The organism is Marinobacter sp., from assembly GCF_014859525.1.
GTDB lineage: Bacteria > Pseudomonadota > Gammaproteobacteria > Pseudomonadales > Oleiphilaceae > Marinobacter.
In genome coordinates this window covers 1-45,979 of sequence record NZ_JACUUB010000016.1, presented here as the reverse complement: position 1 = coordinate 45,979, position 45,979 = coordinate 1, and the positions used below count along the sequence as shown (strand labels likewise).

General features: G+C 54.7%; 38 protein-coding genes. 20 read left to right on the top strand and 18 right to left on the bottom strand.

Features of this window, described 5'->3' with window-relative positions:
• Nucleotides 1–380: 380 nt before the first annotated feature.
• From IBX51_RS05975 to IBX51_RS05965, 3 genes are read left to right on the top strand one after another with little or no spacing between them, the layout of a single operon-like run.
• Nucleotides 381–1,526 (top strand): efflux RND transporter periplasmic adaptor subunit, encoded by a 1,146-nt coding sequence (locus IBX51_RS05975; protein WP_291829698.1) that lies wholly within the window; start codon nucleotides 381–383, stop codon nucleotides 1,524–1,526.
• On the top strand, nucleotides 1,523–3,463 hold the full coding sequence (locus IBX51_RS05970; protein ID WP_291829697.1) for a MacB family efflux pump subunit: 1,941 nt from the start codon (nucleotides 1,523–1,525) through the stop codon (nucleotides 3,461–3,463). The genes IBX51_RS05975 and IBX51_RS05970 overlap by 4 nt, the downstream gene beginning before the upstream one ends.
• 4 nt (nucleotides 3,464–3,467) lie before the next feature.
• On the top strand, nucleotides 3,468–4,874 hold the full coding sequence (locus IBX51_RS05965; protein ID WP_291829694.1) for an efflux transporter outer membrane subunit: 1,407 nt from the start codon (nucleotides 3,468–3,470) through the stop codon (nucleotides 4,872–4,874).
• A 172-nt stretch (nucleotides 4,875–5,046) separates the two neighbouring features.
• Here the strand turns inward: IBX51_RS05965 and IBX51_RS05960 are convergent, their stop codons facing one another.
• On the bottom strand, nucleotides 5,047–5,709 hold the full coding sequence (locus tag IBX51_RS05960; protein WP_291829691.1) for a type II secretion system protein N: 663 nt from the start codon (nucleotides 5,707–5,709) through the stop codon (nucleotides 5,047–5,049).
• 185 nt (nucleotides 5,710–5,894) lie between these two features.
• Here IBX51_RS05960 and gspE point away from each other — a divergent pair, with 185 nt between their 5' ends.
• Genes gspE through gorA form a run of 11 tightly spaced genes read left to right on the top strand, consistent with a single transcriptional unit; the run spans nucleotide 5,895 to nucleotide 15,777 of the window.
• Nucleotides 5,895–7,436: a type II secretion system ATPase GspE gene (gene gspE, locus IBX51_RS05955; RefSeq protein WP_291829690.1), complete on the top strand. Its 1,542-nt coding sequence runs from the start codon at nucleotides 5,895–5,897 to the stop codon at nucleotides 7,434–7,436.
• A gap of 3 nt (nucleotides 7,437–7,439) precedes the next feature.
• Nucleotides 7,440–8,651: a type II secretion system inner membrane protein GspF gene (gspF, locus tag IBX51_RS05950; protein WP_291829687.1), complete on the top strand. Its 1,212-nt coding sequence runs from the start codon at nucleotides 7,440–7,442 to the stop codon at nucleotides 8,649–8,651.
• A 60-nt stretch (nucleotides 8,652–8,711) separates the two neighbouring features.
• Nucleotides 8,712–9,158, top strand: coding sequence for a type II secretion system major pseudopilin GspG (gene gspG / locus IBX51_RS05945; protein ID WP_291829686.1), 447 nt, complete (start codon nucleotides 8,712–8,714; stop codon nucleotides 9,156–9,158).
• Nucleotides 9,159–9,164: 6 nt separating this feature from the next.
• A complete protein-coding gene (gene gspH, locus IBX51_RS05940; RefSeq protein ID WP_291829684.1) occupies nucleotides 9,165–9,695 on the top strand; it encodes a type II secretion system minor pseudopilin GspH in 531 nt (176 codons plus the stop codon).
• Nucleotides 9,689–10,066 carry a type II secretion system minor pseudopilin GspI gene (gene gspI / locus IBX51_RS05935; RefSeq protein ID WP_291829683.1) on the top strand — a complete coding sequence of 126 codons (378 nt, stop codon included), beginning with the start codon at nucleotides 9,689–9,691 and terminating at the stop codon, nucleotides 10,064–10,066. The genes gspH and gspI overlap by 7 nt, the downstream gene beginning before the upstream one ends.
• Nucleotides 10,063–10,815: a type II secretion system minor pseudopilin GspJ gene (gspJ, locus tag IBX51_RS05930; protein ID WP_291829682.1), complete on the top strand. Its 753-nt coding sequence runs from the start codon at nucleotides 10,063–10,065 to the stop codon at nucleotides 10,813–10,815. The genes gspI and gspJ overlap by 4 nt, the downstream gene beginning before the upstream one ends.
• Nucleotides 10,812–11,825: a type II secretion system minor pseudopilin GspK gene (gene gspK, locus IBX51_RS05925; RefSeq protein ID WP_291829680.1), complete on the top strand. Its 1,014-nt coding sequence runs from the start codon at nucleotides 10,812–10,814 to the stop codon at nucleotides 11,823–11,825. The genes gspJ and gspK overlap by 4 nt, the downstream gene beginning before the upstream one ends.
• Nucleotides 11,826–11,827: 2 nt before the next feature.
• A complete protein-coding gene (gene gspL, locus IBX51_RS05920; protein WP_291829679.1) occupies nucleotides 11,828–13,135 on the top strand; it encodes a type II secretion system protein GspL in 1,308 nt (435 codons plus the stop codon).
• A gap of 4 nt (nucleotides 13,136–13,139) precedes the next feature.
• The gene (gene gspM, locus IBX51_RS05915) at nucleotides 13,140–13,673 is read left to right on the top strand and encodes a type II secretion system protein M (protein WP_291829676.1); all 534 of its coding nucleotides are present in this window, start codon (nucleotides 13,140–13,142) and stop codon (nucleotides 13,671–13,673) included.
• Between the two features lie 49 nt (nucleotides 13,674–13,722).
• Nucleotides 13,723–14,403, top strand: coding sequence for a GNAT family N-acetyltransferase (locus IBX51_RS05910; protein ID WP_291829674.1), 681 nt, complete (start codon nucleotides 13,723–13,725; stop codon nucleotides 14,401–14,403).
• Nucleotides 14,404–14,415: 12 nt separating this feature from the next.
• Nucleotides 14,416–15,777 (top strand): glutathione-disulfide reductase, encoded by a 1,362-nt coding sequence (gene gorA / locus IBX51_RS05905; RefSeq protein ID WP_291829672.1) that lies wholly within the window; start codon nucleotides 14,416–14,418, stop codon nucleotides 15,775–15,777.
• 70 nt (nucleotides 15,778–15,847) lie between these two features.
• Here gorA and IBX51_RS05900 read toward each other — a convergent pair whose 3' ends face one another.
• From IBX51_RS05900 to IBX51_RS05890, 3 genes are all read right to left on the bottom strand, one after another.
• Nucleotides 15,848–17,791: an ATP-binding protein gene (locus IBX51_RS05900; RefSeq protein WP_291829671.1), complete on the bottom strand. Its 1,944-nt coding sequence runs from the start codon at nucleotides 17,789–17,791 to the stop codon at nucleotides 15,848–15,850.
• The gene (locus IBX51_RS05895) at nucleotides 17,788–18,693 is read right to left on the bottom strand and encodes an ABC transporter substrate-binding protein (RefSeq protein WP_291829669.1); all 906 of its coding nucleotides are present in this window, start codon (nucleotides 18,691–18,693) and stop codon (nucleotides 17,788–17,790) included. Before IBX51_RS05895 ends, IBX51_RS05900 begins: the two co-directional genes overlap by 4 nt.
• A gap of 125 nt (nucleotides 18,694–18,818) precedes the next feature.
• Nucleotides 18,819–21,038, bottom strand: a complete 2,220-nt coding sequence (locus IBX51_RS05890) for a TonB-dependent siderophore receptor (protein ID WP_291829667.1) — start codon at nucleotides 21,036–21,038, stop codon at nucleotides 18,819–18,821.
• A gap of 123 nt (nucleotides 21,039–21,161) precedes the next feature.
• On the opposite strand from IBX51_RS05890, the gene IBX51_RS05885 reads away from it, so the two are divergent.
• Nucleotides 21,162–21,857, top strand: coding sequence for a J domain-containing protein (locus tag IBX51_RS05885; RefSeq protein WP_291829666.1), 696 nt, complete (start codon nucleotides 21,162–21,164; stop codon nucleotides 21,855–21,857).
• Between the two features lie 137 nt (nucleotides 21,858–21,994).
• On the opposite strand, the gene IBX51_RS05880 is transcribed toward IBX51_RS05885, so the two are convergent.
• Together IBX51_RS05880 and IBX51_RS05875 are read right to left on the bottom strand one after the other, a co-directional pair.
• Nucleotides 21,995–23,485 carry an NAD(P)/FAD-dependent oxidoreductase gene (locus tag IBX51_RS05880; RefSeq protein ID WP_291829664.1) on the bottom strand — a complete coding sequence of 497 codons (1,491 nt, stop codon included), beginning with the start codon at nucleotides 23,483–23,485 and terminating at the stop codon, nucleotides 21,995–21,997.
• A gap of 78 nt (nucleotides 23,486–23,563) precedes the next feature.
• Complete coding sequence (locus IBX51_RS05875) at nucleotides 23,564–24,463, bottom strand: LysR family transcriptional regulator (protein ID WP_291829660.1); 900 nt, start codon at nucleotides 24,461–24,463, stop codon at nucleotides 23,564–23,566.
• Nucleotides 24,464–24,578: 115 nt separating this feature from the next.
• Between IBX51_RS05875 and IBX51_RS05870 the strand changes: the two genes are divergently transcribed.
• The gene (locus IBX51_RS05870; protein ID WP_291829657.1) at nucleotides 24,579–26,186 is read left to right on the top strand and encodes an NADH-quinone oxidoreductase subunit L; all 1,608 of its coding nucleotides are present in this window, start codon (nucleotides 24,579–24,581) and stop codon (nucleotides 26,184–26,186) included.
• On the top strand, nucleotides 26,183–28,582 hold the full coding sequence (locus IBX51_RS05865; protein WP_291829655.1) for a YbcC family protein: 2,400 nt from the start codon (nucleotides 26,183–26,185) through the stop codon (nucleotides 28,580–28,582). Before IBX51_RS05870 ends, IBX51_RS05865 begins: the two co-directional genes overlap by 4 nt.
• 3 nt (nucleotides 28,583–28,585) lie before the next feature.
• On the opposite strand, the gene IBX51_RS05860 is transcribed toward IBX51_RS05865, so the two are convergent.
• The 8 genes from IBX51_RS05860 to IBX51_RS15060 form a co-directional block, all read right to left on the bottom strand.
• Nucleotides 28,586–29,707: a sulfate ABC transporter ATP-binding protein gene (locus tag IBX51_RS05860; RefSeq protein ID WP_291829653.1), complete on the bottom strand. Its 1,122-nt coding sequence runs from the start codon at nucleotides 29,705–29,707 to the stop codon at nucleotides 28,586–28,588.
• On the bottom strand, nucleotides 29,708–30,565 hold the full coding sequence (cysW, locus tag IBX51_RS05855; protein ID WP_291829650.1) for a sulfate ABC transporter permease subunit CysW: 858 nt from the start codon (nucleotides 30,563–30,565) through the stop codon (nucleotides 29,708–29,710).
• Nucleotides 30,566–31,438: a sulfate/thiosulfate ABC transporter permease CysT gene (gene cysT / locus IBX51_RS05850; protein ID WP_291829648.1), complete on the bottom strand. Its 873-nt coding sequence runs from the start codon at nucleotides 31,436–31,438 to the stop codon at nucleotides 30,566–30,568.
• Nucleotides 31,439–31,447: 9 nt separating this feature from the next.
• On the bottom strand, nucleotides 31,448–32,452 hold the full coding sequence (gene cysP / locus IBX51_RS05845) for a thiosulfate ABC transporter substrate-binding protein CysP (RefSeq protein WP_291829646.1): 1,005 nt from the start codon (nucleotides 32,450–32,452) through the stop codon (nucleotides 31,448–31,450).
• A 123-nt stretch (nucleotides 32,453–32,575) separates the two neighbouring features.
• Complete coding sequence (locus tag IBX51_RS05840; RefSeq protein WP_291829644.1) at nucleotides 32,576–33,544, bottom strand: beta-ketoacyl-ACP synthase III; 969 nt, start codon at nucleotides 33,542–33,544, stop codon at nucleotides 32,576–32,578.
• A gap of 132 nt (nucleotides 33,545–33,676) precedes the next feature.
• The gene (locus IBX51_RS05835) at nucleotides 33,677–34,732 is read right to left on the bottom strand and encodes an NAD(P)-dependent alcohol dehydrogenase (protein WP_291829642.1); all 1,056 of its coding nucleotides are present in this window, start codon (nucleotides 34,730–34,732) and stop codon (nucleotides 33,677–33,679) included.
• Nucleotides 34,733–34,914: 182 nt separating this feature from the next.
• Nucleotides 34,915–35,199: a YebG family protein gene (locus tag IBX51_RS05830; protein ID WP_291829640.1), complete on the bottom strand. Its 285-nt coding sequence runs from the start codon at nucleotides 35,197–35,199 to the stop codon at nucleotides 34,915–34,917.
• Nucleotides 35,200–35,362: 163 nt separating this feature from the next.
• Complete coding sequence (locus IBX51_RS15060) at nucleotides 35,363–35,983, bottom strand: pirin family protein (RefSeq protein WP_367166341.1); 621 nt, start codon at nucleotides 35,981–35,983, stop codon at nucleotides 35,363–35,365.
• A gap of 225 nt (nucleotides 35,984–36,208) precedes the next feature.
• Here IBX51_RS15060 and IBX51_RS05815 point away from each other — a divergent pair, with 225 nt between their 5' ends.
• Nucleotides 36,209–36,640, top strand: a complete 432-nt coding sequence (locus tag IBX51_RS05815; protein WP_291829638.1) for a PAS domain-containing protein — start codon at nucleotides 36,209–36,211, stop codon at nucleotides 36,638–36,640.
• Between the two features lie 51 nt (nucleotides 36,641–36,691).
• Nucleotides 36,692–38,407 carry a protein adenylyltransferase SelO family protein gene (locus IBX51_RS05810; protein WP_291829636.1) on the top strand — a complete coding sequence of 572 codons (1,716 nt, stop codon included), beginning with the start codon at nucleotides 36,692–36,694 and terminating at the stop codon, nucleotides 38,405–38,407.
• A gap of 216 nt (nucleotides 38,408–38,623) precedes the next feature.
• On the opposite strand, the gene IBX51_RS05805 is transcribed toward IBX51_RS05810, so the two are convergent.
• The 3 genes from IBX51_RS05805 to IBX51_RS05795 form a co-directional block, all read right to left on the bottom strand.
• The gene (locus tag IBX51_RS05805) at nucleotides 38,624–40,960 is read right to left on the bottom strand and encodes a molybdopterin cofactor-binding domain-containing protein (RefSeq protein WP_291829633.1); all 2,337 of its coding nucleotides are present in this window, start codon (nucleotides 40,958–40,960) and stop codon (nucleotides 38,624–38,626) included.
• Nucleotides 40,957–41,424, bottom strand: a complete 468-nt coding sequence (locus tag IBX51_RS05800) for a (2Fe-2S)-binding protein (RefSeq protein WP_291829631.1) — start codon at nucleotides 41,422–41,424, stop codon at nucleotides 40,957–40,959. Before IBX51_RS05800 ends, IBX51_RS05805 begins: the two co-directional genes overlap by 4 nt.
• Before the next feature lie 249 nt (nucleotides 41,425–41,673).
• Nucleotides 41,674–42,213 (bottom strand): porin family protein, encoded by a 540-nt coding sequence (locus tag IBX51_RS05795; RefSeq protein WP_291829629.1) that lies wholly within the window; start codon nucleotides 42,211–42,213, stop codon nucleotides 41,674–41,676.
• Nucleotides 42,214–42,471: 258 nt separating this feature from the next.
• On the opposite strand from IBX51_RS05795, the gene IBX51_RS05790 reads away from it, so the two are divergent.
• Nucleotides 42,472–43,890: a TrkH family potassium uptake protein gene (locus IBX51_RS05790; RefSeq protein WP_291829627.1), complete on the top strand. Its 1,419-nt coding sequence runs from the start codon at nucleotides 42,472–42,474 to the stop codon at nucleotides 43,888–43,890.
• A gap of 2 nt (nucleotides 43,891–43,892) precedes the next feature.
• Here the strand turns inward: IBX51_RS05790 and glgP are convergent.
• On the bottom strand, nucleotides 43,893–45,979 hold a 2,087-nt coding region (glgP, locus tag IBX51_RS05785; protein WP_291829625.1), incomplete at its 5' end, for an alpha-glucan family phosphorylase.

Genomic DNA, 45,979 nt, shown 5'->3' with positions numbered 1-45,979 from the left:
GTCTTGGTCAGGGCTTTTACTATGCCCGGCCCATGCCCTTTAGCGATGCCATGGCCTGGGCAAAAACGTTTGTCTGGCCTGACTCAGATGCTGACCAGAGTGGCTGAATAAACAGAGCGTTGGCCGTTGACTAAATATTGATGGGGAGCACGGCCAGTAGTTTGGCCTGGCCTCTGTCGATGTTGAAGGCAAAGTGCCCTCCAAGTTCGCTGGCTCCTACCAATATATTGTTCAGGCCCCGACTCCTGGTAATCCCCCATTACGAAAACGGGCTAGCCCCCTTGCGTGTAAAGGTTTAGCAAAACCCTGAAACTTCGCTTTTTTTTCACTAATCGCTTCTCTATTGTTGCCATGTTGATCACTCCAAGGGGAATCTATCAATGGCATTTGGCCACAACCGACATGCAGTAAAATGGTTTGTTGCCTTGGCGTTGCTTGCAGGGCTCTCTGCAGCCGGTTGGTGGTTTGCTAACCATAACAACGGCCAGGAGCAGTCCATCAACACCATCGAAGTCACCCGCGGCGACATCCAGCAGCTGGTCAGCGCAACCGGTGTGTTGGAGCCGAGCAATTACGTGGACGTGGGTGCGCAGGTGTCTGGCCAGCTCGAAACCATCCATGTGCGAGTGGGGCAAACGGTATCCCAGGGTGACTTGCTGGCGGAGATTGATCCAACCGTTTACGTCGCCAAAGTAGACGGCACCCGGGCCCAGCTCAAGAATCAGCGGGCGCAACTGGATGATCGCAAGGCCCAGTTACGGCTGGCAGACATTCAGTTCCAGCGCCAGACCAACTTGTTTAAAGAAGACGCCACAACCCGTGAATCACTGCAGATGGCCGAGGCTACCCTTGCGTCTGCCAAAGCCCAGCTGGCCATGCTGGAGGCCCAGATCGAACAAACCGCCTCTACACTGCGCGCCGAAGAAGCCAACCTGGGGTACGCTCGAATTTACGCGCCCATGGATGGCACCGTGGTCTCCATTGAAGCCCGCCAGGGCCAGACCCTGAATGCCACTCAGCAAGCGCCGGTTTTAATGCGTATTGCCGACCTGGCCACCATGCGGGTACGGGCCCAGGTGTCTGAGGCGGATGTCGGCAAGCTTGAGCCGGGCATGCGAGTGTACTTCACCACACTGGGGGACGCGGAACAGAAGCTCTATGGCCAATTGCTGTACATAGAGCCAACTCCGGAAGTCACTAACAATGTTGTGCTGTACAACGCCCTGTTCGACGCCAATAACGATGACGGCAAACTGCTACCGAACATGACCGCTCAGGTGTTTTTTATTCAGCGTGAAGCCCTGGGCGTGCTGCGGGTACCCGTGTCATCTGTTCAGCGTGGCCGGGTGCAGGTAATGAGCCAAGCGGGGCAGGTTGAATGGCGGGATATTGTGGCCGGGGTTAGCAACCGGGTACACACCGAAGTGATGTCGGGCGTCAAGGAAGGTGAGAAGGTTGTGCTGGTGTCTCGAGATCCGCGCTCCGGTACCGGTAACCCGAACACTATGCGGGGTGTGTTGCGATGAGTGCAGCCCGGCCATTGATCGAGTTGCGTGGCATTACCCGTTCCTTTGGGGAGGGGGAGTTGGCGGTACCGGTACTCAAGGGTATTGATCTGAAAATCTACCCGGGTGAATTCGTTGCCATTATGGGGCCTTCCGGTTCCGGAAAGTCTACTTTGATGAACATCCTTGGCTGCCTTGATCAGCCGAGTTCCGGGGAATACTGGTATGACGGCAGGGATGTAGCCGCGCTGAGCCGGGATGACCTGGCGTTGTTGCGCCGGGAAGCCTTTGGATTTGTCTTTCAGAGCTATAACCTGCTGCCGGGCATGACCGCCCGGGAGAACGTGGAAATACCGGCCATCTATGCAGGTATAGCCCCCGCACAACGCCGGGAGAGGGCAGAGCAGTTGTTGACCGAACTGGGCTTGGGTGAGCGGCTTACTCATCGCCCTGGTCAGTTGTCCGGTGGCCAGCAACAGCGTGTCTCTATTGCCCGGGCGTTGATGAATGGCGGCCAGGTGATCTTCGCCGATGAGCCCACCGGTGCGCTCGACAGTAAAAGCAGCAAAGAGGTTATCCGGCTGCTCACGGAGCTGTCTGGTAAAGGGCACACCGTGATTCTGATCACCCACGATCAAGACGTGGCGAATGTTGCCCGCCGGCAGATCCACATTGCCGATGGCGAGGTTGCGCGCGATACCGGCCAGGACGTGAGCCCCGCGAACGCTTCGCCGGCGTTAAACCCCGGCCGCAGAGGCGTGGTGTTGAGTGACTGGCAGGAGGCCTTGAAGAGCGCGGTGCGCTCGTTGCATAGCAATCTGTTCAGAACGGCACTTACGCTATTGGGCATTGTCATTGGTGTGGCGTCTGTGATTACCATGCTGGCCATTGGTGAAGGGGCCAAAAAAGATGTGGTTGATCGCATCAGTACCATGGGCAGTGACCTGTTGTTGATCCGCCCAGGTGGCCCGGACCAGCGTGGAGGCCGCTGGTCGGTGACCACGTTAACCCCAGAAGATTACCGTGCAATCAATGAAGTAGACGGTGTTCTTGCGGCAATACCGGAACTTACCGGCTCGCAAACGCTGCGTTATTTTAATCTGGATCACCGGGCCGAGATTAACGCGACTTCTCACCAGTTTCCGGTGGCCAGGCAGTGGCCGGTGATACAAGGCACCTTCTTTTCCGAAGAGGATGAGCTCAACTATGCCTCCGTGGCGGTGCTGGGCAAAACAACGGCAGATACCCTGTTCCCCGGCGAAAGCTCCTTGGGTAAACATCTGATGGTAAACAACGTGCTGTTCCAGGTAATAGGCGTAATGGGGGAGAAAGGCGCATCACCCATGGGTCAGGATCAGGACGATGTTGTATTTGTGCCTTACACCACGGGCAGTCTGCGGATTTTTGGGCAGACACATCTGCGCAATATCACCGTGGCAGTGGCCGACCTTGCGAGGATGAGCGACATCGAAGCGATCATTCATGAAACCCTGTTGGCGCGCCATGGTGGAATTGAGGATTTCACCATCCGAAATATGGCCTCGCTGATCGAAACCATCTCTGAAACTCAGAACACACTGACCTGGCTGTTGGGTTCGATTGCGGCCATTTCCCTGCTTGTCGGGGGGATCGGCGTGATGAATATCATGCTGGTCAGCGTTACAGAAAGAACTCGTGAGATCGGTATCCGAATGGCGACGGGTGCACGAGCCTGGAACATCCTGCAGCAGTTCTTGACGGAGGCCTGGCTGGTGTCAGCTATCGGAGGCTTGATCGGCGTGGCGCTGGGCATTGCCGCTACCCAGTTGATCGGGTCTTTGGGCACGCCCGTGCATATGACAGTGCTGCCCATGGTATTGGCGTTCAGTTGTGCCTTTGCGACCGGCTTGGTGTTTGGCTTTCTGCCGGCTCGTAAAGCGGCCCACCTTGATCCGGTTCACGCCCTGGCCTCGGAGTAACTCTATGACGATTCGACTTACTGCTCTGGTGCCCGCGCTACTCTTAGCAGGGTGCGCGACCTTTACGCCAGAACCGGTCGGCTTGCCAGTAACACCGCCAGATCACTGGGAACAAACCAAGCATGCCGGGACCGCCGTCGAGGCGGACTGGTGGCGGGCATTTAATGAGACCGAGTTAGATCGGTTAATCGAAAAAGCCCTGAAAGCCAACCCGAACCTGGCGGCGATGGCGGAATCGGTTATTCAGGCAGATTTGCAGTTACGCAACGCAGGTGCTGCACTGTTGCCATCACTCTCCGCGACGGCCAGCAGTGGACGGCAGGCTTCAAGAGCAACGGGTGATAACACCGTCACCGGAGGCTCGACCAGCGCCGGCCTTACTATGGATTATGAGCTGGATCTCTGGGGCCGGTTATCGGCCAGTGAAGGCTCAGCTCTGGCGACTTTCGAGGCGACCCGATTTGATTACGCTGCCGCCCGCATTACGCTGGTTGCAGCCGTCGCCAGTACCTGGTTTGAATGGCTGGAGTTGCAGCAGCGAATCGACATTGCCAATATCAACCTTGAGTTGGGTGAAAGAACGCTGGCACTGGTTGAAGTTCGCTTTCGTAACGGCGTGGCCAGTCGGGCCGAGCTTTCCCGTCAGCAAACTTCGGTGCTGAGTTTGCGTAACGCGGTGCCACCACTGGAATATCAGGCCCGCCAGCGCCTGGCAGCGTTGAGGGTATTGATCGGTGACATGCCATTTGCGGCGGAGCAGCCGGCGGCCGATATTGCCTCCGTGACGATTCCGCTCATTAGTCCGCAAACGCCAGCCAATATGGTTACCCGCCGGCCCGACCTGGCGGCCCAGGAGGCGCGACTGGTAGCGGCCAGTGCAGACATTGAGCAAACCAGGGCGGCGTTACTGCCTTCGGTATCCTTGAGTGCCGCAGCACGGTTATCGGCCGACGGATTTCTAAGCTTGTCCGATCCAGTGCGCAGTGTGAACGGGCTGCTGAGCTTGAGTCAGGCATTGTTTGACGGTGGCCAGCGGCGTAATACGGTTGCCATCTCGGAATCCCGGCGTGTTGCATTGCTGGAGAGCTACCGGGGCAGTCTGCTGACGGCGCTCCAGGAGGTAGGTGATGCACTGGATCGCGATGCACTGTATCGTCTGCAGGAGCAGCGTTTGCAAGAGATTCTTGTCAAAGCTGAGGAAACTCTCCGGCTCACCGAAGTGCGCTATCGTGAGGGTGCTGACGAACTACTGACGTTACTGGACAGTCAGCGCAGTGTTTTTGAGGTGCGTCAGCAACTGAGTCAGGCCCGCCTGAACCGACTGATTGCCGCCGTGGATTTGTACAAAGCTCTTGGCGGTGGCTGGAATCGGGATGAAGAAGCCCAGGTTACAGTGCGGGTTCAGGAATAGCCCTGTCACCTATAACCTCGGATCTCACCATTGGTGGTAAAGAGTTCTATCGGTGTGGCCCAGTAGTCTTCGACACCCATTTCGGTAGCACCGGCCAACGAAAATGCAAACACAAGGGGTATGAGAATGGAACGGTGACGCGAGGTGTCAGTTGCCGTTCCCATGGCCGGCCTCAGTTAGTGTTCTGGAGTCGTTGGCGCAGTTGTTCCAGCCGTTGCCTAATCTCTTCTCGTCTTTGTTGTTCTGCCTCTGGCGATGCTGATGCTGCGCCGCTGGCGACTGGCGCGCGCTGAACGGGTTGCTCGGTAGCCTGCGAGGCTGCCCGCTGACGATCACTCATCAGGGAGACGCCGGAACGATCATCCAGCTCGGGGAAATAAAGGTTCTCCAGTTTGCCGGCCCGCTCAATAATCACCCGGTTAGGAAAAACCGTGTGCAGCCGGGCATTGCCAGGCAAGTCGTTGCCAACAATATAGGCTTCGGTATTTCCTTTATCGTCTTCAATCAACGCACTGCCGGGGAATTCGCCGTCTGCCGCCATCACCCCACGTAAGGCTAACCGCAGGTTTGTCTCGGGTAGGTTATCGGTATCCAGTTCCGGGGCATCATCGCTTTCAGCGGCAGAGCCAAACAGGGTCAGGCTGGCGAGTTGTAAGTTTGGCACGTTTTGACGTGGGTTTTCAGTCTCCGCGCCCGCAATCTGCGCCTGCTGGGGCAGGGAGCGCTGTGATTCTGCCTGCCAAAACTGATAGCCTTGCCAAGCGGTGAGCCCTAGCATTCCGGTGATGGCGGCCAGCGCAAGCAGCAAGGGTATCCTTTGATCTAGAGCGAACATTGAAGATCCTGAGTGAATGATCGTAAGCCTAAAAAGGTCACAGGTTATCAGACTGAAATGAATAAGTGGCAGTATAGTGTATAGAGATGTTCAGTGGTTCCCATTCCTGTGGTAGCCTTTTTTGACGCTTTATATGGCCGACTGTTTAAATGCTTTTCGGGAATCATCCAGGCCCAAGAAAAATAATGAGCGATCTGACGGAAACAACGAGGAAGACTTTGACCATTGATACTGAAATTCAGCCGCAGGATTCGCCGCTGTGCCGTCTTCCCTTTACCTTTGCCAAGCGCAATGGTGTGATCCTTACCCGTAGTGAAGAAGGTGATGCAGTCATTCTGGTGCGCCCCGGTGCTTCCCACTCTGCGCTGGCAGAGGCAAACCGCATCAGTGGCGGGCGCGCCCGCTTTGTGACCATTGAGGCAAATCGCTTTGACCAGGCCCTTAACGCGGCTTATCAAAACGACTCAGCCGAAGCAATGCAGATGGTGGAAGGGATCGGTGATGACATGGATCTCGCCTCACTGGCAGATTCCGTGCCGGAAACAGAAGATCTGCTCGAACAGGAAGACGACGCACCGATTATTCGGCTGATCAACGCCATCTTGACCGAGGCGGTCAAGACCAACGCCTCTGACGTCCATATTGAAACCTACGAGAAGCAGTTGGTGGTGCGGTTCCGCATTGACGGCGTGTTGCGAGAAGTGGTGCAGCCCAAGCGGGCATTGGCGCCCTTATTGGTTTCTCGTATCAAGGTGATGGCGAAGCTGGACATTGCCGAAAAGCGGGTGCCACAGGATGGCCGCATTGCACTGCGAGTTGCGGGCCGTGAAGTGGATATCCGGGTGTCGACGATGCCATCCTCCAGCGGTGAGCGGGTGGTGTTGCGTTTGCTTGATAAGCAGGCCGGTACCATTCGGCTGGAATCTCTTGGCATGGCCGGCAATGACTTGAAGGTGCTGCGCAAACTGATACACCGGCCCTACGGTATTTTGCTGGTTACAGGCCCGACCGGTTCCGGTAAGTCGACCACGCTTTATGCTTCACTGCAGGAAATCAATGACCGTACCCGCAACATCCTGACGGTCGAAGACCCGATTGAATACAACTTGCCCGGCATTGGGCAAACACAGGTCAATACCAAGGTGGACATGACTTTCGCCCGGGGCCTGCGAGCGATTTTGCGTCAGGACCCGGACGTGGTAATGATTGGTGAGATCCGGGATCTTGAAACCGCAGAAATTGCCGTGCAGGCGAGTTTGACCGGCCACCTGGTGCTTTCAACTCTGCACACCAACACCGCCGTAGGTGCTATTACCCGACTGATGGACATGGGCATCGAACCCTTCCTGATTTCTTCCAGTCTGGTGGGCATTGTGGCCCAGCGTCTGGTGCGAGTGTTGTGCACCCACTGTCGTGAACCCTACACACCGACCGAAGAGCAATGTGAATTTCTGCAGCAAAGCGCGGATAATCCGCCCACCATTTATCGGGCCAAAGGTTGTGAACGGTGCAATCATCTTGGTTATCGGGGCCGGATTGGCATCTACGAAACCGTCGAGATAACCGAAGAAATTTCGACATTGATCCATAAGCGCGCCGGTGAACTGGATCTTGAAAAAGCCGCGCGTTTTCGCAGTCCAAGTATCCATGCTGACGGGGTAAAGAAAATCCTGGAAGGCACCACCACCGTAGAAGAAGTTCTGCGCGTTACCCACCGGAGCCAGTAGCCCATGCCAGCCTATGTTTATAAAGCGCTGGACCCAAGGGGAAAGCAGAAGCAGGGCGTTCTGGAAGCCGATGCGCCACGCGCGGTACGCCAGCAGTTGCGGGAAAAAGGCCTGACCCCTTTAACGGTTGAGGCCGCGGTTGAAAAGCAGGCCCAAACCAGTCCGTTCAGCAACCGGGGCTCACTCAGCGCTGCAGACCTGGCATTGGTGACCCGTCAACTGGCAACACTGATCCAATCTGGCATCCCTATTGAACAAGCGCTCAGCGCAGCCGCTCAGCAGTCCAGTAAGCCGCGCATTCGCAGTATGCTGATTGCTATACGCGCCAAGGTGATGGAGGGGTATACCCTCGCCGACAGTTTTGGAGAGTTCCCCAGAGCGTTTCCCAGGTTGTATTGTTCCACCGTGGCCGCTGGTGAACACGCCGGTCATCTGGATCTGGTCCTTAACCGTTTGGCGGACTACACCGAAAACCGTCAGGAGGCACGACAGAAGATCCAGCTTGCCGCTATCTACCCTTTGATCCTCAGCGTTGTTGCGATTGCCATTGTGGTATTTTTGCTGACGTATGTGGTGCCAGACATCATCGAAGTCTTTGTGCGTCAGGGTCAGGATCTTCCCGGTCTTACCGTTGCCATGCTGTCGGTTTCGGAATTTCTGGCCGCTTACGGTGTCTATTTGCTTGTTGCTTTGGTATTGGCGTTATTGGGTTTTCGGGTTGCCCTGACCAAACCAGCGTTCCGAATGACATTTCACAAACAGTTGTTACATCTTCCCCTGTTCGCCAGCATGGTGCGGGGCGTGAACACCGCCAGGTACGCCAGCACCTTGAGCATACTGACCACCAGCGGTGTTCCGCTGGTAGACGCCATGAGAATTGCAGGTGAGGTGTTATCAAACGATTTCTTGCGAAAAGAGCTAAAGGATGCGGCCAGGAAGGTGAGTGAGGGAGGGTCGTTGCACCGGTCTCTGGATCAGTCCGGCTATTTCCCTCCGATGATGTTGCACATGATTGCCAGTGGTGAGGCCAGTGGCGAGCTGGACAGCATGCTGGAGAGAACCTCGCGCATGCAGGAGAGCAGTCTGCAGGCCAAAATCGCAGCCATTGTCGGCCTGTTTGAGCCGCTGATGTTGCTGGTCATGGGCATGGTCGTGCTGATCATCGTGCTGGCGATCATGTTGCCGATCCTGAATATGAGCAACCTGGTGGGCTAACGTGCCGACCGGGAACCGTTTAACCCAAGATCTGAATCAATGACGAGTGGAACTATGAACATGCAGAAGAACGTTAACCCGGCCCACAGCAAGGGCTTTACCTTGATTGAAATTATGGTTGTCATGGTTATTCTGGGTTTGCTGGTGGCCATTGTGGGCCCCAACATCATGGGGCGTGGTGATCAGGCGAGAGTGACCGTGGCGGAAACTCAGCTCAATAATATTGCCAATGCACTGGATCTCTATCGGCTCGACAACAGTCATTACCCTTCAACTCAGCAGGGTCTTGAGGCGTTGGTTCGCCGGCCCAGTGGCAGCCCTGAGCCACGCAACTGGAATGCTGACGGCTATCTTAAAAGCGTTCCAAAAGATCCCTGGGGTAACGAGTATCAATACATTAGCCCCGGTACTGAAGGCCCTTACGATCTCTATTCTTTTGGGTCTGATGGTCAGGAAGGTGGTGAGGGAGATGCTGCCGATATCAGTATCTGGAAAGTCGGGAACTAAGAGATTGTGAGGCACCGGGTAATCCAAGGCGGCTTCACGCTGATCGAAATTCTGGTTGTCCTGATTATTGTCGGGATGCTGGCGGCATTGGCGGTGTTCAACATGGCCGGTAGTTCCCAGCAACGTGAGCTCGAAAATACCGTTCAGGACCTGTACCTGCTGATGCAGACAGCTTCAGAACAGGCGGTGCTCAATAACGCCGAGCTGGGATTATTACTGGACGAAGGCAGCTATCGTTTTGTGGCTTTTCAGGACGATACCGGAGAATGGAAGATGTCTGGCGAAAGGCTGTTTCGTTACCGGGCCCTGCCAGATTGGTTGGTCCTTACCGATTATATTGAAAACGAGGCGCCCCGCCTGACCTCGTCTGAAGACCGGCTACGCCCGGATGTTGTGTTTTTCTCCAGTGGCGAAACCACCCCATTTATCATTGAGTTCACCATCGGCAACAATACCGACAACATGCACGTTCTTGCGTCTGATGGTGTAACAGCCCTGGAGTGGCGCAAACCCGGTAGTGAGAGCGAGTCATGGTAAAGGCCGTTCGGGGGTTTACCCTACTTGAGGTTTTGATTGCTCTATTGGTGTTTGGTCTGATTGCCACCGCCGCCGCCGAAGTCGGCAGCCAGTACATTGCAAGTTATGAGCGAGTAAGGGATAAAACGCTCGCGGGCTGGTTGGCGGATAACCGAATCAATGAACTGCGCTTGCAGGAAGATCTGCCCGGCATTTCCGAAAACACCAATGACCGGGATTACGGCACGTACCGCTGGCAAGTGACAACGGTGGTGCAGGGTACCGCCGAACCCTCTATGCGCCGGGTGGAAGTCACCGTGGCCCGCTATATCAATGGGCAGACCGAACCCATGCCGGTGCACACCTTGTCTGCCTTTATGGGTGAACGATGACCATCCCTGGAGGGCGCTATTCTTCGCTAGGCCGTAGCGCCGGGTTTACCCTGATGGAAGTGCTGATTGCGGTCACCATCACCGCGGTGATCGGATTAGGGGTGTGGCAGGTTATCAACAGTGTGGTGACATCTCGTGACCGGGTGAATGCAGTCTCCGAAGATTTTGAGAATCTGCAAAAAACCATGCTGTTTATGGAGCGGGATCTGACGCAACTGATCAACCGGCCCATCAGAGATATGTACGGCGATTTTCAGCCAGCCCTGAGCACCCGTGAAGATTCTTTTGTGCTGGCATTAACCCGGCAGGGCTGGCGCAACCCTCTTGGGCTGCGCCGCAGTAATCTGCAACGAGTGGCCTGGGAGTATACCGGCACCGAACTGAGGCGGCGATACTGGCTTGCTATTGATCAGGGGCAAGACGATAACAGCCGTGACTTGCTGATGCTGGACAACGTGTTGTCGTTTGATATCCGGTTTTTGAACAGCCAGTTGACTTGGCAGGACGAATGGCCAGCCGATCAGGAATTGGCAAACCTGTCACCCGGGGCCCGGCCGATACTGCCAATGCCGCGGGGCATTGAGATAACTCTGAAGCACGAACGTTTTGGCGAATTGGTCCGAACGTTTGCGTTGGCGGATTTTGACGTTAGTGAGGCCCAGGCTGCTGTGAATCAGCAGGTGGAAGCGACCGGCGAATCAGACACCGACCTTGAGGAAACTCAGGAACAGCAGAGTATCGAGCCATGATACGACTCACAGGGCTAACAGCACATCGTCTCCGGCAGAAAGGCGTGGCGCTGATCATGGTGCTGCTGGCCATGGCTTTGGTGGTCATGCTGGCAACCGGAATGGCTCACCAGCAAAGCATTCGCGTGTTTAAAGCCGGACATTATCTGGCTCAGCAGCAGGGACACAGTATCGCACTTGGCGCTGAAGCTTTTGCTCACCGGATTCTGGTGCGTGATTTTGAGCAGGATCGGGAAGATGGATTGATGGTCGATAGCCCTGATGAGTTCTGGGCGATGTACGCCGCCGTTCTGCCTCTGGATACCAGCGGCGTTGCAGAAGTGCAGATTGATGACTTGAGTGGGCGGATCAATCTGAACGACCTTGTTGGCCTCAATGGGCAGGTCGATACAATGACCAGGGACCGGCTGATTCGATTGTTAAGGGTGCTTGGCATTACCGCTGTTTCGGTGGATGCTCTGATCGACTGGATTGATGCGGATGATCAAACCATCAGTGCTTACGGCGCCGAAGATGGTCAGTATCTGATGGCAGACCCACCATACCGAGCCGCTAACCAGCCGTTTGTATCCATCACCGAATTGCGCTTGATTGAGGGCATGACGGAAGAAATCTACGTTGCCCTCAGGCCCCATGTCATCGCACTGCCTGTCAGCGGCATTGGCATAAATGTGAATACCGCAACGGCACCGGTACTTATGTCACTGCACGACGACATGACGGAAGCTCAGGCTGAGTCTATTCTTGCCAAAAGAGAAGACCAACGGTTTGAAAACCTGCAGGACTTTCTGGCGTTGCCAGAGTTTGCAGGCATGGGCCTGCGAACAACAGGGCTATCCTTGCAAACCCGGTTTTTTGAAGTTGTATCACGAATTACTTACGATAATCGGGTTGTGACCATGGTCAGTACCGTTTTTCGTAACACAGAGGGCGAGGTTCGGACGGTTCAAAGGGATACCGGGCAGAAGAATCGCATCACAAAAGAACCCTATTCAATCTCAGAAGGATAACCATGTCTTATCGCCTTTTTGTTCGGCCTGTCCCGCCTTATGCAGACCCGGTGCAGAACCCGGAGTCGCAGCTATTTAGCTGGCTACTGCAAGACGCCAGTGGCGATGCACAGGCACATGGCGGTGCTGACACCCGTGAAATCATAGAGCAAACCCTGGCTCAGAACGCGCTGGAAAAGGTTCTACTGGTTGGTCTTATCCCTGGCGATGAGGCCTTGTTCTGCCTGGCCGATATCCCCGCCAAACAGAGCCGGTTTGTGCTCCAGGCTCTGCCTTATGCAGTGGAAGAACAAATTGCGCAAGACATTGACTCTGTTCACCTGGCACTCGGGCGTCACACCCCCGACGGCTATCAGGTCGCGGCCATCGACCAACAACAGATGGAGCGTTGGCTAACCTTATTCACCGACTGGGAGCATGTACGCCTTGATGCGCTGTATCCTGACGCCGCGTTGCTACCCGCTTCAGCAGACGGCTGGACTGCATGCCTGGATGGCGACGGAGTTATGTTGCTGAGTCAACGAGGCGAGTGGTTACGTATGCAGACCGCCAACCTGGGATTATTGGGGGTAACCCTTGCGGCACCTCCTTCAGAGGAAGTGATCGCTGAAATTCCAGTGACAGTCTACGGTACCGAGTCAGATCTTGAGGCCTATCAATCAGCCATTGCTGAGCTGAGCGGTGGCGACGGGCGCGTTCGGCTTGATCAAAAGCCCCTTGAGTTCTCGACACTAGAACTGCTGGCCTGGGCCTTTCACCAGCACCTTTGCAGCCCTGTGAACCTTTGCCAGGGTGCTTATGCTGTCAATGCGCACGGGGCGGGTCCACTGAAGCCCTGGAAGCCGTTAATAGCTGTTGCCTCTGTCTGGTTTGTGGTGCAATTGGCCCTGGAAATCGGCATGGGTGTTTATCACAATCAAGAAGCCGAAAAGCTGCAGGTTCAGGCCATGGCCGTCTACCAGTCAGCGTTCCCCGGCGATCGCCGTACCCATGCGGGCAATGTGCGGCGAGTGGTTGAAGGTCAGTTGAGAGTGGCGGGGTCCGGGCAGGACGACATTGATTTCGTGACGTTACTGAAATATACCGGAGACCAGTACAGTCGGCTTTCGGGTGCTGGGTCTGTTACCTTTAATTCGATCAATTACAATCGAAATCGCGGTGAATTAGTGGTTGATATCCGGGCCGATAGCTATGACCGGATGAGCAGTCTGCGCAATGGCCTCGCCAACCAGGGCCTGCAGGCTCAGATTGGGTCTGTGGTGAATGAAAGTTCCGGCTCCCGTGGCCGCCTGACGGTTTCTGGAGGCTGATAACATGATGACACGCATCAAAGACCAACCCGCTGTCGGTAAACTGATTGCCCGCTTCGACCAGTTGCCCGTCAGAGACCGTCAGGCTCTGGCGGCGCTCACCGTCGCTTTGTTGGTCGCCCTCCTGTACTTTGGTGTCTGGCGCCCAGTCGCCGATTTCAGTGCCCAAGCTGAAACCAGCCGAGCGAATGCCGAGCAATTGCTGGCCTGGATGCAGGCGAACGAGGAAGGGATTCGCAGGCTAGGGGGAGCCAGCGCCGCAGCCTCAACCGGGGCCGTCGTTGATAAGCCGGCGGATAGTCGCGAGCTTATGGCACTGGTCACCCGATCTGCTGGCGAGGCAGGCTTGTCGCTTCAGCGCTTTGAACCAAGTGGTGAAAATGCGATCCGGGTGTGGCTTGAGGCAACGCCATTTGCAGATGTCGCGGCCTGGCTTGAGCAGCTTGACGCCCGTCACGGTGTTATTATTGATCAAGCCGCGATGGATCGAGGCAATGAGCCGGGCAGGGTGTCTGTCCGGCTCACTTTGATGATTTGAACAGGGTTTGTCCAAAAGCTGACCGGAGTTCCCGGAGGAGCGCAAGAACATGCGTGATACGCACGAAAACAATAATAAAACCGATGCTGTCGTGGTTCGCCTTGACGAAACGGCGCGCAATGAAGCCCAGTCGATTCTCTACCATGCCTACCGGGAAGATCCGACGTTTCAGTATTTGTTCGATCACCGCCGGGCAGGGTATGACCAGCGCGTAAGGGCAACGGTCAGAGAGCTGATCGATCTCTACCTGGAGCTCAATCAGGATGCCATCGGAGTGATAAAGGGGGATACCCTGATTGCCGTGGCGTTTATCGGCGATCCGGAACTGCGCATGAATCTGGCTGACCAGTTCAGCTGGAGAATCCGTATGGTTCTGACGGCGGGGTTTGCTTCAACCCGGCGTTACCTTGATTATCACCAGAAAATCCGAGACCTTTTGCCGCACCCACAGGCGCATCAGTTACCTTTAATGGGGGTTGATCCAAAATACCAGAATCAGGGGTATGGCAGGATCTTGTTAAAGGCAGTGGAGAAACTTTGCGAGGAAAATCCTCGCGGCACCGGCCTTGTTCTGGATACCGGGAACAGCCGTTATTTGCCCTTTTATGAATCTGAAGGTTTCCAGAGCTTGGGCAAGCTGCGCCTGGGCGACTTTGAAGATCACCTGCTGTATCGCGAAGTGAAGGCGGAGGCCGATGAACACTCAAGCGAGTCAACCCAGCATCAGTAAACAGGAGAGAGTGTGTCTGACAACCAAGGTTTTGACCTTATTGTAATTGGTGCCGGCTCCGGCGGCGTTCGCCTTGCCCGAATGTCTGCGCAAAAAGGCGCTCGCGTTGCCGTGGTCGAGTCCCGTTATTTGGGTGGTACCTGCGTTAATGTCGGTTGTGTACCGAAAAAGCTGTTTGTTTATGGGGCACATGTGCAGGAGGATCTGGACGATGCGGCCGGTTATGGGTGGCGCATTCCCAAAGATGGTGTCAGCTTTGACTGGCCAACACTGGTAGCTAACAAAAATACCGAAATCGAGCGCTTGAACGGTATTTACGGCCAGCTTTTGGAGAGTGCCGGAGTTGAGGTCATTCGGGGCACCGCCAGTATCCGTGATGCCAACACCGTTGTAGTCGGTGACCAACACTATTCTGCCAAACACATCACGGTCGCTACCGGCAGTTGGCCCGTAGTGCCTGATATTCCTGGCAAAGAATGCATTCTCACGTCCAACGAAATGTTCTATCTACCTCAGTTGCCTCGTCATGCCGTGGTATGGGGCGGCGGTTACATCGCGGTCGAGTTTGCAGGCATTCTGTCGGGGCTTGGGGTTAAAACCACTCTGCTATACCGCGGTGACCTGTTCCTCAGAGGCTTTGATGAAGATGTTCGTCGCTTTACCGAACAGGAGATGCGCAAGAAAGGTATCGACCTTCAATTCAATGTGACCATTGAGTCGATTGAGGCACACAATGCGCACTATCAGGTCAATTTGTCCGATGGGGAGGTCCTTGAAACCGGATTGGTGATGGCTGCAACCGGCCGAAGAGCATTGGTTGATGGTCTCGGCCTGGCCGAACTGGGCATTGAGTTAAACGCGTCCGGTCATATTGTGGTCGACGATCACTTCCAAACCTCTGTACCTTCAGTGACCGCACTGGGTGACGTTATTGGTACGCCGCAGTTAACGCCAGTGGCGATTGCCCAGGGGATGGTGCTGTCACGCAGACTGTTTGGTGATGGCCAGGGAGAGATGGATTACAGCGCGATCCCGACCGCGGTTTTTTGTCAGCCTAACATTGGTACCGTGGGCCTCACTGAAGAAGAAGCAAGAAAGGCAGGCCATTCACTTCGGATCTACAAATCCGATTTCCGACCAATGAAATACACTCTCAGCGGGCGTGATGAGCGTTGTTTGATGAAACTGGTCGTAGATGATCAAACAGACAAAGTTCTCGGCGCTCACATGGTGGGCCCCGATGCGGGCGAAATTATTCAGGGACTGGCGGTTGCCATCAAAGCTGGCGCGACCAAAGCCCAATTCGATTCAACCATGGGTATTCATCCAACGTCTGCGGAAGAATTCGTCACGATGCGAGATCCCGTGGCGTGAATGAGTGAGCTGACCTCGCAAACTGTCCCGCGACCGATGCGGTAGCGGGCACACCTCTTTCCATTTACCGCTACAAACGAATCCAGCGACTCAGTACGTCATGGAGCCCCTCTCTGCGGACAGGCTTAGTTATGTAGTCATTCATACCACTGGCCAGACAACGTTCTTTGGTTTCCTGTGATACATCCGCCGTTAACGCGATAATGGGTGTGCCCGACTGGCCGTTGCTTTGTTCCCACTCACGGATCACGCGAGTTGCGCCATAACCGTCCAACACTGGCATTTGACAATCCATCAGGATCAGTTCATAGCCCTCGTGCTTGCGTTTCACTTTCTCGATTGCTTCCTGACCATTCTGGGCACATTCAACCTGAAAGCCCATTTTGCTGAGCAGGGTGGTGGTCACTTTCTGATTAACGGCGTTGTCTTCTACCACCAGGGCCCAAGCAGTGCCCCCAAGTTGTTCGCGCGGCGCATCGGGCAGTGCAGGGTGTTCGTCACCTTGCTGTTCTGCCCGCTCAAACGGCAACTCAAACCGGAACGAAGAACCTTCGCCGATATCTGATTCGACCTGTATGTGCCCCCCCATGAGTTCAACCAAACGTTGCACCAGCGACAGTCCCAATCCCGTACCGCTGTGGGCTCGGGTATTGCTACTGTCGATCTGCTCAAAGGTATGAAAGATATTGGTCAGTCTGTCTCCGGGAATACCTGTTCCGGTGTCAGTGACGGTGCAAGTCAATCGAAGGCAATTGGCGTCCAACGGCAGCCAGGTAACGCGCACACTCACGAAACCGCTGTTTGTAAACTTGAGCGAGTTATCGAGCAAGCCCGCCAAAATCTGTCGAAGTCTTGGTGCATCACCAATGACTATCGGATTGGCAGGCCAGTCGCCCAGGAAATTGACGTCCAGAGACAGGCCCTGTTGTTCGGCAGCGTATCGATAGGATGCCGCGCAATTGGCAATGAGTGCGCGCACGTCGAACTCCTGGTTTTCAAGCTCCAGGTTTCCACTGTCCATTCGGGCGTAATCCAGGATATCTGAAATTACCGTGAGCAGATCTTCGGTCGCCTGCCGGGCAGTACCAAGATAGTCCCTTTGCCGATTGGTGAGAGGCTCTTCCTGGATCAAATCTACCATGCCGAGCACCCCGTTCAGCGGGGTGCGCAACTCGTGGCTCATGGTTGCCAAAAACTCAGATTTGACATGGCTTGCCAGCTCGGCTTTTTCCCGCGCTGTTTCTGACATGGCCAGTGTTTGATCTCTGGCTGACCGCAACTTCTCAAGGTGTTGAGCAAGTTCATTTAACTGTGACTGGATGGCTACAATTTCTTTGGAGCTGCCCCGGGTGATAATAGCTTGGCCGGTATAATCGCCGTCGATAAGCATGCTGACGCGACTGGCAAGCTTACGGATTGGCTGAAGAATATTGTTGAGGAAGTGGTTGGCTATCAAAAGGGTAAAGAGCAGCATGGACACGCCAACGGCCAAAGACGACCAAAGAATGTCTCGTTGGCGCTCAGCTAACACACGAGGATCAACGCCCACTTCCACGGTGCCTACCCGCAGAGATCCAACATTCAAGCCATAACCGGGATTGAACCAATCCGTGCTGCTAGTGAGTTCCAGAGGTTCTTGGAGAATTTCAGCATGGTATAAATCGAACTCCTGGCTTCGGAGTAAAGAGTCTTCCAGGCTGTTGCTGACGAATCCAAGCTCCTGACCAACAACGTCGGTTACCCGAATCCATTCGGCTTTGCTCCGGCGCAGGGACTGGCTTAACACCTGGTCCAGTGCGAGGACGTTACCGGACACCACAGCGTACTCCAGGGCTGGCGCCAAGCTGTCGGCCAGCATCTGGGTGCTCTGTGCAAGATCGGTTCGTGCATCGTCCAGGCGAGCAGAGGTGAAGAACGCCATAAGTGCCAGGAACATGACAACGGCTGGCAGGACGCCCAACAGCAGTAGCTTCTTTGACAGTGATGAACCCCGGCGGGCGGCAGAATGTGTCATTCTGAACCCTCCTCGACAGACCGAATCAGCTCATCTACCTGTTTTGCGATCCATTCGCGCTTCGGTAATGGAATGTTTAATGAACGAGCAACCTGCTCATTGACCTCAACACGATATTCGCCCGGATAATCCGGGTCTGGAAACTGGCCTTCCGCAAGGTATACCTTCAGATGATTTGCCGCCATTTCTGTCATGGCAGGAAAGGGGGCGTAACTGGATGCAAGCACGCCGGCTTTGACGTAGGCCTGGCTGGGACCGATCACAATTTTGTTTCGCCTGTAGGCCGTCAGCAAGATGTGTTTGATATTGCGAGGGTTGTAAATGGCGTCATCGGACCCTGCCAGTACAAAGTCACCGTAGGTTAAGGCTCTGACCAGAGTCGGGATTAGCTGGTCGTCGCTGTCTGCAATGAAAAGCCGGGCCTGAAGATTATACGCGGGGAGCAGATCTATAAGGTCTTCATAGCGTTCAACCGACTCGGTAGACGCCAGCAGGGCAACTCGTGTTGCCTGGGGCAACATGAACTTACCGGTCAGCGCCTGCCTTAACAGGGGAACGTCATAGTAAATTGCAGAAACCTGGCCCGGGGAGCGGGTCGCATAACCTTTAATAAAGGGTTTCTCTACCATCAAGGCAAGAATCGGAGCATCACGGTTCATCTGCCTGATTTTTGTAAATGCTACGGGACCGATAGCGACGACGGGACTGTCCAGACCGACCAGTCTCTGATTATCTCTTATGGGCACCAATGTTGCTGCATCGCCGAGTTGTTCGGCAAGCAGGCGGGTGACGTGTTGGTCGAGGGGTGTATTGCCGGAGCCGACAACATAAACGGCGGAGGCATTGGTTTTATTGTTCTGAGCAACGCCTGTCGCCGGCCAGGACAATAGCAGCAAACACATCAGGGCCACCACAACCGATGGCCGTCTCTGATGATCATTGGGCTGAACTAAATCAGCAAGTATGGATGAGGTCATACCGTCCCGGTTGGCTTACTGTCCTGTTGGTCTGTCGTTCTAGCATAGAGTCAGAATCGAACTCCTGCCTCAATGAAGAATTGATTATGATTTTTAATGTTGTTGTCCGTACTCAGCTCCGGGTCTCGATTCAGATAGTGTTGCATGGTGAACGCCAACTCCGCCGTATAGCGTGGTTGATAAAGACGCTTGGCGATTCTTGCGTCGAACCGCTCAAACTGGCTGCGGCGAAATTCATCTGCCCAGTAAAAAGCGGACGACGCTTTCAGGCCCCAGGGCAGATCCTGGATGACAGCAAGGCTCCCCGAGTGCCGGACGGACATTCGGGTTAGCAAGGAAACGGCCTGATCTTGTTTTCTCGTGTCGAGATCGCCATCGTCGTTAAAAATGGGCTCTCCGGTATACCATGTGTGCTGGTCCAGATAGCCGTAGCTTGCCCGAACAGCGGTGCCCGGGTACTCGAGCATGGCTTCTACTTCAAAACCTTTCTGGTCGATGGCGGTATTGTTGTCAATGCTCCAGTCCTTGAGCTGAATAACCCCGCTGATCATGTCTCGCAGTTCGTCTTTGAATCCCCTGACTTCAACGGACAGTATGGCGCGCTGGAGCGGGAACTGCCCGAAGTAACTGATTTCATGAGAGGTGATGCGCTCTTCTTTAAGGTCTTTGCCGAGCGTAATCCACCCTTGAACTTGAACCGCTTCGTCGGTGGTGATTCTGATGCCTTCCAGATCAGAATAAAGGTCAGGACTGACATTCGTCAGGGTGTAGCCCCAATCAGGGTTCTGTTCAAAACCATCTGGGGTACGCACAGCCTCTGAGTAGACAAACCGCAACGCATGACGATTGTTCAGGGTAAAGTTGGCAGCTATCCGGGGCGAGAAATAGTCATCGCCTGTTGTGCTCGTTCTTTCCCAGTTGCCGCCGGCATTCAGCGTTAACCAAGTTAAAGGTGTGTACTCAAGGTTACCGAAAAATCGGGACTGGTAGTTGTTTCCTCGGCCATTGAAATAGGTTTCCGAGCGGAAGGTGTCTTTACGGAAACCCGCGCCAGATACCACCTTGAGATCATTGTTGATGATTAACGTGTCCTGGATTTCCAGTTCCAAACGGGTGTCTTCGGAATCCGCATTCACATCAGCGATTGCTGCCGGCCCGCCGCTGTCTGCAAAACAAAGTCGTTCGCGGCTTCCGTCAGGGAAGTAAGTGTATTTAAACAAGGGCGTGCCATCTCTGAGGCACTGAACCGTATTATCAGTGCTAACAATGGTATACGGCTGTCGCCGGTCGAAGTTCTCCACGCTCGCCATCACGTGATAAAAGTGGCGATCCGAGGTGCTGATATTGAGTTTGGATTGCAAATAGTAGTCGCGCACGTCGATATCCGGGTCGGTTAACGGATTCAATTCGCCGGTTTTGTTCCTGTCGTTGTACTTGGTGCCGTCGACAATGCCCGTTCGTAGTTCCAGGTTGACCTTATCAGTGAATTTCAGGCGGGAATCGTAAGTGAACGAATTAATGTCGAGGCCAGAACGAAACGGCGGCCGTTCACCACCGGAGGCGCGAAAATCAAAACCGTCGAATTTACGTTTTTCATAAGTCAGTCGCCAGTCAAGATCGGCGCCTGAGTCGCCGACAGAGCCAAAGGTACGTAAGTATCCTCGAGAGCCTCTGACAGCTCTTGTCTCTACGCCAGCGCTGTCAGCCGGGTCTCGGGTGATGATGTTGATCGTACCGAGGAAGGCATTAATGCCATAGGCCGCAGAATTGGGCCCTCTGGCCACCTCGATTCGCTCAATCATTTCCAGTGGAACCGGCATGGTTTCCCAGTCCATATCGGATAAAGTGGCTTTGTGTGCGGTGCGCCCATCCACCAGAACTTGCATTCGACGCTGCTCGTAATGCACGGTGCCGTGATAAGTGGTAACCGGTTGGTGGCTGCCAACAAAGTTGACCACCATGCCAGGTACAAGCCGGAAAACCTCGTAAAGATTCATGATGCCGAGATCGCGAATCATGTCGCCGGTGATAACCGTGGTGGTGCCTGGCACCCTGGTTTTTGGTTGGCGGAGTCGTGTGGTGGTTAAAACTTCTGGAATATCATCACCCAAGGCCAAAAAGCCGGGATTAAAGTCATCTGCAAGCGGGGCCGCATTGGCGTGTCCTGCCGCCAGGCCGACGATGGCAGAAGCCAGCAATCCGATGCCAAACCTGGGGTGCGTGCGGGGCTTGATCACTCGGTTTGCAGACAGGTAATTCGTAATAGCCATAGGTGTCGTTCTATAATTCAACGTGCGGACAAATTTAGTGTACTTCTAACGTAATCCTATGGGACAAACCCTGCTTTGTCTCTATAAAGATTACAGGTTTTACATTTCCGGAGTTACTCTTTTATGAATTGCTGGGACATTCTGGGCATTGAGCCGACCGGGGATCTGGAGCGCATTCGCCAAGCCTATGAGCGGCAGATGAAATTCGCATCTGAGGATGACGCTCGCGCTCTGGAGCAGGCACTGCGAGAAGCGATGGGCGATGAGCCATCAGAACGGGCGTTCTCGCAAAACCGTGCTGACGCTCAACATGAGACCGCTCAGTCCACTGCCGAAACAGATCAGGAACACGACGTTGAAGAACGAGTCCTGAGTGCCGGCGAAGCGCAAATCGCCCGTGAGGTGGTGATTCAGATCAAGGCACTGATGAATGACGACCGGCGCCAGCAGGATTCCGGTATCTGGAAAGCGATTCTGTGCGAGTCGCCAGCTGATCAGCCGGTGCTGAGACGTGAAATCGCACGGCAGCTGGAGCCCAGGATTCGGCCGATGGCCGAGAACGGCGGGTTGCCTGTAAGTGTCGCGCAATTTTTGGGCGACTGGTTTGACTGGTCCAGCGCTCGTGAAGCAAGTCAGGCGGCGGCCCCTCGGCATCAGGATTCGCGACATTCTGATCCGCGGAATTACCCGGAACCTGACATGGCATCGGAGCAGGACTCTCCGGATCAGCCACCAATGACTAACTTCTGGCCGGCGGTAATTGGATGGATTGTTGGTCTGGTCATTCTAGCAACCATTTTCGGCGGCATGGGGCAGTAACGCCGGGCTTCTTTTGAAACCGCAGAACTCCGCCGCGGCTTGGTCTTCCAGATTGAAGCCCAACTTCCTCTCCATGAAATGGGCGTTCAGCATGAACAAACCCGGTAACCTGGCTTTCTTTACGTTTAGCGCTGCGCTTAGTGCTCAGGCTCTGGGGACAGAAACCGGTAATCCGTCGTGTCTGCGGAACGCGTTGCAAACCGATAACTGAACGTAAATCCCGGCCAGTTCACGGTGTTTCGCCCATGCTCATCCAGGTACCAGGAGGTACAGCCGGAATCCCAAACGCTTCCGGAAAGCCCTTGTTGAACCACCTGGCAGTATCGGGTCTGGGACTCTTCGCGAACCTCCATGGCCTCACCTGGATAGTGTGACAAGGCATCCAGCGCACTGATTACATAGCGGAACTGAGACTCCAGCATATAGAGAATCGAGTTGTGGGCGAGATTGGTGTTTGGTCCATACAAAACAAACAGATTAGGAAATCCATTCACGCTAATACCTTTGAAGGCTTTGCTGCCACTTGCCCAGGCCTCGTTTAACGATTGCCCGTTGCGACCGGTAATGCGCATCGGAGACAAAAATTCGGTGGCTTTGAAGCCGGTACCAAAAATAATGACGTCTACCTTCCTGTGTTCGCCGGAAGCGCTAACCACGCCGGTTTCGTCAATGTGAGAAATGCCTTCGGTGATCAGATTCAGGTGGGGCTGGTTGATGGCCGGATACCAGTCATTGGAGATCAGAATGCGCTTACAACCAATCCGATAGTCAGGGATGATGTTTTTTCGTTTTTCAGGATCAGACACCCATCTATCAGCTTGTTTTTTAGCCTGCCAGGCAAATGCGTCGAGAATCCATGAAAAACGAGTGAAGGCGAGGGCTCTCGATTCGTTTTTCCAGTAGATAAATGCACGATAGGCCCGATCCCAGAGTGGTAGTTTTTGGAAAAGCGTCTGTTCAATCCGCGTAAAGGGCCGGTCAGGCTTGGGCAGCACCCACGCGGCGGAACGCTGGTAAAGGTCCAGGCGGGCAACCTTGGGTGTTATTTCTGGTACAAACTGGATGGCGCTGGCACCGGTGCCAATCACCGCAACCTGCTTGCCCGTCAGGTCGGTCTCATGATCCCAGCGGGCAGAGTGAAACCAGCTACCTTGAAACCGATCCAGTCCGGAGATGGCCGGCATAGCCGGTCGATTCAATTGCCCGGTGGCGGTGATCAGTACATCGGTGGTGTAGCGGTGGCCGGATTCCGTTGTTACATGCCATTGGTTGGACTGGCTATCAAAATCAGCCGACTCAACCGACCGATTAAACTCAATGTGAGGCTCAAGCTGGTGCTTTCGAACACAGTGCTCCATGTAGCCTAGAATTTCAGCTTGCCCGCCGAATTTTCGGCTCCAGTCGTGTTTTGGCTCAAACGAATAGGAATAAAGGTGCGACTGCACATCGCAGGCAGCGCCAGGGTAGGTGTTATCGCGCCAGGTACCGCCAACGGCGTCGGCTTTTTCCAGTAGTGTGATTTGGTTATATCCTGCTTTTTTAAGCTGGATAGCTATCCCGATACCGCCAAATCCGGCACCAATAATAAGAACCGAGGGCTTTTTGGGGTTGGGTCTGGGCTTGGTCATGGACAGGTCCTGATCTTGTTGTTTTATTCCACGACTATAACCGGCGGCCCTGGCAACCAAAAGACCGTTTCCACCAGATTAATTGTCCGGAAAGGTCAACAACTGTTCAGCTGGCTGCGACATCAATTCCTTAAGCGCCGATGACTCAAACTGTCGACGAATACGGATAGCATAGAACTCTTCAAATACACCCGGTAAGACACCGTAATCAAAGAGGTTTCCGTTCTTCAATTCGTCCCTCACGACAACCGGAGGAAGCACCGCAAGGTGGCCGCTGTCTCTGGTCAGCAATCGCATCATCGCCATATCATCGACCTCCGCCAGAACAATGGGATGAATCTGATGGTAATCACACAGCTGGTCGAAAGCCTGGCGAATGTTGTTATCCGGGCCCGGCAATATCAGCGGGCTGCCTTGCAACATTTCTGCAAATCCGCCGGATTTCTCGATTCCCGGTGGCCCGATAATACTCACCGGCTGGCGGGCTATTCGCCGGCAGAGCCAGGGGTTTTCGTCGTCGCCCTGCACAGGCTGATTTGAAAGAATCAGGTCCAGCCGGTGTGCCGACAGCCTCCGCAACAGGTCTTCCAGGCTGCCACTTTGGAGTTTGAGTTCCAGGTCCTTTCGGCCCAGCAGCGGGCGCAGAAATCCCTCCTGAAAGTTTCGTGACAGGGTTGCCAGAGCCCCGACCTTCAATACCTCACGGTTGGTTTGTTGGCCGGTGCTGAACAGGGCCTGCAATTCTGCGCCCTGACGAAAAATGTCTTCGGCATAGGTGAACGCAACGCGGCCCGCCTCAGACAGCTTTAACCGCCGACCCTCCCTCACAAACAGATCGTGCCCGAGGTTTTGTTCCAGTTTGCGAATCTGCCCGGATAGCGCTGACTGTGAAATATGAAGCGACTCTGCTGCCCGCGTCAGGTGCCCGGTGCGTGCAACGGTCCAGAAATAGAACAGGTGATGGTAGTTCAAGCGCATGTGAGGGTGCCTGATAGCCTATATGTTATTTTTTAGTGAACGGTTTGATCTTTATAAACCATTTTATCTATGTGTGCATCATCGGCAGAGTAGCTCCGTAAACCAAGGAGCTCTTATGACCCTCATCACTTCTTTCTCGATGCTCGTGCTGGCCAGTTGGCTGGCTCTTCCGATCTCGCTCCTGGCGATTGCCGGATTTGCCAACTGGACATCCACGCCGAGCAAGCTCAATCACTGCTGGCGTATTGCTGAAACGATCTTAGTGGCACTGCTAATCACCTCGGTTGTTGTTGGGTTGGGATTGATAGCCAATGGGTTTGGGGTTAACACCGGTTTGCCTGAAATTGGCTCTGCACTTGGGCTCTATCCGGATGGGCTGGCCATGTGGATGGCCGCGATGGTGAGCTTTGTTGCCTGGATTATTCTACGGTACGCCAGAGATTACCTGCGGGGTGATGCGGCATCCCGGGGCTTCTTCCCTTGGTTTCTGGTCACCGTTGCCAGCGTGCTAATTCTGATATTCACCAACCATTTGCTGGTTCTCGCGGGTGCTTGGGTGAGCATCAGTCTGGCCCTGCACCACTTACTGACGCTCTATCCGGATCGTACTGAGGCCAGGTTGGCGGCGGTTCAGAAGTTTTTCACCAGTCGCCTTGGCGACCTTGCGGTCATTGCCGCCGTGATGCTCATCTGGCGGCATTACGGCAGCTTCCGGATACCGGAGATCTATGCCTTGTCGTCTCAGGCAGCCATGGCTTCGATGGAACTGACTCTGGCCTCTGTGTTTCTGGCGGTGGCAGCGGCGCTGAAGTGCGCACAAATTCCGTTTCACGGCTGGTTGATTCGAGTGATGGAAGCGCCAACGCCGGTGTCTGCATTACTGCACGCAGGCGTCATTAATCTGGGCGGGTTTCTCTGGCTGCGATTGTTCCCGGTCTTTGATGGCTACACAGCAGGGCATCTGTTGTTACTGGTGGTGGGTGGCACCACGGCCTTGGTGGCAGTGTTCACCATGATGACTCAAACCTCAGTCAAACATGCGCTTGTCTGGTCCACCAATGCTCAGATGGGTTTCATGCTGTTTGAAATTGCTCTGGGCGCCTACACCCTTGCACTTCTGCACTTACTGGCGCATTCGCTGTACAAAGCTCATTCGCTGCTGGCTTCCGGGCGAACCGTGAGCGTTTCAGCGATGCATTTTACCGGTCGGCCCAACTGGTCCAACGTGTTGCTGGCTTGCCTAGCGACGGCCATCTCCGGAACGATTTTATGGTTTGCTCCGGGCCTGGTTGAGAGCAAAAGTATTCTGGCTTGCCTGTTGGTGATGGCGGTCGCGGCGACGGTATTTGGAGTACCCGGCGAAAGTTCTGTGAGAGCCAAGTTAACGGTGTTTTTCATGGCGCTAACTCTGGTTCCACTGTACGGCTTGCTGAATCTGGTTCTAGGCTCGGCGGTCCTGGCCAATGGCAGTAACGGTCTACCGGTAATGGCTGAGGTATTCGGCTGGGGCCTGATCCTCTGCCTTGCGATAGTCTCGATCGTGACCCAGTTGTGGCCGGGTGCTGCCTGGATGCAGCGTTTACATCGCCCGGCAAGCCAGGGCTTCTATCTTGATCGTCCGTTTGAACAATTTACCCGCCGCTGGGCCAAACGCTGGCTGGCACCCAACACCCGGGGTCAGGTAACCGATTCCTATAGGTTAACGATCGGAGAGCGCTCATGACTGTTTCTGTATCTTCCCGGCTTGCTGAACCGAGTGCGATGGCTAAAAACCATGAAATTCTGACAACCCTTATCGCTACCTGCGAACGGATGGCGCCAACCTGGCCACTGGACCGGTGGGTTGCAGTCAATCCCTGGTGGGGGCACCGCCATCAGGCAATAGAAAAAGCCGATACCGAGCTGTGCACGCGCGCCAGCATCGGCTTGCTGATGCCTTCAGGTTTCTATCTGGATGCCTGGCAGGGCAGTCGGATTCGGGAGGGCGATTTGCTCGCTGCGGCGCGCGAGCGGCAATCATGTGCAAGCGTTGTTCAACTGGTTGAACGGCTGCGCACGTCTGAGCGCCCAAAAGCGGATAGAAGGTCTTCGCTGGCCTGTGGCGGCAATTTGGATTCTATTAACCGATTATTGGGTGACCTTTGCGCTCGTTATTTTGATAAGCGCCAGGGTAGGTGGCGGGCTGACACAGGTAATCAGAATATCTACCAGTATTGGTTGGGACAGCAATCATCGGGTGACGTTTTAACCGGTGCACATGCTACAGGCCGGTTAGCTCGTTTACCGACGGATTGGGAGCAGGCTGCTATATTTGTGGCTACTCAACTGGCTTGTGCCGGCGCCTCGTTTGAGGTGCTCGTTCATAAGTTGTTACTCCAACTACCGGGCTGGTCGTCCTGGTGTCGTGGTGAGGATTGGCGGGCCGGCCTTGAGGGGCGGGCGCTCCACCTCTGCCCACAGCTTGCTACGATTCTCATGATATATGAATGGCTTGCGGTCAATGAGCTGTCCGAGCAAGATCTCAGCGCCTGGCAGCTTTCGTCTGTCGGTGGTACCAACGATGCTGCTGGTGATACAAAACACATCCTCTGGATCTGGCACCGTGCCTATGAAGTGGCCTGGCAAAGGCAGTTTCTAGAGCGGTGGCAAAGCAAACCCAAGCTTGAGAAGCCAAGAACGGCCATACCTGAAGTTCAAGCCGCATTCTGCATCGATGTCCGCTCAGAGGTTTTACGCCGTCATTTTGAAAACGCTTATCCAAATGCCGAAACACTGGGTGTCGCCGGTTTCTTTGGTATGCCTGTGGTGCGCCAAACGCTCGGCCCATCGAATGATGAGGCGCACCTGCCAGGATTGCTGGCACCGGTCTACCGTTTTGGTGAAACCCAGGGTTCGCCCGCCGTTGACCTCTCTCTGAACAGGCGGCTCGACAGGCGCGAGCAAGTGCGTGAGTCTGTCCGGTCCGCTAAATATTCCAGCCTGTCGACATTCACGCTGGTAGAAACGACCGGCCTGGCCTGGGCCTGGAAGCTTGTCCGGGACAGCCTCCATCGAAACCAGCCAAAGCCGTCGCAGTCGCCTGAGGGCAGGTTGTTCCATTGCCATGGCGGTGATCCGTTGTCAGATCGGGAGCGCGTTGATCTGGCTGAATCGCTTCTCAGGGCAATGTCTCTCACTCGCCGGTTTGCCAGTGTGGTGTTACTGGTGGGCCACGGTGCCCACACCGACAACAACCCTAATCAGGCAGGTTTGGCTTGCGGTGCCTGTGGCGGCAAGAATGGCGGCATTAACGCCAGTATTGCGGCCGATCTGTTGAACGATCGGAGCGTCAGAGCGGGTTTGGCGGAGAGAGGCATTATTCTGCCGGAGAGCACGCTGGTCCTTGCCGCAGAGCATTGCACGGTGACGGACGACGTGCGGATTGTTGAGGGCAAGGGCATTCCGCAAAGTCACCAGCGCATCTATGCCAATCTGGTCAACCACCTCCGGTCAGCCGGTAGCGCTTGCCGACGGGAACGCGCCACGGCGCTGAGGCTTAATGGTCATTCCGATCAGCAATTGCATGCCGAAATGCAGCGTCGAACCCACAACTGGGCAGAAGTGCGGCCTGAATGGGGCCTTGCGAATAATGCGGCGATGATCATTGGCCCCAGGCACGCAACCCGAGAGCTCAACCTTGGCGGGCGTTGCTTTCTTCATGAATACAACCCCGATCTGGATACAGACGGATCAGTGTTGTCGGCCTTGATGTCGGCACCAATGGTGGTCGCCAACTGGATAAACCTGCAATATTTCGCATCGGTCAGCCAACCGGCAATTTACGGCGCCGGAAATAAACTGCTACATTCCGTGGTCGGAGGCAATCTGGGTGTGATTGAGGGCAATGGAAGCGATTTACGCATCGGCTTGCCTATACAATCCGTCCACGACGGCGAGCGCTGGCGCCATGAACCTATGCGATTGACGGTGCTGATAGATGCCCCGGCCGAGCGTATCGAGCGTGTGCTATCGGCGCACCCGGATGTCAGAGCCCTGGTTGATAACCAATGGCTCTGGCTCTGGCGGGTCGCCGGTAAGGGGGTTGAGCAATACTGTGCAGGTGATTGGCAAGCAATCTGAACTTCACACATTGCACGCGTTTGCTGTCTCCGGATACAGCCAGTCCACGGTCTTGGGCTGGCTGTTTTCGCCAGAAAACAAATGGCCAACATCTGGAACAGCAAACCAAAGTTCACCTCGACTGGGATTTTGCTGGGCAAACTCATTATGGCTCATGCCGATTTCCCAAATCTCTTCGCTTTGCCAGCCTTCAGGCGTTAACTCAATGCGCACTTCAGAGCCGATAAGGCTGACAGCGTCAATCCGCAATGGCAGGCGGGCAAAAGCGCTGGGTGCTCGGGCCAAATGTACTTCGTGGGGCCGCAGATAGAGCTGAGCCTTCTGCTCAGACCGATTGCCGGGAAGCGATATCCAGGCATCGCCTTGTACCAGTTTCTGGTTTTTGATGACACCTGAGAGCACATTAACGTGGCCCAAAAAGTCGAATACAAACCGGCTTTCGGGCTTGGCGTAAAGCTCTGTCGGCGTATTGACCTGTTCCACCTGGCCCTGGCTCATAACCACCACCTGATCCGACAGCTCCAGCGCCTCCTCCTGATCATGGGTAACAAAGATACTGGTAAAATGGAACTCATCATGGAGCGCCCTAAGCCAGCGCCTGAGATCCTTGCGTACTTTGGCATCAAGCGCGCCAAACGGCTCATCCAGCAGCAGAATACGGGGTTGCGTAGCCAATGCCCGAGCCAGCGCAACCCGTTGCTTTTGGCCGCCAGACAGCTGTGCAGGGTAACGGTCTGCCAGTTGTGGCAGCTGGATCATCTCAAGCAATTTTTCAACACGCTGACGAATCTCGGCTTTGGAGGGTCGTTGCTTGCGGGGCAGGGACTCCAGGCCAAAGGCAATGTTTTCAGCCACGGTTAAATGCCGAAACAGCGCATAGTGCTGAAACACGAAACCGATATTTCGGTCCCGCACATGCAGATTACTGACGTCTTCACCGCCAAACAGGATGCGGCCAGTGTCAGAGGATTCCAAGCCGGCAATGATCCTCAACAGGGTCGTTTTACCGGATCCGGACGGCCCGAGCAGCGCGGTGAGTTTGCCTTCCGGAATGTCGAGCCCGACATTGCGAAGGGCGTGAAAACGGCCAAAGGTTTTGGAGATCTGGTCAATAGTGATGCTCATCTAAGACACCTCCTTTTCGGGCGTCGATACGATAGGTCGGGATTGGCGCCATTCAACAAAGGCTTTAACCACCAGGGTCAGCATGGCTATGGCTGCCAATAATGAGGCGCTGGCGAAGGCTCCGACGACGTTATAGTCTTGATAAAGCAGTTCAACATGTAACGGTAACGTGTTGGTTTGCCCACGAACATTGCCTGAAACCACAGACACAGCTCCAAACTCACCAACGGCACGAGCGTTGGTGAGCACTACGCCATAGATCAACGCCCATTTAATGTTGGGAAGCGTAATTTTACGAAAGATTCGCCAGCCTGAGGCACCCAAAACCACGCCCGCCTCCTCTTCCTCACTGCCTTGTTGCTGCATCAGCGGAATCAGTTCTCGCGCTACAAACGGGCAGGTTACAAACACGGTGACCAGAACAATACCGGGCCAGGCAAACATCAGCTGCATGTCGTGAGTGGCCAGCCAGCTCCCGAGCCAGCCATTGCGGCCGTACAGCAGCAGATACAATAAACCGGCGATCACCGGCGATACCGCGAACGGAATGTCGATCAGCGTGATCAGCAACTTGCGGCCAGGAAACCGGAACCGGGTAACCGACCAGGCCAAGGCGGTGCCGAACACGAGGTTTAACGGAACCGTCAGTGCCGCAACGAACAGGGTAAGACCGATCGCGTGCAGTGTGTACTGGTCTGTTACATTGCCCGCGAAGGTTGACCAGCCCGCGCTCAGAGCCTGAGCAAAGATCACTACAACAGGAATAACCAGCATCACCATAGCCAGCAACACAGCGATGCCTATCAATGAGCGTCGAACCCAGGGCTGATCGCCCACTCGACGGTGAGACGTTGTCATCTATCGTCCCTCCAGGCGTCGCAGGTAACGACCCTGCCAAAGATTGATCGCAAACAGCAGAATAAGTGACGCCAGTAGCACAACCGATGCAATGGCACTGGCGGCGGCGTAGTCGTATTCCTGTAACCGGATAAAGACCATCAGACTGGTTACTTCACTAACATAGGGGGTGTTGCCAGCGATAAAGATGATGGCACCAAACTCGCCCAGGCTGCGCGTAAACGAGAGCGCGATTCCAGTGACAAGAGCTGGCCAGAGCGCTGGAAAGATAACCTTGCGGAATACTCTGCCATCACTGGCCCCCAGGCTGACCGCTGCTTCTTCGTCTGCCGGTGACAGCTCCTCAAGGACTGGCTGAACTGTGCGAACCACAAAGGGAAGGCTGGTAAACGCCATGGCGACGACAATGCCCAGAGGCGTAAACGCAACTTCAACACCGAGTTTGGCCAACCATTGACCATACCAACCGTTCTGGGCGAACAACGTCGCCAGGGTTATGCCGGCAACGGCGGTCGGGAGCGCAAATGGAAGGTCGACAAAGGCATCCAGAATGCGCTTGCCCGGAAAGTCATAACGCACAAGAATCCAGGCAAGCAGAAGACCAAAACAACCATTGAAAAGCGACGCAGCAAGCGCTGTCCAGAGCGTGACTTTATAGGACTCGACCACGCGCGGATCGGTGATGGTGAACCAGAACTGATCCCAGGTCATGCCTGAGGTTTCTACCACCAACCCTGTTAAAGGCAACAGCAAAACCAGGCTGACAAAAAACAGCGAAATGCCGAGGCTTAAACCAAAGCCGGGCAATACTCGCTTACTGCGAACAGAAAAGCGCCGCCCTATGGCGACGCTGGTATTGGCAGATGCAGACATGGCAGCCTCTTAGCGACGCCGTTGCAGCTGGTCTAGCTTACCGCCGCTGGCAAAGTGCTCAGCCATAGCCTTCTCCCAGCCGCCCGCAATCTCGTCAATCGACTTGAGCTTGAGATCTTGGAAGCGGTCGCGGGTTTCTTGTTGGACCGTCTCGTTATGAACGCGGTAATTAAAACCTGCCAGCAACCGCTGCGACTCTTCTGCGTACAAATGGGTCAAGTATTCTTTTGCCAGCGCCTCGGTGTTGTTTTGTTTAATGTAATCGTCTATCCAGGTGACCGGAAATTCGGCAAGAAAGCTTACCTCAGGGGTAATGACCAGGTATTCACCATCGTCGTATCGATCGGCAATGTTCAGTACCTCAGACTCAAACGTCAGCAGTGCGTCACCAATGCCACGTTCGATAAATGTGGTGGTCGCGCCGCGACCACCGCTGTCGAACACGCGCACACGGCTGAGCAGGTCTGCTAGAAACTGATCAATTTTTGCCTGATCGTCACCGAACTCCTCCTGCGCATATCCAAGCGCAGCCAGATACGTGTAACGACCGTTACCAGAGGTTTTTGGATTGGGCATGACCAGGGTCACGTCTTCGCGAACCAGATCGTCCCAGTTCTGGATGTTCTTCGGATTGTCTTTTCTGACCAGGAACGCCATGGTTGAATAGTAAGGCGAGCTGTTGTTTGGCAAGCGATCTGCCCAGTCTTCGGGGATCAGGCCGCCACGGGCATGCAGAATGTCAATATCGGTAACCTGGTTAAAGGTGGCGACATCCGCCCGGAGACCCTGAATAATTGCCTGAGCCTGACGGGAGGAGCCGGCATGGGATTGGCGAACCTCTAGGGTTTCTCCGGTTTTTTCGTGCCAGTGCGCCTTAAACTCTTCGTTGTAGGCTGCAAAAAGCTCCCGGGCGATGTCGTAAGACGTATTGAGAAGCTCTCGGTCGGCGGCGAGCGCCGGTTGGGCGGAAAGCAGGGCAGTGCCCAGTACAAACCCTTTAAGCAGTTGTTTCATGTTGAGCTCCTCAGAACCAATAGAGTGAATCTGAGGAGTAATCTAACAAAAGTCTGTAAGAACTAAAAATATTAAAAACAAATATTTAAATGTCATTAAGAGATATAAAATGCCGGAGTATGATTAATATTTCAACAAGGCAGACCCCCAAGTGAACCCCCCACCAAACGCTTCAAGCAAGACCACCTGGCCGCGTTTGATTCGACCATCTCGCACGGCCTCATCCAGGGCTAACGGAATTGACGCGGCCGAGGTGTTACCGTGGCGATTTACAGTCATCACCACCTGGTCCATCGACATATTGAGCTTGCGGGCAGTCGCAGAGATGATTCGCAAATTGGCTTGATGAGGCACCAGCCAATCGATATCCGATTTCTGCATCTTATTGGCCTCAAGGGTTTCGTCTACAATGCGGCCCAGGGTGTTAACCGCCACCTTGAAAACCTCATTGCCTTTCATTTCAACAAAAGCCTTGCCAGCCTTAACTGCATCAAAGTCGTTGGCAATGCCGCACGGGACATGCAACAACTCTTCGTAACGACCGTCTGCGTGCAAGTGGGTAGACAAAATGCCCGTTTCTTCGTTGGCCTCAAGCACCACAGCACCGGCACCATCACCAAACAGTACGCAGGTGGTGCGATCATCCCAGTTGAGTATCCTTGAGAACACTTCGGCACCAATCACCAGAGCCTTTTTGCTGGTGCCGGTACGGATGAACTTTTCTGCTGTAGCCAAAGCATAAACAAAACCACTGCATACGGCCTGAATATCAAAAGCAGGACAACCCCGGATACCAAGACGTGCTTGCAGAATGCAGGCACAGCTCGGGAACACTTTATCGGGTGTGGTGGTGGCAAATATGATGAGATCGATATCCGTGTTGGCAATACCCGCCGCCTCGATGGCTCGCAGAGCGGCCTGTTCCGCCAGATCGACAGTGCTTTGGCCGGGGAGGGCAATGTGGCGTTGTTCAATGCCGGTGCGGTCGCGAATCCATTGGTCAGAGGTGTCTACCCGTTTCTCCAGGTCGCGATTGGTAACGATGTTGTCCGGCAGGTAAGAACCGGTTCCGGCGATACGTGCAAAGGTCATGCGCTGAGTCCAGGGTCATATACAATAAACATAGACCCATGCTAAACCTTTGCAACAGGATTGGTTATTAGCGGATTGTCATAGACTCCCCCGATCACTCCATGGCGGTCCGGGGGAGCCGCAGGTTGAGAATCAGCCCTCTTTGAGTGATTTCATATCAATCACGAAACGGTATTTAACGTCGCCTTTCTTCATGCGTTCGTATGCCTGGTTGATGTTCTGGATGTTGATCATCTCTACATCACAGGTGATTCCGTGCTGAGCGCAGAAATCCAACATCTCTTGCGTTTCTGGCATACCACCGATCAATGAGCCGGCAACCACCCGACGCTTGGTCACCAACAGACCCGCCTGCAAGGCCGGCTCTACCGGTGTCAGCAGTCCCACCAAAATGTGGGTGCCATCGTACTTAAGGCACTTCAGGTACGGGTTGAAGTCGTGGGCGACGGGAATGGTGTCGAGCAGAAAATCGAACGAATCTGCCGCTGCTTTCATCTGGGCCTTGTCGGTCGAAATAATGACGTGATCTGCCCCTTGTTTTTTCGCTTCCGCGACCTTGGCCTCAGAGCGCGTAAAAATGGTCACTTCTGCGCCCAGTGCCTTGGCCAGCTTGACGCCCATATGGCCCAGACCACCCATGCCAAGTACACCCACTTTGTGGCCTTTACCCACGTTGAAATGCTTGAGTGGCGAGTAGGTGGTAATGCCGGCGCACAACAGCGGGGCCGCACTGGCTGGGTCTAACTGCTCAGGCATTCGCACTACAAAGCGATCGCTGACGACGATTTTGTCGGAATAGCCGCCGTGGGTAACTGTGCCGTCGTGGCGGTCAAGGCTGCCATAGGTCATGGTTGAGCCTTCAATGCAATACTGCTCAAGACCGGTTTCACAAGCCGAGCAGCTGCGGCAGCTGTCAACCATGCAACCTACACCCACCAGATCACCCAGTTTATACTCGCTAACGTTCGAGCCCACGGCCGTAACACGACCAACAATTTCGTGGCCCGGAACGACTGGGTACCGGGAACCACCCCAGTCATTCTCTACGGTGTGCAGGTCGCTGTGGCAAACGCCGCAATAATCGATTTCAATGGCGACGTCATCCGTGCGCAATTCGCGCCGGTCAAAGGAGTAGGGTGCCATGCCAGAGGTTGGACTGGTGGCTGCGTATGCTCGGGTGTTGGCCATTAAAGACTCCTTGAGTGACTGATTTTGAGAGTTCGGTGGTTGTTACGTAAACAGTGGCATACGGACCATGCTCGAGACAAACGTTCAATCCCTCAAACGCAAATGACCAGATCGTCTCGGGCTTTATCTTCATCTTTAGCGCCTATGCAAAGCGCTATGCTGAAAACCACCTTGACTGGGCATCAATCCGAGCTTGTCGTTTCCGTGTCGCTCAGCAATTCAGGCTTTTTCAGCGCCCTTTGGAACAGATCTTTGTTTTCGGCAATTAACAGCGCACATTGCTCCGTGAATTCCTCAGGCATAGTCGGAATTTTTTTCTCCAGCCACAGCTGAATGTTTTCAGAGAGTTCGAGCATTTTATCCCGGGCATCGGCGTCAGCTTTGGTTGTGAAAAGCATCGAATCGGGGGTCTTGAGTGCCATTTCGAGTCCGTCGCGGTCTGAATAGAATAAAGATTGAACAGCCATTAAGTAGATTCCTCGCTGTTTATTGACGACTGTATGAATATACAGCCTCATCATAACCTACTCTGTTGCGGTTATCGAGACGTGCCTCAAATGTGATAGGTTCAATCCACACGCTTGTTGAGAACACGGCCAACATGGACACCGGTGGGAGCACCTTATGGACTTAATCGTCATCGGCACAGGTATCTTGGGAACGACAATTGAAAGCGCTTGAGCTAAAGGTTCCACCGGTTATCCTGACACTTGTCTTCGGGGCTGCCATGTGGGCCGTTTCCAGGGTGCTGCCTTCCGGGTACTTCACCTTTCCGGGCAGAATCCTTCTTTGCGTCGTTGTGTTGATTGCCGGGGCAGTCATCGCTTTACTGGGCGTTCTCGCGTTCAGACGCGCGGGCACGACGGTAGATCCGCGCACACCCGACCAGGCGACTAGTCTGGTGGTCAATGGCGTGTATCGCCACACCAGAAACCCCATGAGGGATATGGGTTGGAGGCTCCCCAGGGAATCGCGATGCAGTATTTCGCCTTCAAACAGGTAAGTGACCGTAGCGATACCAATATGCGGGTGAGGGCGCACATTGATACCGTCCCCCGCCGGAAAATGTGCAGGGCCCATGTGATCAAAGAAAATCCAGGGTCCGATCATCTTTTGCCCCACTACCGGAAGTACCCGCCGCACTGAAAAGCCGCCGAGGTCTCGTTCACGAGGCTGCAGGAGTTGAACCAGAGCGCCGCATTCTTTGGTGATCGGGCAGTCGAATTCGGTTTGTGATGAGAGATTGCTCATTTGGGCTCCAGTTCTGATGGAGAGGCAGGTTTAATGTACGAAGATTGGTTGCCGGTGTCGGCGCTGTCAAATAGACAACCCCGCGCCCAATTTCCCTTCGAGGAAGGAGGAGTGCGTTGAAGACCTGAATCGTCAGGCTTAGCTCAATCCATAAGTGCTCTGCAGGACGGACTAAAACGTAGAATAAAGCGTGACACCGGCGGCGAGCCAGACAGGAGATCCTTAGTGGCTTTTTATAATCGAAAGAAACTCGAGCTGGAAGTAGCTCTAGAACAACTTAAAGAGGCGGAAAGCCGGATTCGGGAACTGGAGTCGGACTTCCTGGCCCTCGAGCGAGCTGCGGCTGTTATCGTTATGTCTCAGGATGGCATTATTGAGCGCGTGAGCGATCTCTTTCTGGACTTGCTGGGCTATGAGCGCGACCAATTAATTGGCCAACATCATCGGTGCTTTTGCTGTAGTGATTATTCCAAAAGCGAAGATTACATCAAGTTCTGGCGGCAACTGGTAACCGGAAACGTGAACGCTGGAAGCTTTCCGGCTGTGCATGCCAGTGGCAACCACGTTTACGTGAATGCGCGTTATTCACCAGTTATGAGCGACAATGGTTTATCCAGGAAGGTGATCGGCTGTATCGCCAGTGTAGTGAATGATTGATCCGTCCATTAGCAATGGTGTCTATTATCAAAGTCCGCAAAAGGAGCCGCTATGCCACAACGACCGTCCCGCGACACAGCCCCGATGATCGCGACCCTCAACGATCTTGCGGCTTCGGCAGACTATTCGTTCATGGACACCCTCAACTGCGATCCCGAGGGAAAAGCGAATGGTGATGACCATGCGCCCCGGCAGGTGTTTTCGGGACACTATGTTCCGGTCAGCCCCACGCCCATTGAAAACCCGGAATACGTAGCGCACGGCAAGAGTCTGTTTTGCGAACTTGGCATTGCCGAGAATCTGGCGCAGTCGGATGACTTTGTGCGGATGTTCTCCGGCGATTTAACCGGTGTTCCGGAACCTCTGCGCAAAACCGGATGGGCATGTGGCTACGCTCTTTCTATTTACGGCAACGAATACACTCAGCAATGCCCGTTTCAGACCGGCAACGGCTACGGCGACGGTCGTGCCATTTCAGTGCTTGAGGCCGTCATCAACGGTCAGCGCTGGGAAATGCAGCTGAAAGGGGGAGGGCGCACACCTTATTGTCGTGGCGCAGACGGCAGGGCCGTTTTGCGGTCCAGTGTCCGTGAGTTCCTGGCTCAGGAGCATATGCATGCGCTGGGTGTGCCCACGTCACGATCCCTTAGCTTATATGTGTCGACAACAGAGAAAGTCAGGCGCCCGTGGTATTCAGAGGGCTCACGCTCTGTCGACCCGGACGTACTTGTATCCGATCCCGTCGCCATCTCCACCCGGGTCGCACCGTCGTTTATTCGGGTAGGGCAGCTTGAGCTCTTCGGGCGCCGGGCCCGCAAGCAGGAGCACCCGAAGGCAATGGAGGAACTCGAGAAGATTGTTTTGCACCTGATCGATCGTGAATACGAGGGCGTTATTGACCAGACACTACCCATCGGCGAAAAGATCGTGTTGCTTGCACGTGAGTTCCGCAGCCGCCTGACGTCATTGGTGGCGAACTGGATCCGTGTTGGCTACTGCCAGGGTAACTTCAACAGCGACAACTGTGCCGCCGGCGGATTCACCCTCGACTATGGTCCCTTTGGCTTTATAGACCTGTTTGACCCCCAGTACCAACCGTGGACGGGCGGTGGGCAGCATTTCTCGTTCCTCAACCAGCCTGCGGCGGCAGAACGCAATTTCCACTCGTTCTGTACGGCGTTGCGACCATTGGTGGTGGCACATCCGGAGTATTTGCAGCAGCTTGATGAAATCCAAAGCGATTTTCCGAGAGTGATGCAAACGCAAATGGAGCAGATGTGGGCGGCCAAACTAGGACTTAGCGCTTTCAACGAGGACTTATTCAGGGAGCTCGCAACCCTGATGGTGCAAACGTTCGTTGATTACACCATGTTCTTCCGTGAACTTTCTGCGGTGCCTGACGATGTCGAGCCACTCAAGAAAAGCTTCTACAGGGACCTGTCGAATGCTGCGGACCCCGAAGGACTGGAACAACGCTGGTCAGCGTGGCTCACACAATGGAAATCGCTCACTCGACCTGGCGACCGCGAGGCTCTTTGCAGCCAGATGAGACTTGTTAATCCGAAATACAGTTTACGGGAGTGGTTTGTTGTGCCTGCCTATCAGCAGGCGGCAGAAGGCAATTACGAGTTGCTGCGAGAACTGCAGGACGTTATGACGCAGCCGTACTCTGAGCAATCAAAAGACCTGGAGAACAAGTACTACCGGTTGAAGCCGCTGGAGCTTTTTGAGGTGGGCGGTTCGTCGCATTATAGTTGCTCGTCTTGAGAAAGACTCGGAAAGGCTGCTCGTGATCGACTCACAAAGAGAGTAGCTCGCCCTCAGGGTTATTTAAGTTCATTCATAACTGCGCATAATGTATATTATGTTAAACGGGATATAAGCAGCCTCTCACAAATGTCTGTAAAAAAACCATCACGCGGACGGCGCCCGCTGTGATGGCTATATAAGCTTCCATGCTAAGTCACGTCCCCGTTACCGAATTCAACCTAACTGGTTACCAACCGGAAGGCGCCGGATGCGTTTGCCGGTCGCTGCGTAGATAGCGTTGCAAAGCGCCGGCGCCACCGGTGGAAGTCCCGGCTCACCAACGCCACCCATGGGAGCATCTCCATCAGCGTTAACCAGGTGCACACGTATTTCCCTGGGTGCGTTGCGCATGCGCGGAATGCTGAAGCCGTCAAAGTTCTTTTCAACCGCTTCGCCATTCTGGAACGACACCTCGCTGTGCAGCGCAATGCCAATGCCCATAACACAGGCGCCTTCAAGCTGTGACCGCACTCGTTCCGGGTTTACTGCCTGGCCACAGTCGAAGGCGATATCAGCCCGATGAACCGTCACCTCGCCGTTTTCGTCCACTTCCACATCAAGCACAATGGCCGCATAGGAAACAAAGCTGTGGTGCATGGCGAGGCCCATTCCTCTGCCTTTTCTCTTGTCCTTGCCCCAACCCGCCTCTTTCGTGGCGCGTTCAACAACCGTTCGCATGCGGCCAATGTCAACCGGATAGGTGTTGGGATCTTCGCCATAGTTCCAGCCGTCCTTGAACTCCTCCGGATGGATCTTCCTCGGCTCACCTAACAGTTCCAGCAGGTAATCCCGGTGATCCCTGCCGGCAGCAGCAGCCATTTCTGCCGCAAAGCTCTGGATGGCGTAGGCATGAGGCAGATTGTAGACGGCCCGAAACCAGCCAATCCGGGTATGAGCCGAAGCCTCAGGATTTTCCAGGCGGATAGCGGGAATATCAAAAGGCATGGTATTAAATCCCATGCCTAACTCGAAGTCGCCCTTGTGTTTCGGGTCTTCCGCAAAGAGTGAACCGATGCTGGGCGACAGTGTGCGGTGCAGCCAACCGGTGGCCTTGCCGTCCTTGTCCAGAGAAGCTTCAAGCCGGTCAACGGACACCGCGTGAAAGTAGGCATGCTGGATATCATCTTCACGGGTCCATTGCACGCGCACCGGGCGGCCTTCAAACTCTTTCGCCAGTCGTGCCGCTTCAATCACGAAATCCGGCTTAGACTTGCGGCCAAAACCACCGCCGAGCAGGGTTTGATGAAGGGTAACATCCGTCAACTCAATGCCGAGCGTGGCAGCAATGCCCTGACGTGCAGCGTGGGGATGCTGGACCGGCGCCCAGGCTTCAGCCTTGCCATCCTTCAGCAGAACAATGGCGACCGGCGGTTCTATCGGCGCCTGTGCCATGTGTGGCATGTAATAGGTGGCCTGAATCCGCTTTGCGGCCTGCTCCAGCGCTGTATTAATGTCGCCATTGTCCCGAACGACCTTTCCCGCGTTTTCAGCTCTGGTTTCCAGCGTCTTGCGGTAATCTTCAGAATGGTAGTTGGCGTTATCACCGGCGGCAGCGCGGTCCCACTCGATAGAAAGTGCGGCGCGACCCCGGATGGCTGCCCAGGTATTGTCAGCCACCACAGCGACCCCGCCGAGGGGGTTGAAGCTCGCGGGCATGTCTGCGCCCTCGGTGCTGAATATCTTCACCACGCCGCGAACAGCTTTGGCCTGGGTGTCATCAAGGCTTTTCACTTTTGCACCCAGTACCGGCGGGCGGGCGATCACCGCATAGAGCATGTCGTCGAGCATGACATCGGCGCCGTAAACTGCCTTGCCGGTGACGATGTCCTCGCCATCTATGGCCGGAGGGCGGCCATCATTGTTCCTGAGATCGCCATTGACCGGGCCGCTTTCCCGGCCGATGTAACGGAGTTGAGCATCTTCTTTCAGGCTAAGGCTATCGGTGTCCGGCACCTCCAGGTTACGGGCGCTAGTGGCCAGTTCGCCAAAACCCAGGGTCCGGTTACTGCCTTTGTGGACAACTTCATGCACGCGGGTTTCCACGTCTTCAACAGGAACGCCCCATTGTTTGGCCGCAGCCTGCTCAAGCATTTTCCGGGCGCCTGCGGCAGCCCGGCGCATTGGTTGATACCAGTGACGCATGCTGCGGGAACCGTCGGTATTCTGATTGCCGTACTTGTCTTGGTCTGCCTCGGCCTGTTCGACGTTGACACGGTTCCAGTCGGCACCAAGCTCATCCGCTGCCACAAGGGCAAGGCTGGTTCGAATCCCCTGCCCCATTTCAGCTCGGTGATTGATAATGGTCACGGTACCGTCGTCATCAATGCGAATGAACACATGAGGGTTGTCTACCCAACCACCAGGCATGCCGGCTGCGCCATAGTCGCCCTGATCTGCCAGCGCCAGGTCCCAACGCGCCGCCAGTATAAACGCACTGCCAGCAGCAAGACCCTTCAAAAACCGTCGCCGACTGACATTGGCAAGCCGTACCGTGTTCTTTGGTGTGCTCATGCCTTCACCTCCTTGGCGAGAGCCGCCTGCTCAATGGCCGAAACGATGCGATTGTATGTGCCACACCGGCACAGGTTACCGTTCATGGCGTTGTGAATGTCCGTTGAGTTTGGCCTGTTGTTTGCTTTTAACAATGCGGTCGCACTCATAATCTGGCCACCCTGACAATAGCCGCACTGAGCCACACCCAGATTGAGCCAGGCCTGCTGTACCCGTTGACCAACCTCGTCCTCGGCCATGGCCTCAATAGTGGTCACTTTTTTGCCCTCGGCACTGGAAACCGGCGTTACGCACGATCGCGTTGCCTCGCCATCCAGATGCACCGTACAGGCGCCGCACTGGGCAATGCCGCACCCAAACTTGGTGCCCGTTAGCTTTACGATGTCTCTCAAAGCCCACAATAAAGGCATGTCGGCTGGGATATCCAGCTCATGCTTTTGGCCATTTATATCCAGATTTATCATTCGTCTCTCCCACCAATACGCCGTTGGGCTCAGGCTATCATTAGCCAACTACCTTCAGCATAGTCAATTTTGCCAACAACTGCAGCCCGTCTTGTGGCCGCGATGGCTGGGAACTGAATCTTGATGAACTGGATACTGAATGAAATGCCAGGAGGGGAATTGCTGGTTGAACAATCGCTGCAGGGCCTTGGTGCTCTCGGTGGTCAGGCACCAACTCCCCGCAGGTTCAGGCGATCTGAGTAACGATACTCAGAAGTTCATTTGCAGGCCGAGACCGAGGCCGTCGACCGTGACGTTGCTGTCGTCGTAGTAACGCATGTATTCCAGGTTGCCCGAGAGGTTCTGAGCAAACTGGAAGTTAACACCTGCGCCGTAGGAGAAATCAGAATCATCGTCTTTCACGGGCCCAAGAGTTGCCTCAACTCTGGTAAAGCCCAGAACGGCGTAAGGTGTAACCGGGCTTTGATTGACCATATTAAGTGTGGCGTAACCACCGAAAAAACTATTCAGTTCAACTTTGTTACCGGCAATTCGGTCGTCGTCTACACCAAAACCGGCGCGAGCTTCGATCCCAAGAAATTCGTTGGCCATCACACCAACTTTGCCTGACAGAGTTCCCACATCGGCACTGGCAATGCCGTCAAAGTCCACATCCATAAACGTATAGTTCAGGCCCGCGTAAAGCCCGCCCACACCAGATTTATACATATCCTGAGCTGCGACTGACCCTGCGAAGGCGATTCCAGCGGTTGCTACCGTTGCCAGTAAAACGTTCTTTTTGATTTTCATAACCGGTTCTCCTTGTTGCCTGTTAAGAGCCTCTTGATGCTCCTTTTAACAAGTTGCACCAGAATGACGCGGGTTACTAGAGCCAGGTTCCGAATTTACGTTGCTTTTACAGGGATTTAATTTGTCGTTAATGGCCCGGCAGGCCGCTGCTTTCCTTGCGGAACACGGGCGCCACGGGTATGCTGACGCCGTCTCTCTGTCAGCTGGCCTGGGCGTACCTTGAGAAACCTTTACCCTGTTATATTTATTGTTAGTGTCATGTTCATACTTCTGAGTGTTTTCATGACATTACCGGTTATTTTGCTTACGGTTTTCGGCGCTGGTGCACCGAATGCTATAGCGTTCGCGCAATCGGCAGCCGTCGTGTTTGCGTTGGGGGTATTGGGTGTGATATCGACTTACCGCCTGCCCCGGGATCTCAAACCCCGTTACATGTTTGTATTGACGGTTTCCAGCTGGTTAATCATCGCCCTGCTCTCTTCATTGCCTTTCTATCTCAGCCACAACAACATGTCGGCAGCTGACGCGTTCTTTGAAGGCACTTCCGGGATAACAACGACCGGTGCAACGGTGTTAAGCGGCCTTGACGATTTCGATCAGGATCTTCTGCTTTGGCGCTCCATTCTGCAGTGGTTGGGCGGGATCGGGATCATCGGCATGTTCGTTGCTGTATTGCCATTCCTCCGGGTTGGCGGAATGCGGTTGTTCGCCACCGAGTCATCGGAATGGACAGACAAGGCCTTGCCCAGGATGAAGACCCTCAGCCGTGGGCTGTTGTGGGTTTATGTGTTTTTTACCATTTTGGCCATTGTCACTTACTCGCTCTCCGGCATGACGATTTTTGATGCCTTCAACCATGGTTTAACTAGTATCGCCACTGGCGGCTTTTCAACGTCGGATCAGTCTATGGGCAAGTTCAGTGACCTGATCCTGCTTGAAGCCACCTTTTTCATGATGCTGGGCAGCTTGCCGTTTTTCTTGTTTGTGCGTGAAATGCATGGCCAACGGTTTGTACTCTTCAAAGATCAGCAGGTTCGGCTTTTTCTTGCGATTCTGCTGATTGTTCCTGCGTTTCTGACCCTCTATCGCTGGTGGGTATCGCCGGTTCCCTTTGACCCCGCACACAACTACATCTCCACGCTGTTCAATGTCACGTCGATCGTGACCACCTCCGGTTATGCATCGGAAGACTACTCGGCCTGGGGGCCTTTGGCGTTTGTGGTGTTTTTCTTTTTGATGTTTGTGGGTGGCTGTTCAGGCTCAACCGCCGGCGGCATGAAAATCTTCCGGTTTCAATTGTCGCTTATCGTATTGCGCGAACAGTTGATGCGATTGCTTCACCCGCGTGCGGTTTTTACCCGTAACTACAACGGCCGTCCGGTCAGTGATGAAATCATCTCATCGATGATTGCCTACACCTTTATCTTCCTGCTTTCGTTGCTTGTCATTACGGTCCTTTTGGCTTCGCTTCAGCTGGACTTTATCACCTCACTATCAGGTGCATTGACTGCGCTGACTAACGTCGGCCCCGGGCTCGGCGACATCATCGGGCCGGCTGGTAACTTCGCATCCTTGCCGGATGCGGCCAAATGGATTCTTTCTGTGGGCATGTTGATGGGGCGTCTGGAAATTTTGAGTGCGGTGATCGTGCTGTCGCCCGCATTCTGGCGCGGATGAGCTTACCGGTACCAAAGAATGTGGCCGTCTTCCAACGGTAAATTGAGCCGCTCATCACACACCACGATGCGGGGTGTGAAGTGTTCCGCAGGGCGAGCAACGGATACCGAACATTGGTACTGATAGCTGTCTTCGGCACCCGGTAGCGCGTGATCCAGTTGCATTGGCTTGACCACCCGGGGGCCGAATTCTGAGGCCTCTGCCACCAGCTCTACAGAAATCTGACCGTGACTGAGCCCGTCCAGGTAAACATCCAATACAAATTTCCGCTGCTCACCTTGCTCTTCGATACAAAGCTTCCCGAAGCGCAACATGGGCCAGTGGCGATCGATATGGTGCAACAACTCCACCAGTTCCTTGGCCTGGCCGGGGGTGCGCTGCACGCCATTGGCAATCATTGGCTGATAAAAATCTTCAACGTATTCGCGCACCATCCGGTTAGCCGAATAGCGTGCGGTGAGCTGGTTCATGCTAGCGCGCACTCGGTCCAGCCATTGTGACGGCAACCCTTGGTCGTTTAATTTGTAAAATTCCGGAATAACCTCTTGTTCGAGCAGCGTATAAAGCTCCAGGGCATCGGATTCGTCGTGCTGGTCGGTCTGACTGAGCTGGGCAAAACTGGCATGGGGACGGATCGCCCACCCTACGTTTTCATTCCAGGCTTCGGCCCACCAGCCATCAAACTGAGAGAGATTGATGCCGCCATTGACCAATACCTTCATGCCACTGGTTCCGCAGGCTTCCCATGGGTGCCTGGGGCAATTGAGCCATACATCTACACCCTGAATCAGCTGGCTGGCCACGGCCAGATCGTAATCTTCAATAAACACGACCTTGCCCTCAACCTCCGGCAATCGGGAAAATGTTTTCCAGCGTTTGATCAGGGCTTTTCCTTCCGGATCTTTCGGGTGCGCTTTACCGGAAAGCACGATCTGTATGGGCCGGTCCCTGCACGTCAGCAGCGCGATGAGGCGATCCGGGTCTTTTAATAAAAGATCCGGGCGTTTATAGCTGGTGAAACGCCGGGCAAAACCGAGAGTCAGCGTTTCCGGGTCTAACAGCAAACCGCAGGCAGCTTCAGCAGTGTTGCCAAAATTATGCTCACAGTGCTGGCTTTGGAGTCGTTTTCTCAGGTAACTGATCAACCGTTTACGCTGAGATCGCCGCATCTGCCAGAGCTCAGCATCGGTCGTGTTTTTAAGCGGACAAATGTCTGTCAGTGGCCTGCGCCAGCGATCCTGGCCGCAAGCCTTGGTCCAGAGTGCGTCTGATTCCGGAGAGTCCCAGCTTGGCGTGTGCACCCCGTTGGTCACGTAGTCGGCTGGGATATCAGCCGTAGGCCAGCGCCCGAACCAGGGTTGAAAAATGGTTTGAGTCACTCGCTGGTGGATCTGACTAACCCCATTGAACCGGGCACTCATACCCAGGGCGATGCCGGCCATGTTCAGGTAGTCGCCACCGCCGTTGGCAATGGCAAGCACAGTATCCAGTCTGTTGTCGTTTTCGCTGAGCCAGGGCGACAGGTAGAGCTCCGCGAGCTTTCTGGAAAAACGGTCGAAACCCGCTGCAACTGAAGTGTGAGTGGTAAACAGGTTGGTAGCTCTGGTGGCCATCCGGGCGGTGGCAAAATCCGTTTGATACCGCTGTTGCCAGAAATGAGTCCGCTCAATCAGTGCCAGTGCACTGTGGCCCTCATTGATGTGACAAACCGACGGGTTTCGCTGCAACAACTCCAGCAGGCGCCAGCCGCCAATACCCAGCACCATTTCTTGCTGCAAACGCTTTTCCGGGTCGCCACTGTAGAGCTCGCTGGTTATACCCCGATCGCCGGGCTCGTTGCGGGGATCGTTGCTGTCCAATAGCAGCAACTCACATCGGCCTACCTGGCCCTTCCAGGCCCGCAGGCGCACTTCCCGGCCAGGGAACGGCACGGTCACTCTGGCCCATTCGCCATTGCGGTCCCGCAAAGGCGAGACCGGTAACATGGTGGGATCGTTATACGGGTGGAATTCGATCTGTTCGCCATCGGCGTTCGCGGAATGAGCCCGGCCAATTCGACTGGCAGGGCTCGTATTGTGTAGGCGGCAAG

What these genes read in the sequence shown, in the direction of transcription:
- IBX51_RS05975 (WP_291829698.1), top strand. Translation starts at nt 381, where the DNA reads ATGGCATTTGGCCACAACCGACATGCAGTAAAATGGTTTGTTGCCTTG.
- IBX51_RS05970 (WP_291829697.1), top strand. Translation starts at nt 1,523, where the DNA reads ATGAGTGCAGCCCGGCCATTGATCGAGTTGCGTGGCATTACCCGTTCC.
- IBX51_RS05965 (WP_291829694.1), top strand. Translation starts at nt 3,468, where the DNA reads ATGACGATTCGACTTACTGCTCTGGTGCCCGCGCTACTCTTAGCAGGG.
- IBX51_RS05960 (WP_291829691.1), bottom strand. Translation starts at nt 5,709, where the DNA reads ATGTTCGCTCTAGATCAAAGGATACCCTTGCTGCTTGCGCTGGCCGCC.
- gspE (WP_291829690.1), top strand. Translation starts at nt 5,895, where the DNA reads ATGAGCGATCTGACGGAAACAACGAGGAAGACTTTGACCATTGATACT.
- gspF (WP_291829687.1), top strand. Translation starts at nt 7,440, where the DNA reads ATGCCAGCCTATGTTTATAAAGCGCTGGACCCAAGGGGAAAGCAGAAG.
- gspG (WP_291829686.1), top strand. Translation starts at nt 8,712, where the DNA reads ATGCAGAAGAACGTTAACCCGGCCCACAGCAAGGGCTTTACCTTGATT.
- gspI (WP_291829683.1), top strand. Translation starts at nt 9,689, where the DNA reads ATGGTAAAGGCCGTTCGGGGGTTTACCCTACTTGAGGTTTTGATTGCT.
- gspJ (WP_291829682.1), top strand. Translation starts at nt 10,063, where the DNA reads ATGACCATCCCTGGAGGGCGCTATTCTTCGCTAGGCCGTAGCGCCGGG.
- gspK (WP_291829680.1), top strand. Translation starts at nt 10,812, where the DNA reads ATGATACGACTCACAGGGCTAACAGCACATCGTCTCCGGCAGAAAGGC.
- gspL (WP_291829679.1), top strand. Translation starts at nt 11,828, where the DNA reads ATGTCTTATCGCCTTTTTGTTCGGCCTGTCCCGCCTTATGCAGACCCG.
- gspM (WP_291829676.1), top strand. Translation starts at nt 13,140, where the DNA reads ATGATGACACGCATCAAAGACCAACCCGCTGTCGGTAAACTGATTGCC.
- IBX51_RS05910 (WP_291829674.1), top strand. Translation starts at nt 13,723, where the DNA reads ATGCGTGATACGCACGAAAACAATAATAAAACCGATGCTGTCGTGGTT.
- IBX51_RS05900 (WP_291829671.1), bottom strand. Translation starts at nt 17,791, where the DNA reads ATGACACATTCTGCCGCCCGCCGGGGTTCATCACTGTCAAAGAAGCTA.
- IBX51_RS05895 (WP_291829669.1), bottom strand. Translation starts at nt 18,693, where the DNA reads ATGTGTTTGCTGCTATTGTCCTGGCCGGCGACAGGCGTTGCTCAGAAC.
- IBX51_RS05890 (WP_291829667.1), bottom strand. Translation starts at nt 21,038, where the DNA reads ATGGCTATTACGAATTACCTGTCTGCAAACCGAGTGATCAAGCCCCGC.
- IBX51_RS05885 (WP_291829666.1), top strand. Translation starts at nt 21,162, where the DNA reads ATGAATTGCTGGGACATTCTGGGCATTGAGCCGACCGGGGATCTGGAG.
- IBX51_RS05880 (WP_291829664.1), bottom strand. Translation starts at nt 23,485, where the DNA reads ATGACCAAGCCCAGACCCAACCCCAAAAAGCCCTCGGTTCTTATTATT.
- IBX51_RS05875 (WP_291829660.1), bottom strand. Translation starts at nt 24,463, where the DNA reads ATGCGCTTGAACTACCATCACCTGTTCTATTTCTGGACCGTTGCACGC.
- IBX51_RS05870 (WP_291829657.1), top strand. Translation starts at nt 24,579, where the DNA reads ATGACCCTCATCACTTCTTTCTCGATGCTCGTGCTGGCCAGTTGGCTG.
- IBX51_RS05865 (WP_291829655.1), top strand. Translation starts at nt 26,183, where the DNA reads ATGACTGTTTCTGTATCTTCCCGGCTTGCTGAACCGAGTGCGATGGCT.
- IBX51_RS05860 (WP_291829653.1), bottom strand. Translation starts at nt 29,707, where the DNA reads ATGAGCATCACTATTGACCAGATCTCCAAAACCTTTGGCCGTTTTCAC.
- cysW (WP_291829650.1), bottom strand. Translation starts at nt 30,565, where the DNA reads ATGACAACGTCTCACCGTCGAGTGGGCGATCAGCCCTGGGTTCGACGC.
- cysT (WP_291829648.1), bottom strand. Translation starts at nt 31,438, where the DNA reads ATGTCTGCATCTGCCAATACCAGCGTCGCCATAGGGCGGCGCTTTTCT.
- cysP (WP_291829646.1), bottom strand. Translation starts at nt 32,452, where the DNA reads ATGAAACAACTGCTTAAAGGGTTTGTACTGGGCACTGCCCTGCTTTCC.
- IBX51_RS05840 (WP_291829644.1), bottom strand. Translation starts at nt 33,544, where the DNA reads ATGACCTTTGCACGTATCGCCGGAACCGGTTCTTACCTGCCGGACAAC.
- IBX51_RS05835 (WP_291829642.1), bottom strand. Translation starts at nt 34,732, where the DNA reads ATGGCCAACACCCGAGCATACGCAGCCACCAGTCCAACCTCTGGCATG.
- IBX51_RS05830 (WP_291829640.1), bottom strand. Translation starts at nt 35,199, where the DNA reads ATGGCTGTTCAATCTTTATTCTATTCAGACCGCGACGGACTCGAAATG.
- IBX51_RS15060 (WP_367166341.1), bottom strand. Translation starts at nt 35,983, where the DNA reads ATGAGCAATCTCTCATCACAAACCGAATTCGACTGCCCGATCACCAAA.
- IBX51_RS05810 (WP_291829636.1), top strand. Translation starts at nt 36,692, where the DNA reads ATGCCACAACGACCGTCCCGCGACACAGCCCCGATGATCGCGACCCTC.
- IBX51_RS05805 (WP_291829633.1), bottom strand. Translation starts at nt 40,960, where the DNA reads ATGAGCACACCAAAGAACACGGTACGGCTTGCCAATGTCAGTCGGCGA.
- IBX51_RS05800 (WP_291829631.1), bottom strand. Translation starts at nt 41,424, where the DNA reads ATGATAAATCTGGATATAAATGGCCAAAAGCATGAGCTGGATATCCCA.
- IBX51_RS05795 (WP_291829629.1), bottom strand. Translation starts at nt 42,213, where the DNA reads ATGAAAATCAAAAAGAACGTTTTACTGGCAACGGTAGCAACCGCTGGA.
- IBX51_RS05790 (WP_291829627.1), top strand. Translation starts at nt 42,472, where the DNA reads ATGTTCATACTTCTGAGTGTTTTCATGACATTACCGGTTATTTTGCTT.